We start from the raw sequence: 57,671 nt of genomic DNA, 5'->3' as shown, positions 1-57,671 counted from the left end.
TTTGGAAATACGGAATCTGGTGTATCACGGTCACCAAAATCATCAAATACATGGACGTTGATGCCGTTCTCGTTTAATCCTGCGACGACGATATCAAATTCGTTTTTAGCTTGTAGTGATATACCGGTGCGATCTAACTCAAGCGAGTCTTGTACATCGAGGCCGGTTTTTTGAAAAGCATTATCAACTGCAGTTTCTGGATTCGAGAAGAATTTCCATGGTCGAACCATTACAACTGAATTTGGCGCTTGGATTAAAGCCATTCTACTTCCTTTTTATAAAAACATGTTTTAAAAACATGTCATTAACAAACTTGTCATTAATAAAATAAGCGTTTTGCAAAACTATGCAACTGCATAAACAATATGCCAGACATTGATTAAAGTCAATTAACGGCCGGAACGAGGACTGACTGTCAGCGCTCTAAATAACGCCGTAATGGCTATTTAATCTATGTTAATGTGTTGTAAATAATGAACTTTATGGTTTGTTAATAAAATATAAAATTTGTTATGGAATGTGATGGGGTTATCGGTTTTTTATATTGCGTCGAGTTTAAATGGCGGTGGTAATGAGGGAGTTTAAGAGGTGGTTTGGGTTATTATGTCATGATAAAACCATATTGGCGGAACAAATGATGGCTTTCTTTCAGCATGAATGATGGTTTGTTAGAGCTATAACAAACCATCATTATCGGCACTGTTGTTAATGCTGAGTGGTTATTTCGCTACACTTTATTAAACATAAAGTGATTAAACATAAAGTTATTGCGCTAATAATTTAACCAGTGTTTGCTCGTATATTTCTGCTAATTGTTCAATATCAGCGATCTTCACACATTCATTTACTTTGTGGATCGTTGCATTTACAGGGCCTAATTCAACCACCTGTGCACCGGTTGGCGCGATGAAACGACCATCTGATGTGCCACCAGAGGTAGATAGTTCTGATGGGTAACCACACACACTTTCAATTGAATCGGTAATGGCGTTTAGCAAGTTACCCGGCTCAGTTAAGAAGGGTTGGCCGCTGTGGATCCAGCTAATGTCGTAGTTTAAACCGTGTTTTTCGAAGATGCCTTCAATACGGTATTTGATTAAGTCCGCTGTTAGCTCGGTAGAATAACGCAGGTTAAACTGACAAGTCGCTTCGCCCGGTACTATGTTACTTGCACCTGCGCCACTGCGGATATCAGTGATCTGTAGTGTTGTCGCAGGGAAGTACTCATTACCCTGATCCCATACCACTTGGCTTAGTTCAGTTAATGCTGGCGCGAGCTTGTGAATGGGGTTGTCGGCAAGGTGTGGGTAAGCCACGTGACCTTGAATCCCTTTCACTATGATGTCACCGGTTAATGAACCACGGCGACCGTTTTTAACAATGTCACCGACTTTGTTGGTGCTTGATGGTTCACCGACAATACACCAGTCGATTTTTTCGTTACGTGCTTCTAATGTATCAATCACCCGTGTTGTGCCATTGATAAACGGGCCTTCTTCATCGCTGGTGATCAGTAGGGCAATTGAACCTTGGTGATCGGGGTGTTCGTTCACGAAGTTTTCGACAGCGACTAAGAATGATGCGATAGAACCTTTCATGTCTGCTGCGCCACGACCGTGTAAATAACCATCGATAACGGTAGGGACGAACGGGTCAGTATCCCAATCTTCGATTTTTCCAACAGGTACTACATCGGTATGACCGGCGAAGCAAAATACTGGGGCAGTGGTACCGCGACGAGCCCAAAGATTAGTGGTGTCTTCAAATACCATGGTTTCGATAGTGAAACCTAGGCCTTCAAGACGTTCGATGATCATCTGCTGACAACCGGCATCTTCGGGTGTCACTGATTTACGACTAAGCAGATCTTTGGCAAGTTGTAATACTAAACTGTCTGACATGAGTAATTCCTTTTCACAGCACTTTTACAGGATATTGTTAGCACTGACTTACGCTTGAGGTCAGTGCTGTAAGTACTTTTGATTAATAGTGTTCTGGCTTATTTCGCACTTTATTTCGACTTTTTACTTCGACTTTTTATTTTGCAAAGAGCGCCGCATAAGTATCGGCTTTAAAGCCTAAGGTAAGTTGACCGTCTACCTCAAGAATTGGACGTTTGATCATCGCTGGCTGTTCAATTAACAATTCGATTGCAGTGGCTTCTGTTAGCCCTGCTTTTTGTTCATCGGTTAATTTGCGATAAGTGGTGCCACGTTTATTTAGCACTTGTTCCCAACCCAGTGTTTCGCACCAAGCGATCAGCTGTGCTTTATCTAAACCGTTAACGCGGTGATCGTGAAATGTGAATTCCAGTTCGTTTGCTTCTAACCATTTCTTGGCTTTTTTAATGGTGTCGCAGTTTTTAATTCCGTACATCACAGTCGTCATTTCAATTCCTATTTTCTTGGTTTTTTCTTTAAACGTTATATCGCCAGTATATACCTAAGTTACTTCAAGATGCTATATCAGAGACGAGCAGGAATATCAGAATAAGGCGCATATGTAGATAATGGTTATTCCATTTTCAAATATTGCAACGCTGTACTATTATTTCTGCTCGCCTCCCGTAGGGGAAATCGAATGAAAGTTGGTCCAAACGAAACCAAATGACAAAACAGGATTTGAATGAATGGCTGAATACAGATTAACTGACTGTTCTTGGGCCTGTGGGTCGTTTATGTCTGTAATTTGCGAGCTAGCTCCTTTGCAATAGACACTGTTTTTCTTACTCTGTCTGCATTGTTTATTTATACAAGGATGTAGATTAGTTATGTCACAACAGTCTGTTATTCAAGTCGCTTTAATTGAAGATGATGAGATTGTTCGTTTGGCGATTAGTCAACGACTCCAGCTAGCTGGCTATGATGTTATCGAATGTGCCGATGGCGAGTCGGCATTAATCCTCATACCAACAACCTTCCCAGGTATCGTGATTTCTGATGTGCGTTTACCTGATATTTCTGGCTTAGCGCTGACATGGCCTGATGTACCTTTAGTGGAGAGAGTTTTTGTGATGCTTAGTTTTGTGGGATTATTTATTTACAGTAACCGCCGTTATAAGTCAGTGGTGACGACACCTGCAGTAGCAGCTGCTTATTAAGGTAAGGATAATGAAAATGACTTTGACTACACAAGGTTTTAATAAAAGTAGATCGGAAACTAATAGCCCTGATAATAGTGTTTATGATTATATTATTATCGGTGGCGGTATTGTGGGTGTATCAACTGCGTGGCAATTACAGCAGCGAGAGCCTGACAAACGGATATTATTAATCGAAAAAGAAGGTGAACTATCACAACATCAAACCGGGCATAATAGTGGGGTGATCCATGCCGGGGTTTATTATGAACCGGGGAGTATGAAAGCCAATTTTTGTAAGGCGGGTGTTGCTGCGACCAAAGCGTTTTGTGAAAAACATGATATTCCGGTTGAAAACTGCGGCAAACTATTGGTTGCCACCAGTGTATTAGAGTTACAACGCATGGAAGCGCTGTATAAACGCTGCCTTGATAATGGTATCGACGTTGAATTATTAGATGCCGCTGGACTTGCTGAAAAAGAACCTAACATTACTGGGTTAGGGGCAATTCTGGTGCCTTCAACCAGTATTGTTAATTACCGCTTAATCACCGAGAAAATGGCAGTAGAGTTCGGTGTGCTCGGTGGTGATATGGCGATGGAGACGGAGGTGACGCACTTAATCGAAACCAGTGATCACATTCACGTTCAGTGTCAAAAAAAATCGGTATTGGGGCATTCATTCGAGAACCGTGAGTATGTCACCAAATTTTTAATTACCTGTTCAGGCCTAATGGCGGATAGGGTGACGAAGATGTTGAATATTGATACCGAATTTCAGATCATTCCTTACCGTGGTGAATACTACCGTTTGCAGTCTCAGCATAACAACATTGTGAATCATTTGATTTACCCCATTCCGGATCCGGAACTGCCATTTTTGGGGGTGCATTTAACCCGGATGATTGATGGGTCGGTGACGGTTGGGCCCAATGCGGTTCAAGGCTGGAAGCGAGAAGGCTACGGTAAGGTAAATATAGATTTGCGTGATATCTGTGACATGCTTAAGTTTCCTGGTTTTTGGCGGGTTAGTGCTAAAAATTTAAAAACGGGCTTAGTTGAAACCAAGAATTCGTGGTGGAAGCCGGGTTACTTAAAACTCGTCAATAAGTACTGTCCGATATTGAAGGTGACTGATCTAGAAGACTATCCTGCGGGTATTCGTGCACAAGCGGTATTGAAAGATGGCAGCCTAGTGCATGACTTCTTATTTGCAGAAAGTCCACGCAGTTTACACGTTTGTAATGCACCATCGCCTGCTGCAACCTCTGCGATCCCTATTGGTGATTACATTTGTAATAAGGTACGTGATAAGTACCTTACGCTGGTATCAGATGTAAACTAGACGGGGTAGATAAAATACTGTCACTGCTATACCGAGGTTTAATCGCTGCTGAGTGGTGCTAATCAGGGTGATATCTTATGCGTATTATTCAGTATATTATGTACGTTAACTGGATATTCGCGTTCATAAGGAATTGAATAAATTTTGCAACGATTAAACTATAAAAACCTCTGTTTAGTGTTTCTCATTTGTTCTATGAGTTATCAAGCACAAGCGACGACAGAAAGTGAGTGTATTGAAAAGCAAGTCGCCAGTAGTGCTGCAGAAGTAACATTAGGGGAAATAAGGGCGATATGCAAAGCGCAAAGTAGCCTTGAAGAAGACGGTTCAGTCATGATCCGCGGTAAAAAAGTGAAAGCAGGTCTACTGACAAAGCGAATTATTGAAGAGCGTCAAACTGACACATCTGAATTTGTACTTACGCCACACCTAATGAACTATATCTTACCTGTTTATAGTACCAATCAGGTTAACCCAGAAGCTTATCGCAATCTAAATGCCCGTGATGAAGGCTATAAAAAAGTCGAAGCTAAATTTCAATTAAGTCTGAAATTGCCGTTAAGCTACAATTCTTTATTCGTTGACGGTGATCGCATCTATGCTGCTTTTACCCTCGAAGCTTGGTGGCAAGTTTATGCCGATGACATTTCCAGTCCCTTCAGAGAAACGAATTATAGACCTGAAATATTTTATATTGCGCCATTAGATTGGCATCCTAATGATGCCAATACAGCTGTCATGTTCGGGTTTGAACATCAATCCAATGGCCGTGCTGGAATATCGTCTCGTTCATGGAATCGTGTTTATACTGAATTTATTTATGAGCAGGGTGATTTAGTGTGGAGTGTTAGGCCTTGGTATCGTATACCAGAAGATGCTAAAACGGATCCGGCTAGCCCTAATGGCGATGATAATCCGGATATTACTGACTATATGGGACATGTAGAGTACGGTATCGGTTATGCTTTTGACAAATATGAATTGAGTGCCGAAATACGTCAGAATTTTGCAACCAGTAAAGGCGCGGTGAAACTAAACTTAACCACACCTTTATATGGCAAACTGAAAGGATATTTCACTGTATTTAATGGCTATGGTGAAAGCTTGATTGATTATAATCACAGTCAGACTCGTTTCGGTATCGGGGTAGCGATTAATAATATGTTTTAAGGGGATCCCCCCATCTCGAAGTCTGCTACTTCTTATCTATTTATTATGACGACTGGCCTGAAGCGTAAGTGTAAAGGTCATTCCTGCTTGATGCGGGTTGTTATTCGCAGTTATTCCATATTAATACACAACTATCTGATATTAATATGCTGCAAGTTAGTAGGGATTCGTTGGTTTGAGTATATAGTGGGGTTATCTTGTCCAGGCTACTAGCGTTTTAGGTTAGTGGCAGATGCTGTTGGAGTAACGACGACGTGAAAATGATTTCCGGTCTTAAAGACATTATTAACGAGTTTGATACCTTTATTTTGGATCAATGGGGCGTATTACACAACGGTGGCGATGCGTTTCCAAATGCAATTGAGACATTACAATTTTTAAAACAGCATGACAAAAAAGTAGTGATCTTATCGAACAGTGGTAATACCCACAATTTCTCTTATCAGCGTTTAACCGATTCGGGTATCAGTCGCGATCTGTATATCGATGTACTGACATCTGGCGACCATATGCGCCATAATTTTAAGCAGGGTAAATTTGGTCACTTGGGGTCACACGCGTTGGTGTTTGGCTGGGGCGATGGCATTAACGGTACTGTGCTAGAAGACTGTGGTTTAACCAGTGTTGGTATCGAAGACGCATCCTTTATCATGTGTTACGGCGTTGAGCGTGGCACTGTGGCTGAATATCAAGCCGACCTGGATATTGCCTATGCACGTGGACTGGAAATGGTAGTAAGTAATCCCGATCTGGTGGCGATGAGTCCTGACGGCGGATTAAAACTTTGCCCCGGTTCTATCGCTAATGCGTATGCTGAAATGGGCGGCAAGGTGCATTGGCACGGTAAACCTCAAGCTGAAGTGTATGACATGTGTCGTACCTTGTTAGGCGGTTGGGATAACGCGATTGCAGTAGGCGATAGTTTAGAGCATGACATTCGCGGCGCGAATACAGCAGGTATATCTAGCTTGTTTTTAACCACGGGTATTCATGCTGATGATCTAACGCAGAAAATGGCAAATAAAGAAGACGTGATTGATGGATCTGCGATTGCTGATTTAAGTCGTGAATTTGATGTTATGCCAAGCCATTATATTGATTGGTTCCAAGTCAATTAATCGCTGTTTATAGTTTGTACATTCCCGTTGCTGGTGGCCGCTGTCTTTATTGATATGACTAATACGCTATCATTTAATTGTTATGGGATATCTTTACTTAGTAAACGCGTCGAATAATTAAAAAGGGCATATCATTACTGATATGCCCTGTTGCTTATGCTGTGCATATTAAATGTTGTTTAGTCTGATCTATTTTGGACTTCCCCAATAATTAACTGATTTATTTAAACCTGCGCCTGGTGTGCTATCTGCGGTGATGTAAACATATTTAGGTTTGCTCGCCGTAGTATCAGGATTTTTCGCTAATGGCATTAGAATATCTTTAATGAATGGGGTTAAAAAATGACTCTTAACTGGATTCATACCTGGTGCGCCCGGGAAGTAGATCATGCTTTCATTGTGACGACCTGATAATGTGGCAACCGGATCTTTTTCTCGGATCATGTTTATAACATTGTTATAACGCATCTTATTGGCAAATACGTGATGATAGTTTTCAATAATACGTGTGGCAGGTGACGAAAATACGCGTGTTAATATCCCCGTTCTTACTCCTGAATCAATAGCAGTATAAGCACCTAAAGAGTGTCCTGTTAGTACTACATTATAGGTTTTTTCTGCTGATGATGTTTGGTAACCACGCGTTAATGATTTTTCATTTGCAGGATATTGAGCTAAGATCTGTTGCGTAAAATTATAAGCCTCACTTTGCCAGTTTTCATCAGTCTCCAACAGGTTTGTATACGCTAATTCCATATCTTGCATCACATCATTACCATTACTGGTGCCTTTAAATGAAATAATGATTTCTTCTTCTAGGTTTTTACTTGCAATTGCGGGTACTTTTATCGCAACACCATGTACACCACTGTCACCAACATAACTTGCTATAACGTCTAGATTTTTGGTGTTTTGTGACAACATTAATGTCTCAAACATAGGATCGTTATTAAAGGCAAATGGCTTACCGTCTTGTTCTAGACTATAAACATAACTTGCTGCAAATGCATAACGCAGAATTTTATTATAGGCCAGTGACAATTCAGCGTTATCAACGGATAAAGCTTCTTCTTTGCTTAATACTGGATATTCGTGATCAAGCGCAGTGTTAGAAGCGAAGTAGGTAATGTTATTAATAAATTCATCTGAATATTTATTAACGAGTGTGTCACTGCACATCGTTTCTAAAATCTGATGCAGGTCCGAGGCGTTTACTGGCACCGAATCAATAGCTTCGACTACAAAGTAGTTTTCAGTATTCGCACGATAGGAATTGTCTCTCCAGTAGCCATCAAGTTTTAAATACTCATTATTTGCATTTACCGCCCAAGATTTTTTGATTAAATCAGATCGAGCCTCGAAGCTATCTTTCACCCCGTAGCACTGTAGATTAGTACTATCAACAGCAAGGCTGTTAAAACTAAAAGCTGATATTAATAAGGCAAGAATTGTTTTCATTTTAGTTCTCCAATTATGGTTACTCAAGAAATTATGTTAAGCCCATAAATTATGTTTTATTTTTGTTATGGACGCTCTAATCGTAATGATTATCATTTCCATTGGTGGGTGCGGAGAATATATTATGGTGTTACAGACTTTTGTGATTTATGTCACATAAATTGGTTTTATCACATTTTCATCTCTATTATTCTAGTATTTATGATTAATCGACTGGTTTGTTTTGTTTTTGTGGTTCTTTTGTTTTTTATTTGCGGCTGTTAATGTTGGTCAATTGTACGAGGTTGTTTTCGAATTGTTAAGCACGGCTGTAAACCAATGTTTTATATGATTGGGTAAGTTATGGATTGAAAATGTAAACAGAAGCAGAAGGGATTACCTTTGCTCCTGTTTGAGTTGTAATGATTTTATTTATGCAAATGAGAATTAGTTTGTATGACCCCAAAAATTAACTAATTCTGTTAATCCGGCACCAACTGTTGCGTCTGGGGTGATATAGACATGAGTTGCCTTACTGGTATCTGATGTTTGCTGGTTTGCAAGTGGGATCAAAATATCAGTAATGAACGGCGTCAAGAAATGACTGTTCGCTGGATTCACTCCTGGTGCTTTCGGGAAATAAATCATGTTTTCGTTATGACGGCCTGACATAGTCGCAACTGGATCTTTTTCTCTAACCATATTAATCACGTTGTTGTAACGCATTTTATTGGCAAACGCATGAATATACTTTTCAATAATACGCGTTGCTGGTGACGAGAATACCCGTGTTAATACGCCAGTTCTCACCCCTGCATCAATCGCAGTATAGGCACCAAGTGAATGTCCGGTTAATACCACATTATAAGTTTTAGCTGCATTTGAGGTTTTATAACCACGGGTTAATGAAGCCGTGTTAGCAGGATATTGAGCTAAGATTTGTTGGGTAAAGTTATAAGCCTCAACTTGCCAGTCTTCATCCGTTTCAGATAGGTTAGCGAGCATTAGTTCGATATCTTGCATCACATCACCGCCACTGCTAGTGCCTTTAAAAGAGATAATGATTTCTTCTTCTAGGTTTTTACTTGGAACGGCGGGTACTTTAATCGCCACACCGTGGACACCGCTATCACCCACATAAGTGGCTATAACATTAAGTTCGACACTGTTTGCATCGACCATCAACTGCTGGAAGGTTGCGTTGTCAGTAAATGAGAAAGGATCAGCGCCTTGCTCTGTGCTGTATACATAACTCGATGCAAACGCGTAACGCAGCATGTTGTTATACGCAACGGGCAATTCGGTATTATTGATAGATAGGGCATCAGCTTCCGTCATGACTGGGTATTCATAACCGTAAGAATGGCTTGAAGCAAAATAAGTGATATTGCTAATAAACTCGTCGGAATACTTATTGACTAGCGTATTGCTACACATGCTGGCTAATACACTGTGTACTTGCTCAGAAGTGACGGGCACTGAATCAATGGCTTTCACGATAAAGTAGTTTTCGGTATCGGCATTATAACTATTGTCTTTCCAATAACCGTCAAGTTTTAGGTATTGGTTGTTGGCATTGACCGCCCATGATTTTTTAATTAGGTCTGATCGTGATGCGAAGCTGTCTTTCACGCCATAGCATTGTAAATAAGTAGAATCGAGGGCAAAACTGTTAAAACTCAGTGCTGATATTAATAACGTGAAAATAGTGCGCATTTAAAACTCCAAGTAATCTTTATCAATACCTGTGATTGATAAAGATTACTGTTAATTAATGGTCATCTGGCTGGCAGGTTATCGCATTTATATCATGATTTTTTCAATCTGGATCTCAAATTTACTTAATACACTGGCATTTCGTGACATCTAGTTCTATTTGTAGCCATTTTGTGATCTATAAGAACAATTAAACTTACAGGTGTAAATAATAATATTATGTATGGTTTTGATTGGACTGTTTAGGTTTTATGTTGGTGAACTTGCTGTGCAGCACTCTGCTAACTGTTTCGGACGAGAATAATAAAAGCATTGAGCATAACGACAACCCAATTGTTACAATGGCAATATGTATGCCTAGATCACGCGTTGGACTGTGCCAGCGTACCAAGGCTTCAGCATCGCTGACGTGATCAGTTTGAAGGTCAATAGTCGGCTGATAATAGACTTGGAATTCATGCTCGGCTAATAACGATTTCTCAGTGTTGGTATATCGGTATTATATTGCACAAACTCAACTTCGTAGCCATTGGGGTCGAGGAAGTAAATATTTTGACGGTATTCATCGTCCATCCCGTCTTTGGCAATGCTAAAACCAGCTTCGGTTAAGCGCTGTATGATCCCGGCAATATCATCAGTGACATAGGCGAAATGAGCAAGCCCCACTTGGTGCCCAGCTAAGTCGCGGTTTTCACCAACCCCGTTATCGCCAAACGCGAGATATTGATAATCATCACCAAAATGGATCCAGTTTCTTGGTTTGCCTGACCATTCTCCTTTGTCACCACCTCGAATGGACCAATGCGGAAATACGGCGCGGTAAAACGTTAATGTTTCTTCGATGTCGCGTACGATTAAATTGACGTGCTCTAGGTGTATCATAATAATGTCCCTCTATAATATGTTTGCTTACATTGCGTAACTGTATTTTTCTTGTTGAGAATAAGGTTGTTGTTGCTGTCGTTGACGAACTTGCCCTAGTGCTTGGCTGTATTGATGTAAGGTATGCAAGCTGTAACCGATGCGATGTCGAATACTATGGTCGCGTTCGCTGAGTTGCGCATCATCCGTGCCTGCATTCAATACATCGCCGACGTTACGAATGATTAAGTGATCTGGTATCGCCACTAACTTATTATTTTTACAGCCATTCATTCTTAATTCTGCGATGGGGTATGCACCATTAATGCCACTGACAACAGAAACCAGTAGTGCTGGTTTATGTGCTGTATCGTCATGCGCACACATCATTAAAAAATTCTTCAAAATGGGTGTTGCCATCCCATCCCACTCAGGCGTGATAATAACGAATGCATCAGCTTTTATTAACGCTTCACTGATGAGTGGCCAATCGCAGCCCGGAGCAGATTTACTTTCGTCATCGCCATCCCAAAAGGGTAGTTGGTATTTACACAGTTCGATATGTTGAACGGTTTTAAATTGGTTTGCTGCGCTGGCGATGTAAGCCGCTACTTTTGCACTTTCTGAATTGTGCCTTTGACTGCCACTGACGATAACTAATTTCATATTAAGTAACCATTTTGTTTGTTAATTGTTAAGTAAAGTAAACGCTTTACTTAAGTTTGTAAAGGTTGAAATTTAAATTAAGTAAATAAAAAAGTTTACTTAATATTTATATCGGTAATAATACTAAGTATGAAAGCATCTGAAGGCACGCCGAATGTGCCTGTAGTCAGGTAAAGCGGAGTCAAAATGAAAGAAAAGACCAGTGAGAAAATTCTTAGCCTATTAAAATTTGAAGGAGCGTTAACCGCAAAAATATTGGCCAGTGAATTAGGGTTAACGACCATGGGCGTTCGCCAACATTTGCAGGCTTTAGAAGATGATGGTGATATTCGCTTTGAAGATAAAAAGGCTGTGCGAGGTCGCCCAACCCGCTATTGGTCACTGACAACGCAGAGTAATAGCCATTTCTCAGATCGCCATGAAGAATTGACCGTACAGCTTATCGATTCAGTTAAAGTAATTTTTGGTGATGAAGGGCTTGAGCAACTTATTGCGCATCGCGAACAAGCGTCATTTTTGCTCTATAGTGACAGACTGGCGAGTAAGCCAGATTTACTGGGTAAACTGGAAGCGTTAGCTGAGTTACGCAGTGAAGAAGGGTATATGGCGACCGTTGTTGTTGATGACAAGGCTGTTTATTGGTTGATGGAAAACCATTGTCCTATCTGCGCTGCAGCATCTAAATGTCTTAATTTTTGTCGTTCAGAATTGAATTTATTTCAAACATTATTAGCACCGTATGCAACGGTCGAGCGCGAAGAGCATATTGTCGAAGGGGCGAGGCGTTGTGCCTATAAGGTGACAGCGCTAGAGACAGAATAGATAAGTGATAGCATAAATGACCACAGCCCACATTAAGCGATTAACGTGGGTTGTGGTATTTATAGCTTTTGGACAGTTGGTATAACTATCTGTTCGGCTAACAGATTAGATGCTTGATGCTTCTTCGTCTGTTAAGTAACGCCATTCACCTAATTCTAGTGCTGGGTCTAATACGATGTCGCCGATCTGTTCGCGATGTAAACCAACCACGCTATTGCCTTGGCTAGCAAACATACGTTTAACTTGGTGATATTTACCTTCTTGGATGGTAAGCAATACTTCTTTTTCGCTTAAGATCTCTAATTTTGCAGGTAGGCAAGGTTTGTCTTCGCTACGCAGATGGATACCTGCTGCAAAATCTGCTACTGCTGTTGGTGCGATTGCTTCGGCAAGCTGTACACGGTAACGTTTGTTGCATGCACGCTTAGGTGATGTAACGCGGTGTGACCATTTACCGTCATCGGTGATCAATACTAAACCTGTAGTATCAACGTCAAGGCGACCAGCGATGTGTAATTCTTCACGCTTGTCTGCTTCGATTAGATTCATCACAGATGGGTGTTCTTCGTCTACTGTTGAGCAAATTACATCTAATGGTTTATGCATCATGATATAACGCGGTGGACGTTGGCTTAATGATCTACCACTAAACCAAACATCCATGTCTGCTGTTACTTTATGGTCTGCTTTACGTACAACTTCGCCATTAATTTTCACGTTGCTGCGTGCAATCTCACGCTTGGCAAGGGTACGGGTCAGGTTAGTACTTTGGCAAATAAACTTATCTAAACGCATTTATGTTCAACTTTTGTCTGGTGTTATAGGAATATATCCAAACTGAGCTCGTATTTAGTTCGGTTTGGATAGATGGGCTGATTATCGGCCTTTTTCTCTGTAAGCGCAAAGTATAGTGAACAAATATATTCCCGTCAGTGTGTTTAAATCGTTTTAAGCACTTAGTAATTCGTTAATACGTGCATCTGCGTTGCTTAATACATCATCTGCCGAGTTCATTGCTACGCCTTCTGCAAAGATAAATTCGACTTCAGGTATACCGACAAATTTAAGTACTTGTTCTAACCAAGGCGCTTGCGTATCTGAGGGTGTGTTGGCATACCGTCCACCACGGGTTGCGATCACATAAGTTTTTGGCATTTTTAGTAACGGTTTTGGGCCTTCTGCTGTGTAAGTAAATGTTTTACCTGCACGAGCGATGTGGTCAATCCAAGCTTTTAAGGTTGACGGTACGCCAAAGTTATACATAGGTACGGCGATAATTAAGATATCACTGTTACTTACTTCATCAATTAATTGGTCTGATACTGCCGCAGCCGCTTGTTGTTCTATTGTGCGTTCTGATTCCGGTGTGTGGAATGCACTAAAAATAGCCTCGGTTAAGTGCGGTACTTGCGATACATTAAGGTCACGATAGGTAATTTGTTGCTGTTGAGTATTATTTATATCTAATTTTTCGATTAGTTTTTTTGCAATCTTTGATGATGTTGAATTTTTGCCTTGTAGGCTGCTATCTATGTGTAAAACTTTCATTTTTGTTCCTCGCTTTATGTTGTAGAGTAAGCTTACGGTAATTAAAAAATAAATTAACCGGGTAAATCCAATCTATATCATCGATTTTTTAGATGAATTAAAACATGGACGTTAAGGATCATGATGAAAGAGCTAACGGTGAGTTTAGAGCAATGGTATATCTTTAAGGTTGTGGTCGAGCAAGGTAGTTTTCAGGGCGCAGCTGATTACTTAATTAAGAGCCAAAGTTCGATTAGTTATGCGATCCAGAAGCTGCAAGATAATCTGGGTGTGCGTTTGTTTGAACAACAAGGTCGTCGTGCAGTTGTCACTGATATGGGCAAGAAAATGCTGACGCAAGCGAATGAATTGTTAACGCAAGCGGCAAGTATTGAGCAACTGGCGGGGGAATACAGTGCAGGTTGGGAGCCGCTGTTAAAAGTCATGACGACACAACTATTTCCACAGCCGTTATTAACTGACGTTCTGGCCTTATTTGCTCAGCAGTGCACAGTGACCAGTATTGATTTTCAACAAGGTACATTATCAGGGGTGACGGACGCCGCGACGTACGGCACCGCAGACCTGATTATTAGCAGTCAAATTCCCACCGGATTTACGGGAGAAAAATTGTGTCATGGGCAGTTATCACGTTTTGTACATCACCAGCATCCGTTAGCTTTGCTAAATCGACCATTAACACTTGCAGAATTGAAATCCCATGCCCAAATTGTGATGAGTGATTCGAGTGCGCTTCGCAGTGTCGATGCTGGTTGGCTAGGCTCGCAGCAACGTTGGACGGTGAGCCATTTACATGAGTCGCTCAGTTTGGTTAAGCAGGGGTTAGGACATGCGACGTTACCCATTAGCCGCATTCAAGATGAACTAGCCAATGGTGACCTGGTGGAGCTAATCATCGAAGATCATGTGCGTCTTGATCTGTCGTTATATTTGATTTATGCCAACAAGAAAACATTAGGTCCTGCTGGTTTGCTGTTTGCAACACTATTAAAACAACAAGCCAAGCAATACGTCATCGATGGTTAGATCATGCTAGGTTGCGATACAGACTACTGGCGATCACCCACATAATACCACCGACGGTTATGTCGATAATACGTTGTACTTTGGGTCGGTTGAGCCAGTTCGAAAACTTAGCTGCGCTAAAGGCGATGCCATAAAACCATAAAATTGAAGCTAAAATCGTACCCGCCGCAAAAGCGATACGATTATCGCCACTAAATTGGTTACCGACACTGCCTAGTACAACGACAGTATCTAAATACACGTGTGGGTTAAGTAAGGTGACCGCTAGCGTTGCCATTATCACCATTTTACGGGATTTATGGGTACCATCTAACTCGGCTTTACCGTATTGATACTGCCATGCACTGCGAAACGACATTGCCCCATAAACCGATAAAAATACAATGCCCCCCCAAGTAATTACCTGTAATAAATTGGGGTTTAATGCCAACAAACTACCGGCGCCAAACACGCCTGCGCAGATAAGTAATGCATCACATAAAATGCAAATAGTGGCTGTTAACCAGTGATGATTACGTTTAATTCCCTGATTTAAAATATACGCATTTTGCGCGCCGATAGGGATGATCATACTACCGCCAAGCAGTAGTCCTTGAATTGTTGCTGTTAGCATAATGAACCTCTAAAAGATGAGCTTTGGAGATTACAAAAATTAATGAGATAAGTATAATGAATAATAATTATGATTGATAATTTAAGCTTATGTATCGTTGCAAGATGACAAGAAGGGGGATGAGATGGTGGATTACAAATTACTAAATGCGTTACAGGTGGTGATTGAACAGCAAAGCTTTGAACGAGCAGCGAATGTATTGTGTATTTCACAACCTGCAGTGTCTCAGCGTATTAAGTTATTGGAAGAGTATGTGGCGCAGCCTGTATTGATCCGTAGTCAACCGCTGGTGGCGACGGATATTGGTCAGCGTTTGTTAAAGCATTACAAACAAGTACAGCATTTAGAAGCAGAATTATTACCCAGCATCAGCGCAACCGCGACAGATAAATCCGTAGTGATGGCGATTGCCGTGAATGCAGACAGTTTAGCAACCTGGTTTATCCCCGCACTCGCGCCATTATTAAAACAATATCCTATAGAACTTAACTTACATATTATGGATGAAGCGAGAACACTGGAGAAGGTAAAAGCGGGTGAAGCATTTGGCGCGCTGAGTTTAAAAAGCAAGCCCTTGCCAGGTTGTGAAGCAACACTATTGGGTGAGCTTAATTATGCGCTGGTGGCAACGCCTGAGTTTGTGCAGCAGTATTTACCACAGGGGATCACGCAGCAAGCTTTGCGTAAAGCACCTGCGGTATCATTTGATCATAAAGACGATATGCACATTAAGTTTATCGAGCAGCATTTTAGTTTGGCTGGTGGCAGTTACCCTTGTCATATTGTGCGTTCATCTGAAGCGTTTGTCGCCATGGCAAATGCGGGGGTGGCTTACTGCTTGATCCCTGAATTACAAATTGCAGATGAATTGATTTCTGGAAAATTGGTAAAAATAACAGAGACTCATTTAACCATACCACTCTACTGGCATCGCTGGATCCTGTTAAAAGGATTATATAAACAAGTCTCAGAACAGATTATCGCGGCCGCTAAACACACCATGTAGTGATACGATGGGGTTGATTGGATAGCGTCAGTACAGGATATCAGGTGTTAGTTTAACCTGTTTATACGTCTTGTTATTTCAGCGGTGCCTTATAAAAATAAGGCGTAATAGTTATTATTTGCTATTACGCCTTGTTCTGATATCCCAGCCAGTCTTAATCGCCAAGCTTAGTGTTTAACGGAACCTGTCACTAGCAGCCTGGGCCACAATCCATACAATGTTTAATCATATCTGGACCTAGGTGTAATTTAGCATTGAGGTCACGTAATGCTGTTCTAACACCTTCTTCAATGACGGGGTGGTAGAATGGCATGTCTAACATTTCTGAAACAGTCATTTTTTGTTGATGTGCCCATGCTAATAAGTGCGCTAAATGCTCTGCATCTGGGCCTATCATTTCAGCGCCTAAGAACAGACCTGTACCGTGTTCAGCATAAACATGTAGTAACCCCTTGTTACGTAGCATTACACGTGATCGACCTTGGTTTTCGAACGACACACTACCGGTTTCAAAACAACCACAATTACCTAAGCGTGCAATGATCTGTTTATAAGTTTCACCGACCATGGCAATTTGCGGGTCGGTGAATACGGCTGAAATAACGCTGCGGCGCAGACCCGCTCTAATTTGTGGGAAACGACCTGCGTTATCACCGGCAATCCGTGCTTGGTCAGCCGCTTCGTGTAACAGCGGGATCTGGTTACTGGCATCACCAGAAATAAAGATATTTTCTACCGATGTTTGCATGGTGTAATAATCAGCTGTTGGTACACCACGTTCATCTAATTCCAGCGTGGTATTCTGCAGACCAATTTTATCTACATTTGGGCGGCGACCAGTCGCAGCAAGTACGTATTCAACATTAATGGTTTGCAGTGCTTGTTTATCATCTAGGTATTTAATTTCGACATGGTCACCCTGACGCTTCATGCTTTCTATTTTTACGTCGGCATCAAGGTAGAATTCTTCATTAAACGTTTTGTTCGCGTAGGCCATTACTGTAGGATCGGTTAATGGACCGACTTGGCCTCCTAAACCGAACATAATAACGTCTACACCTAAACGTTTCAGTGATTGACCGAGTTCTAAACCAATAACGCCAGGACCAAATACCGCGATTGATTTTGGTAAATCGTCCCAGTCAAAGACATCATCATTGATCACTAGGCGATCGCCTAATTCATTCCATACGGCAGGATAAGCAGGACGTGATCCTGTGGCTATCACAATACGTTTGGCGTTAATTTGGGTGTGGTCATCGACGAGTAACGTATTGTTGTTTAAAAATTTGGCGTAGCCAGACACTTTGTCGTGCTCTGGGATCTCGTCAACGCCTTCTAAAACAAAACCAACAAAACGGTCGCGTTCTCGCTTAATTCGCGCCATCACTTCGACACCGTTAATGATCGTTTCACCTTGTGGGTGGATACCAAAACCGGGCGCTTTTTTAATTTGGTGGACACTTTCTGCTGCGGCGATAAGCAGTTTTGATGGCATACAACCAACACGCGCACAGGTAGTGCCATACGGACCACCTTCGATGATTACGACACTTTCTGAATGTGCTTTTGCTGCACGGTATGCGCCAAGTCCAGCTGTACCACCACCAATAACTGCTACATCTACATTTATCATATTCATCATTTAGCCTTAGAAAGCGTATAGCGAAAACGTGTGTCGTTTGTCGCGCTTATTTTAGTGAAAATTTGGGCACGAAGTAGATACCTCGTGTTGATGCCGCTATTATGCACAATAGAGTTAAATAGGTATAATCGATTAAAGTTAATGGTTCGATAGCCTTTAGCTATGGCGAGTTGTATTGTATGAGTTTAGTCAATCCCATTTTCTCTTCCGTTATGCTGAATGTACCGTACACATTTAGCGATCTTTATATAGTGGTAATCAGTTTTATTGGAGAGAGTTTAATGAAAATCGCACTGATGATGGAAAATAGCCAAGCACCTAAAAATGCAACGGTACTCAATGAATTAACAGTGGTTGCTTCTGAAAAGAATTATTCTGTTTTTAACGTAGGTATGTCAGATGAAAATGATCATCACCTTACTTATGTTCACCTTGGTATCATGGCGAGTATTCTAATCAAGTCTAAAGCTGCTGTAACAAAAGAAAATTATCTCGATACATTGCGCGCTATTGACCCTGCATTGATTAAAACAGCTGTCACGGGTGAGCGTTTCCAACAATGTTTCTTTGATAACTGTCAAGATCAAGAAATTGAAGCCTTTGTACGCGAAATCCTAGCGTAGTCTTAACCACTTCTGATTACGATCTCGTCGCTTATTTTCTAAAATCTGCATTTTAATTGCTTGATATTTAATCGTTCGCAAAATTTCATTGAGCTAGAACAAAAAAATGTTATGTTAACAAGCATGTTACATAAACATTAATACAATGTGTTTTATATGTATGTATCATTTACGGGGATAATTGCCGTATTTAATCTATTTCGGCATATTTTGATACTTTATTTACGTGTTCAGGACGGTTATGAGATTTTCAGATGTTTCGTTTAAGCATAAAATTATTATGTTACTGGCTTTACCCATGTTGGGTTTTTTGTGGCTGAGCATTACTTCACTTTCGCAAAACATTGCCATCAGTAAAGAGATGTCGGTTTTAACGCAGTATACTGAACTTTCTGTTGAGTACAGTGAATTAGTCCATGAGATACAAAAAGAACGCGGCATGACAGCTGGCTTTATCGGCTCTGACGGCACCAAGTTTGCGAGTAAACTACGTAAGCAACGCGCCGATACCGATGTGAAACAGGCCGAAATGATGCGTTTCTTGCAAAAAAATGAAGTGACCGACAGTAACATTAAGCAATTACAAACGCGCATTCAGCAAGACCTTTCTATGCTTACGGGTATTCGTAATAAAGTGGATGCGAAAAATATCCAATTAGCATCGGCGTTACGTTATTACACCCAGTTAAATACTAAGTTATTGAGCGTGTCAGGCTTGATTGTCGATATCAGTATCGATGCAAGTATCACCGCGGAGACCGTTGCCTATTACAACTTTTTACAAGGGAAAGAGCGCGCCGGTATCGAACGTGCAGTATTAAGTAATGCCTTTTCTAAAGATCATTTCGGGACGGGTGATTTTGTTAAGTTCGTCTCGCTAGTTATTGAGCAAAACACGTATTTTGACAATTTTAAAATCTTTGCTACCAGTAGTAATAATCAGTTTTTTGAGCTGCAGCTAAATACTGCAGCGGTAAAAGAAGTGATGAAGTTAAGAAACATTGCTGAAACGAAATCAAGTGACTTTAATGTCGATGCTGAGTATTGGTTTGGTCAAGCAAGTGCGCGGATTGGTCAGTTAAAGAAAATCGAAGATGGGCTCGAATTATCATTATTGAATTTAGTTAATACCAATCGTAATAATGCGGTCACTGCATTGACGATGAACATCGTATTTAGTGTGTTGATTATTGTGATTTCAGCGGTGATTAGTTTTATCACTGTGCGCGATTTATTATCACGGGTAAAAGAGCTGATGGATGTGATGACCGAAGTACGTGACAATAATGATTTGACGGTACAGACACAACTTGCAGGCAAGAGCGAGTTAGGTCAAATTGCGACGGCTTTGAATTTGACATTATCGCAATTTGCTGGCGCGATGGATAACATTACGACATCAAGTATTACGCTGGCATCGGCAGCAGAAGAAACGGCACAAACCTGTGTGTATAGCTCGACATCATTAGCTGAGCAGCAAGATGGTATCAGCCTAATTGCTACCGCGATTGAAGAACTATCCGCCACAGTGAAAGAAGTGGCAAAAAACACCCAGTTGACCGCAGATTCGGCAAGAGAAGTGGATACACAAGCGAGTGATGGCTTTGAGATTGTACAGCAGTCATCAGAGTCAATTAAAACACTTGCCAGTGAAATTGATAGTTTAGCGCAACGCATTAATAGCTTACATGAAAGCAGTAATAATATTACTAATATGGTCGATGTGATTAAATCGGTTGCTGACCAAACTAACTTATTAGCGTTGAATGCGGCGATTGAAGCGGCACGAGCTGGTGAACAAGGGCGTGGTTTTGCTGTCGTTGCAGATGAAGTCCGTACGCTTGCGAAACGAACTCAAGATTCTACCGCTGAGATTGAAAGTTTTATTAGTGCATTGCAAAATGATGTGAATGCGGCCTTTAATGTGATTGAAGTGAGTCAGAGTAAAGCCGCTGATGCGGTGAGTAAATCCAACGATGTAGCGCAAACATTGCGAGATATTACGGCTGCAGTAAATCAAATTTTTGCCATGACAGAGCAAGTTGCGACTGCGATTGAAGAGCAGTCGATTGTCACCCAAGATGTTGCTGAAAACATTGTCGATGTGAAGCAAAAATCAATGGAGTCTGCAACTGGGGCTAACCAAATTGCGATAACAGCCAAAGAACAAGCGCAATTGGCTACGTCGTTACAAGATGTGGCTAGAGTCTTTAAGATTTAAAATCGAAAGGTCGTTAAATAATTACTCGTTTGCTGAGTCTAAAACGAAAAAAGGAAGCATTGTTGCTTCCTTTGTTATTTCTACGTATAACGGTATGTGAGACTCGCTATACGATATTGTAAGTGTAGTTGATATTAAGCGAAGTGTGCTTCTAGCGCTTCACTACCACCGATATGTTTACCACCAATAAAGATTTGTGGCACTGTGCTTTGACCCGTTACGGCACGTAGGCTAACCGTGGTTGCGTCTTTACCGAGTACCACTTCTTCGTAATTTAAACCCTGGTCGATTAAGGTTTGTTTTGCTTTGGCGCAGAACGGGCAACCCGGTTTAGTGAATACGGTGATTGACTCTTGCACTTTATATTCTGGTGCCACATAACCTAGCATAGTGTCAGCATCAGAAACCTTGAACGGGTCGCCTGGTTCGTCAGCTTCGATGAACATTTTTGCTACCACGCCGTTTTTAACCAGCATGCTGTAACGCCATGAACGCTTACCAAAACCGATATCTGACTTGTCTACTAACATGCCCATGCCTGCAGAAAACGCACCGTTACCGTCTGGGATGAAGGTAATGTTTTCTGCTTCTTGGTTATCTTTCCATGCGTTCATCACGAATGTATCGTTGACTGATACACATAGAATGTCATCAACGCCGTGTGCAGCGAATACGCTAGCGAGTTCGTTGTAACGGGGTAAATGGCTTGAAGAACAAGTCGGTGTGAATGCGCCTGGCAGGCTGAATACAATCACTGTTTTGTTAGCAAATAACTCTTCAGTAGTACGGTTAACCCATGCATCACCTTGGCGAATTGGGAATATAACTTGTGGAACGGCTTGGCCTTCTTTCGATACTAATGTCGTCATCATATATTCCTTAACGTCGTTGTGTCTGTTTCGTCTTGATGTGGCTATTATGCAAAAAACATAGGGATAGGTAAAATCGATTAAACTTAACTCTTTGATAGGTTTTGTGTATGGTTAAATGTGTGGTGTGGCGGCATAATGAATAAAACGCAGGCGAAAAAAAAGAGCTATATATAGCTCTTTTTTTGCATACTTAAAATAATTAAGAACTAGTCTTTAATAACTTTAAGAACAATAGTTTCACCTAGTTTAACTGAACCAGAGAATTTCTCCATGCTCTTAATTTCATCCATGTTTGAGATGATGCAAGGCGTGATTACTGATTTAGCTTTTGCCTTCAATAATTCAAGATCGAATTCAATGATAGTTTCACCAGCTTTGATATGTTGACCTTCTTCAGCGATACGGGTGAAGCCTTCACCGCGTAATTCAACTGTATCTAAACCGAAATGCACTAGTACTTCTAGGCCTTCATCAGAGCGAATTGCGAATGCGTGGTTAGTTTCGTAAATTTTTACGATCTCACCTGTTACTGGCGCAACTAGTTTGTTACCTGTTGGGTTGATAGCGATACCATCACCAACAATTTTTTCAGCAAAGATAACATCTGGCACATCTTCGATAGCAACGATTTCACCGGCAAGTGGAGAAACAATGTGTAACATATTGCTGTCTTTACTGTCGTCTGAAACCAGTTTTTTTAATTTATCGAATAATCCCATTTTTAACTCCTAGAATTTGGTAGACATAGTCATTGGTCATGAACGAGTGCATAACCAATGACTTTACGTTGTCATCATAACATTATCTTTCGAGATTTGATGCTATGACAACTGAATTAATTAGCAAGCCGCGCGCTGTTTAGTGAACTGAGCCACTAACTCAGCTATTTCGCCTGCTGTTGCACAGCTTAATGCTTGGTCTGCTAACTGTTTAACGTCAGCGAAATTAGCATTACGAATCGTTTTCTTCACTTTAGGAATGGAGATACCGCTCATCGAGAACTCATCTAAGCCCATACCGAGTAATAGCAGTGTTGCTGTTTCGTCACCCGCAAGTTCACCACACATACCAGTCCACTTGCCTGCCGCATGTGAAGCATCGATAACCTGTTTAATCAGCGTTAGTACCGCTGGCGTCATTGGGTTATACAGGTCTGAGATCATCTCGTTACCACGGTCTACCGCGAGCGTGTATTGCGTCAAATCGTTAGTACCAATACTGAAGAAGTCGACTTCTTTAATAAGGTGATGAGCAATGGCTGCCGCTGCTGGCGTTTCTACCATTACACCTGTTTCGATTGCGTTATCAAAAGCGAGACCTTCAGCGGTTAGTTCAGCTTTCAGTGTCGTCATAATGTCCTTAAGTTGACGTACTTCTTCTACAGAAATAATCATCGGGAACATAATACGGACTTTACCAAATGCAGAGGCACGTAAGATAGCGCGTAGTTGTGCGTTCATGATTTCTGGACGGTCGAAACAGATTCGGATTGCGCGCCAACCCAAGAATGGGTTCATTTCTTTTGGTAAGTTTAGATATGGTAGGTCTTTATCGCCACCAATATCCATCGTACGAATGATCACGCCTTGGCCATTCATGCTTTCTGCAACCGCTTTGTATGCTTCGAACTGTTCATCTTCAGTTGGTAAGCTATCGCGATCCATAAATAGGAATTCGGTACGGTAAAGACCAACGCCTTCGCCGCCGTTACGAATTACACCAGCACAGTCTTTTACTGTACCAACATTGCCACACACTTCTACGTGGTGACCATCTAGCGTAATTGCAGGTAAGTCTTTCATTTTAAGCAGCTCAGCTTTGTCAGCAAGGTACTGTGCTTGAGTTGCTTTGTATTCTTTGATGACGTCTTCTGATGGATTAACAATAAGGTTATTGTTAATGGCATCAAGAATAACGAAGTCACCTGATTTGACGATTTGAGTTACGTTGCCTGTACCAACAATCGCAGGAAGTTCTAATGAACGCGCCATGATTGATGTATGTGCAGTACGGCCACCTAAGTCAGTCACAAAACCTAAGATCTTATCTAGGTTAATCTGTGCTGTTTCTGACGGTGTTAAATCGCTGGCGATTAGAATCACTTGTTCTTTGATTGCGCTTAGTGAAACCATTTCCATGCCGAGGGCATTTTTTACGATACGATTACCGATATCACGGAAATCCGCAGCGCGTTCTCTTAAATACGGGTCGTCTAATGCAGCCATCATTTCAGCATTTTCTTCAATGATGCTGTGAATTGCAAAATCTGCCGATGCTTTATTTTTTTTAATAAAGGTTACGATATCTTCTTCGAGCTCTTCGTCTTCGAGTAACATCATGTGTCCTTCGAAGATTTCAGCTTTCTCGTCGCCAAATGTTTGGCGTGCCATTTCCGTGATAGCTTCAAGCTGTATAGCAGACTTATCCCTAGCAGCTAAAAAGATAGCTATTTGTTCATCGATCTGTGCAGTTTCAATAGTTTTTTTATTAAGTACAATTTCTTCATTAATGAATAATTGTGCTTTACCAAAAGCAATACCTGGTGAGGCGAGAATGCCTGATATCATAACCTTTCCTTACTTCAATACAAAAAATACGTTAATAACGGATGGGGTTTATTCTAAAACATCCATCAGAGCAGCTAGCGCTTCAACAGCCGCTTGCTCGTCAGTACCTTCAGCAGAAATAGTCATCGTTACACCTTTAGAAAGGCCTAACGTTTGTAGCTTAAATAAGCTTGTAGCACTTGCAGATTTACCGTTAGTTTCAACTGATATTTTTGACTCGAATTCTTTTGCTTTTTTTACGAAAAGAGCAGCTGGGCGAGTGTGAAGACCGTTTGGTGCGATAATTATAACTGATTTTTGGTACATGACTTTTCCTTAAAATAACGATTCTAAAAATAGTATTTAACTATAACCATAAGTGTAATCTAATTTTACAGAGTAAAATAACTTTTTTAAATTAAATCTATGGCTACAGATCATGTTTTCGTAAGTTTTACGACAAAACAATGCGATGTAAGTATATTAACCCTAATGGAGGCCTCTGTTGTAGTTTAATTACAACAAAAAGAGGAAAGTGTGACGGCTATCAACCCATGGAAATAAAGTGACTTGTACAAAAAAAAGCCGCTAGTGCGGCTTTTGTTAATCTTGTTGATTTATTGTAAATCTAAGACTGCGGTTGTAACTATTAACAATACGGTTGAGACTATTGTTGGAGCTCTTGCTCAGTAAATACGTCTTCAAATAGCGCTGTACTTAAATAACGTTCACCTGACGATGGTAAGATTACAACGATGTTTTTATCTGCAAACTCTGGTAATGCGGCTAAACGTGCTGCGGCAACCACGGCTGCACCAGAAGAAATACCTGCTAAGATACCTTCTTCTTTCATTAGACGTTGTGCCATTTCGATAGAGTCTTCGTTTGATACTAGCTCTACACGGTCAACCATTTCTAAATCTAGGTTACCAGGAATGAAGCCCGCACCAATACCTTGGATCTTATGTGGACCAGGCGTTAATGCTTCACCGGCTTTCGCTTGGGTAATAACGGGTGAGTTCGTTGGCTCAACGGCAACAGATACTAAGTCTTTGCCTTTATTTAGTTTAATGTAACGGCTTACACCGGTAATCGTGCCACCCGTACCGACACCAGACACTAGTACGTCAATTTGACCGTCAGTTGCTTCCCAGATTTCTGGGCCTGTTGTTTGTTCATGGATTGCTGGGTTAGCCGGGTTTTCAAACTGTTGTAATAAAATCGTTGTGTCAGGGTTTGCGTCACGGATTTCAGTGGCTTTATCAATCGCGCCTTTCATGCCTTTAGCGCCATCTGTCAATACGAGGTTCGCACCTAATGCTTTAAGTAGCTTACGACGCTCAAGGCTCATCGTGTTTGGCATTGTTAATGTGAGTTTATAACCACGAGCAGCGGCAACAAATGCTAACGCAATACCGGTATTACCACTGGTTGCTTCAACGATATCAATGCCTTCTTTTAAGAGACCGTCTTTCTCTGCTTGCCAGATCATGTTGGCACCGATACGGCATTTAACACTTGCACTTGGATTACGGCTTTCTACTTTTGCAAATACGTTGCCTGTCGTCACACGGTTTAAACGCACTAGCGGTGTATTACCAATTGAAAGGCTATTGTCTTGTAAAATTTGGCTCATGGGATTTCCCTATATGAATGATTACTTATAATTTATTTACTTACTTATAGCTTAAGCATACTGATTAGTTTGAAAATTGAAAATGCTGTTTTGTTATATCGTTAGGTTCTAAAATGATAAGAGTCTATAACGATTAGTTATGCATAGTGTTTAACTTCTCTTTCTGCCACAAATTCATTAAGCCTGTATAAATCATTAATTTGTGAGCCTATGGAATTAAGTCCACTCTATATATAGACCAAATTAGCGAGATTAGTTCCCCCTTGATATGGTAATTTAGCGTTTGCTCCGTTTTTATAACGCACGAATTTAGTTACAAGGTGTAATTTTTTTCATTTTTGTCGGACGCGCAGCTAGATCTAGTTAACAGTTTGCTTTAGTTTAGTGCTCTCTGTATCCCAATTTAGCTGATAGTGACTATGCATATAAGTGATGAAAGGACTGTGTGCAACGAGTCGCTAAAGGACAATGTAATGAGTAATGTAGTAATTAGTGGTAGCGGTTTATTTACCCCTCCTGATGCAATCAGCAATGATGAACTAGTAACAAGCTTTAATTGTTACGTGGATAATTTTAATGCTGACAATGCAGCGGCAATTGAAGCGGGTGAAGTAACGGCGAAAGCACACTCAAGCAGTGAGTTTATTGAAAAAGCTTCGGGCATTAAAAGTCGTTTTGTGATGAGCAAAGCGGGTATTTTAGATCCTGCGATCATGCGCCCGGTATTTCAACCTATTCGCGATGATGAACCGAGTATTACGGTACAAATGGCACTGATTGCCGCAAAGCAAGCATTAGCCGCTGCGAATAAAGAAGCACAAGACATCGATTTAATTATTTTTGCTGCGTCAGGTTTCCAACGCGCGTACCCGGCAATGGCGGTTGAACTGCAACATTATTTGGGTGCTAACGGTTTTGCTTATGATATGAGTGTGGCGTGTTCGTCAGCAACCTTTGCCATTGCTAATGCCATGGACGCGGTTAAATCAGGGCGTAGTAAAGCGGCGTTAGTGGTTAACCCTGAGATTTGTTCTGCACACTTAAACTTTAAAGATCGCGACAGTCACTTCATTTTCGGTGATGTTTGTACTGCGGTAGTGATTGAAGATAAAGCCACAGCAACAAGCGATAATTGTTATGAAATCATTGATAGCAAATTGTTTACCCAGTATTCAAATAATATCCGCAATAACTTAGGCTATTTAAGTCGCAGTGAAGGCGCTGATATTAACGCTGATTCAAGCTTTTTTATGCAAAATGGTCGTAAGGTATTTAAAGAAGTACTACCGACGGTTTATAATTTGATCACAGAACAGTTAAGTGGTTTAGATTTACAAGCAAGTGACTTTAAACGTTTGTGGTTACATCAAGCCAATATCAACATGAATAACTATTTAGCGAAAAAGCTATTGGGTCGTGATCCATCAGCAACAGAAGCGCCTATTATTCTAGATACATACGCAAATACAGCGTCAGCTGGTTCTATTATTGCTTTCCATTTACACCAAGACGGTGTGGAAAGTGGCGACCTAGGATTAATTTGTTCGTTTGGTGCGGGTTATTCAGTAGGCTCACTGGTACTAAAACGCTGTTAATCGTCAAATGTGACGAGTTATGTCGTCACTGATTACCCTATTGTGAAATGAAGCCCCCGTTAATCACTGTAAATAAAGTGCATTAACGGGGGCTTTAACAAAAAGGGAGTGGCTTGACTATGTAACATGATAACCGAAACATTAAGCTATAGCAGGAACCTAAGTTGGATCAGGCTTTGCGTAATGGTTGAGCAATAGCTGGTAATGCTGCTCTAAACAGGTAAACATCGCGCAATATTCCGGGGTTGAGTGGGCTCTAAATAACATGAGCACGCGTAGTAAACCTTCGTAAAGAAATGCTTTCGTTACGCTCTCATTGCGCGAATGTGTTTGTTTATAATCAATCCAAAAACCAGCAATCATTCGCATCGTGTCGGCTAAAGGCGTAACTCGGTCGGCGTCAATCGCCAGCACACCATCTGCTTTCAGCTGGTGCAAAATTTTACTTGAACGATCTAATGCTTCCCGTTGAGTGTGCCGATACCGTGTTGATAGTTCCGGATCGCGATTAAGAATAGCGGTCAGATTGCTATACATAAAACGGAATTTCCACACCGTTTCAAACATCGTATCAAAGTAACCAATAAACATATCGACGTTTAGCCTACCCGTTTGATAGGGGTGGAAACCGGCATTCAAATGTTCTTCATACAAAACAAAAATAGAACGGATAATGTCTTCTTTATTGCGAAAATGATAATAAAGATTACCCGGACTAATACCTAAATTGGCGGCTAGATGATTGGTAGTCATATTGTTTACACCGTGCTGATTAAAAAGCTCGAGGCTGCCGTAAACTATTCTGTCAAAGGTTTTCATTTAATACCTAAAATGTAATACATTATTCAAATTGTGATAATAGTCGCTATTTATAACCTTGACTGTAATCTAGTTAACGTTTTAGAAAAAAATCATTGCATTGTATATATATAACAAAAAACCTACTTGCCGTTATTATCAACCCACATTGCCGTCGCGCCACATACTGCAACAGGCATGATCATAAAGTTAACCACCGGAATTGATTGGCATAAAGCTACCATAGAGCCAAAACTTAATGATTGCATGCGGTTTGAAGACAATTCACTGCGCATTTCGTCAAAGCCAACTTTATTATTATCAAAGGTATAATCGGCATATTGAATAGCCAGCATCCACGCCGTAAAGATGAACCACAGCACGGGAGCAACTGTTTGTCCGACCACCGGAATGAAAAATAACAGCAGTAACCCTATCGCACGCGGGATGTAGTATTTGATTTTTTTCAGTTCTCGCGTCAGTACACGCGGAATATCTAACAAGATATCTTTGATGCTGCTTTCCGGTAACGGTTTATTGCTTAACAGTAATTCGGTTTGTTCTGCTAATAAGCCATTAAACGGGGCTGCGATAATATTGGCAATGGCACCAAAAAAGAATCCAAACACCAGTAAGATGAGAATAAAGGCAAGGGGTTTTATGATATAAACTAACCAACTCAACCAGTCTAAGCTTGCTTCTAATTGTACTAGCCACACGTCGATTTGTTGAAACAAGAAGTAAAAACTAACCGAAAACAACATGAGATTCACTAATAATGGGATTAATACAAAAGGTCTTAACTTAGGCTGACGGATCAAGTCGAAACCTTGTAAGAAATAATGAACCCCCGATAACGATGGTTTTACTGAAAGCATATTCTATGGCGCCTTGTGAGTGGTTTATGTGGAACATCTTATCATGCGGTTGTTATGGGTCGAGTATCATTGCATTAAAAGAACATTAAAAGTGCAGTAAAAAGCAGCAGCTTTTATATTCTACCCCGACGAATCTTTAATATTGCAGACACATCTGCTAAAGTTTTCTGGTTATTCTATATGCGTTGTTTGCTATGTACCTTAAAAAGATAAAAATATCAGGCTTTAAGTCGTTTGTTGATACGACAGAACTGCATTTCCCCCATGATATGACTGCGGTTGTTGGCCCTAATGGCTGTGGTAAATCGAATATTATTGATGCAGTGCGTTGGGTGCTGGGCGAAAGCTCGGCTAAGCACTTGCGTGGTGATTCGATGTCTGACGTTATTTTTAACGGTTCAGTGGGGCGTTCGCCTGTCTCAAGAGCCAGTGTTGAGTTGTTATTTGATAATGCCCAACAACGTATTGACCATGCTTTATTGCAATATAATGAAGTGTCTATTCGTCGCGAGTTATACCGTGATGGTACTAATCAATATTATCTCAATGGCAAAAAATGTCGCCGTAAAGATGTCACGGAACTGTTTTTAGGTACAGGTTTAGGACCGCGTAGTTATGCGATCATCGAACAGGGCATGATCTCACGCTTAATCGAATCTAAACCGCATGAATTACGTCATTTTATCGAAGAAGCGGCCGGTATTTCTAAATATAAAGAAAAACGTCGCGAAACAGAACAGCGCATCAATCAAACCAAAGATAACTTAAACCGTCTTGCTGATATTCGCATTGAGTTAGGCGTGCAGATTGATAAGTTAAAAGTGCAATCTGCGGTCGCGCAACAATTTCGAGGGTTAAAGCAACAGCAACGCGAAGCCAAAAGTCGGCTTGGTTTAGTGCAGATATACGATGTAGAACGTTCGATTAATCAGCTTGCCCAGCAAAAGTTAGTGCTGATGAATGAACAAGAGAAGTTAGCTGCTACGGCCACTAAACTGCAAACACAGATCACCGACTTTGACGTACAGTTAAATGAACTAACGGTATTGATCGAAAATCAGCAACAGGCGTTTTATTTACAAGGTACAGAGCTGACTAAGATCGAGCAACAGATACTGCATCATCAAGCGCGTAAGCAAGAATCGGCAGGTAAACTGCAAGAATATCAACAGCAAAGTGAAAAGTTACAGCTCTTACTGCAAGAAGAACAAGCCCAGTTACACACACATCAGCAGCAAGCGCAAGCGGCGGAGTCGGATCATAACCGACTGTCTGCAGCGTTATTAGTGATTGAACAATCATTAGCATCGGCAACAGTGAACAGTGACCAAGCCATTGCACAACATGCGGTATACCTTGAAAAAGTACAGCGTTTTAGCAGTAAACTCGATGTACTAAGTAATGCCGTAAAAAGCGCAGAATCAGTACTGAATAAAAGTAAGCAGCAACGTAGTGAGTTAGTAGAAGAGCAGCTGCAACTTACTCAGCACAGCAAACAAGCAGTCATTATTGATAAAACAGCGTTGCAGCAACAGTTACAGTCTCAAAACACGCAGCTTGCCCATGAATTAGCCGGACTAAATAATGGCTATCAAGGTATCAATAAGCAGGTATCCGAACTCGAAGCAAACATCAGTAGCGGCGTCGCAGAACAAACTGAAATAAAAGCCTCGCTGAGTGTGATCACCGAGTTATTACACAAAGCAGAGCATGCTGATCACGCCCATGTGTGGTTAGAATGCAATTTCGAGTCGATTCCGTTAAAGTTATTACAGCAATTAGATGTAGAACCCGGTTGGGAAGCCGCCGTAGAGAAGGTGCTTGCCAACTGGCTGGATGCTTATTGTATTAGTGACGAACAACTTGCCCAGTTTGACTTAAATGAACTGCCGGCATTGCAGTGGTTCAAACCCAGTCAATGTGTGGCACGTGCAGGTTCGTTAGCCGATAAGGTAAAAAATAATTTATTTAACCGTCAGCTCAATCAAGTGACTTGTGTCGCCAGCACCAATGACGCCAAAGCGGGCGTCGAAAGCGACAGTGAATACAGTTATATCACTGCGCATGGCGATTGGTTTACCGATGAAGGTGGCTGGTTATCACAACACGGCAAAGCTAACGTGTCATTACCGCAGGGGCGAATTGAAATGCAACTACAAGCGTCACAGCTGCAGGGGCGTTTATTAGCAATTGAAACTTTGCTGGACAAACAGCACAATCAATTGACTGCGCTTAGGGTGACTCAGGGTGAATACCAGTATCAAATTGAACTGATGCAAAACAACTTGGATGACAAGCAAAGCGAAGTGCAGCAAATAACGGTTGAACTGGGGTTATTGCAGCAACAGCAAGCCCAATGGCAACTTACGCATGATCAGTTAAACACGCGTTTATTAACACTGAATAACTTATTAGCGCTTGAAGCAGAAGAGGTTCAGCGCTTTAATGAACAAATAGTGTCGACACAGGCTGCGATTGCACAGCTAGCCAATGATGATAGCTTGATTCAAAAATCGGAAGCTGCCAAAGCCGATAAAGCGAAGTTTTTACAAGAACAGCAAGTGCTCGAGAAACAAGTTCAACAATTACTTTTGGTTAAAACCAAGTTCACGGTTGAAATAGAGAAGCAGCAGCAACTCATCGCCAAAACAGACGCTCAATATCAAACTATTTTGCAAGATATTGCTGCATTAGGTAACAGCTCGTTATATGCTGAAAACTTGCAGCAGTTAGAAATGGCGTGTGCGATTGCCGCTGAGAAACAAATTGCTATCGAAAATGACAATAATGTGAAGAAAGCAATACGTGTGAAACTGGTTAATGGTAAGCGTAATTGTGAAGAAAAACGTGCTAGGATAATGATAAGTAACTTAAAAGTGAAAGACAAAGTCCAACAGTTAGATTTAAAACAGGCTAACAACAAAGCGAAAGAACAGCTACTATATCAACAAATTGCGGATGACCATGTTGATGTAGACACATTAAAACGTGAGTGTGTTAACATATTAACGCTAAAAGAATACCAGCAACAGCTTAAACAGTTTGAAACGCAATTACAGAAGATAGGCGCAGTGAACCTTGCTGCTGTCGAAGAATTTGAACAACAATCGCAGCGTAAGCAATATTTAGACGAACAAACCGATGACTTAGAAAAAGCCATTGAGACGTTAGAAGCCGCGATTGTTAAAATAGATAAACAAACTAGGGCACGTTTTGCGACCACGTTTGAAAAAATTAACAGTGATTTTAAAACGTTATTCCCTAAAGTGTTTGGTGGTGGTGCGGCTTGGTTAGAGCTGACATCGAGCAATTTATTAGACACGGGTGTAACGATTATGGCGCGACCGCCCGGCAAGAAAAATGCGCGTATTTCGTTACTTTCAGGTGGTGAAAAAGCACTGACGGCCTTGTCGTTAGTATTTGCGATCTTTAGGTTAAATCCTGCGCCATTTTGTATGTTAGATGAAGTTGATGCGCCACTCGATGAATTAAATGTGGGGCGTTTTTGTAAACTGGTTCAGGAGATGTCAGAAACAGTACAATTTATTTATATCAGTCATAATAAGTTAGCCATGGAAATGGCTCAGCAATTAATAGGAGTGACCATGCATGAACCAGGGGTCTCTCGAATCGTCGCGGTCGATATTTCGGCTGCGGTAGAACTTACAGACAATTAACATTAAGAGATAGGCTGTTATGCAAGATTTGCGACTTGTTCTCATCATTCTAGGGTTTATTGCAATTGCTGCTTTAATTGCCCATGGACTTTGGTCAAATAAAAAGAATCAAATAAAACCATTAAAAGATAAACCCTTGGGTAGAGTTGATCTCCAAGTTAAAGACAAGCAGGGCTTTGACCTTGATGGCATAGGTGAAAGACGCGTTGTGACTAAGTCAGTAGAACCGACCATGAACGTTAAAACCACTGAACCAGCACCAGTCACGGTTGAAAAAATTGAGCCGCAGTTTTCTGTTATAAACAGTGGAGCTATAAAAAGCTCTGCTATAAACAGTACTGATATGCAAGCCGAACCAGTTGCAGCACAAAGCGTGACAGTAGTAACGGACTCTTTTTCTGCCACCGATATCGAGCCTCCAGTTATAGCAGCTGATGATGCTGTTCAAGACGATTTAAGCTATGATGTCGTTAGTGCTCAAGCGGCCACTGCGGTGGACATTGAACTCGAGTCTATACCACATAGCGAGACGGTTGTTGAATGTGACGATGAAGTCGCTGATGAAGCTGTATTTGTGATCAATATTATGGCGCGTGAAGGCTGCAATATTGCGGGAGCTGAATTGTTACAAGAATTGTCTGCATTTGGTTTCAAATATGGGGCCATGGATATTTTTCACCGCCATGTTGATGCCGCGGGTAAAGGCGCCGTTATCTTTAGTCTTGCGAATATGGTTAAACCCGGCGTATTTGATCTTGATACTATGGAGCAGTTTGAATCTCCAGGTGTCTCATTATTCATGATGTTCCCATGCGCAGGTCAAGCATCACACAATTATAGCCTGATGTTAAGCGCGGCAGAGCGCATTGCAGAAGGTGTTGATGGTTTATTAATGGATGCATCACGCAACCCATTAACAGAAAATGCTATCAAGCAAGAAAAGGCGTTCATTCGCCAATTAGAAAGTAAAGCATTAGCCAAAAAATCTTACTAGGTTATTACTGTAACGGGTACTCGGTAAATAAAAAGTACTGGGTAAATACAGTCTCCATAAAACACAGTATCCAGATAAATGCCTCACTTCGGTGGGGCTTTTTTTGATCTTCGGAATTTTTATCTTTGGAAGTAAAGATGACAGAACAAGTAAAACAGATTCAAACCTTAACACTGCAACTTGAAGAGTATAATCACCAATATTACGTGTTAGATAACCCGACCGTACCGGATGCGGAATATGACCGTTTGTTACGTGAACTGAAACAGCTCGAAACCGAATTTCCTGAACTTGCATTAGCCACATCACCAACCCAAAAAGTGGGTGGTGAAGCTTTAACTGGATTTAGCCAGATTAAGCACGAAATGCCGATGTTATCATTGGATAATGTGTTCTCTGCAGAAGAGCTATTGGCATTTGAAAAGCGTCTACAAGATCGCTTATTGACTAAAGCTGAGATCAAGTTTAGCTGTGAGCCAAAGCTAGATGGTCTTGCCGTGAGCATTCTGTATGAAAATGGCGTTTTTGTGCGCGCTGCAACCCGTGGCGATGGTCAGATAGGCGAAGATATTTCTGAAAATGTAAAAACCATTAAATCAATTCCACTACGTTTACGTGGCGATGACTTCCCTGAGCGCTTAGAAGTACGTGGTGAAGTGTTCATGCCGAAAGCGGGCTTTGAGCGGTTAAATGTGAATGCTAAAAAGAAAGGTGAGAAGACCTTTGTTAACCCGCGTAATGCCGCTGCAGGTAGTTTACGTCAGCTTGACCCTAAGATTGCTGCAAGCCGCCCGTTAGCATTTAATGCCTATTCATTAGGTGTCGTAGAAGGTGGGGCTTTATCAAATTCCCATGCTGAAAACTTGCAGAAACTCAAACAATGGGGTTTACCTGTTTGCGCGGATGTTACGGTTGCTATGGGTTACCAAGGTTGCTTAGACTTCTATGAGCAGATTGGTGAACGTCGTGATTCATTGTCGTATGACATTGATGGTGTGGTGTATAAAGTCGATGATTTAGCCCTACAGAAAACCTTGGGTTTTGTGGCGCGAGCACCACGCTGGGCCACGTCACATAAGTTTCCTGCCCAAGAAGAGATCACCACATTACTCGATGTTGAATTCCAAGTCGGTCGTACTGGCGCAATTACGCCCGTCGCCCGTCTAGAACCGGTGTTTGTTGGTGGTGTGACAGTAAGTAATGCCACATTGCATAATTCCGATGAAATTGCCCGTTTAGGCATTAAAATTAAAGATCAGGTGATCATTCGCCGTGCAGGTGACGTGATCCCGCAAGTCGCTCGCGTTATGTTAGAGCGCCGCCCGGATGATGCCCAAGATATCGTATTCCCGACAACGTGCCCGGTGTGTGATTCAGAAGTAGAGCGTATCGAAGGTGAAGCAACAGTGCGTTGTACCGCCGGTCTGTATTGTGGTGCACAGCGTAAAGAAGCGATTAAACACTTTGCATCTCGTAAAGCACTCAATGTTGATGGTTTGGGTGACAAGCTTGTTGAGCAATTGGTTGATGCGGATTTAATTAAAACGCCTGCCGACCTATTTAGCGTAACGTTTGGTAAGTTAACTCTGCTAGACCGTATGGGGCCAAAGAAGGCCACCAACTTACTCGAAGCGTTAAAAGCAGCGAAACATACCACGCTAGCCAAATTCTTATATTCACTGGGTATTCGTGAAGTAGGCGAGGCGACAGCGGCTAACTTAGCCAATGACTTGTTAACCTTAGATGCAATTAAACAAGCCTCTGTAGAGCGTTTAATTCTAATCTCAGATGTCGGTGATATTGTTGCTAAGCACATTTACTACTTTTTCCGTGAAGCGCATAACCTTGACGTGATTGACCAGCTAATTGAAGCGGGCATGAGCTGGGACGATGTTGCCGTTAAAGAAGCAAGCCAACAGCCGTTGTTAGGCACTATTTATGTTATCACCGGCACGTTAGTGAATATCTCTCGTGCGGATGCGAAAACACGGTTACAAGACTTAGGCGCAAAAGTGGCGGGCAGTGTGTCGAAGAATACCACGGCGTTAGTGGCAGGTCCTGCTGCAGGCTCTAAGCTCACTAAAGCGCAAGAGTTAGGTATCGATATTCTGACTGAAGATGATTTACTGGCGCTCTTGATTGCACATAGTTAGTTAATAGCATCGCATCGTGAGTTAATTTTAGTTCGCGTATTGTTAGTTTTATCTTTAGTGGTAAAATGCGCAGCATCATGTGCTTAACCTGTAGTGGTTAAGCGAATCAAATAAAATGTAAAAGGTATTGTGAGACTTATGACTGTTAAGACTCGTTTTGCACCTAGCCCAACTGGCTACTTGCACGTAGGCGGCGCACGTACAGCGCTTTATTCTTGGTTACATGCAAAAAGCCAAGGTGGTAAATTTGTATTACGTATCGAAGATACTGATGTAGAACGCTCTACTCAAGAAGCGGTTGACGCGATCTTAGAAGGCATGAAATGGGCAGGTCTGGATTGGGATGAAGGTCCTTACTTCCAAACGCAACGTTTCGATCGTTACAACGAATTAGTTGATCAACTACTTTCTGAAGACAAAGCATACAAATGTTACTGTTCACGTGCGCGTCTTGACGAATTACGTGAAAAGCAAATGGCTGCTAAAGAAAACCCGCGTTACGATGGTAAATGTAGCCATGGTGACATTGAAGATACAGGTGCTGATTACGTTGTACGTTTCCGTAATCCGAAAGAAGGTACTGTTATCGTTGATGACAAGATCCGCGGTAAAGTTGAATTTGCTAACAAAGAACTTGATGACCTGATCATCCGTCGTACTGACGGTTCACCAACATACAACTTCTGTGTTGTGGTTGATGACTGGGATATGGGCATTACTAATGTTGTTCGTGGCGAAGATCACCTAAACAATACGCCTCGTCAAATTAACATCTTAAAAGCACTTGGCGCACCAATCCCTGAGTATGCACACGTTGCAATGATTTTAGGTGATGATGGCGCTAAACTGTCTAAGCGTCATGGCGCTGTTGGCGTTATGCAATACCGTGATGACGGTTACTTACCTGAAGCTCTACTAAACTACCTAGTGCGTCTAGGTTGGTCACATGGTGATCAAGAGATCTTCAGCGTAGACGAGATGATCAAACTATTTAGCTTAGATGATGTTAACAAAGCGGCGTCAGCGTTTAATACTGAAAAGCTACAATGGGTAAACCAACATTACATTAAAACGTTAGCACCTGAATATGTTGCAACTCACCTTGAGTGGCACATGAAGGAGCAAGGCATTGATACAACTAATGGACCAGCGCTAGCTGAGATCGTTAAAGTACTTGCTGAACGTGCTAAGACACTGAAAGATCTTGCTGCTGCTAGCCGTTATTTCTTTGAAGATTATGCTGAATTTGATGCAACTGCGGCGAAGAAACACCTACGTCCAGTAGCAAAAGAAGCTCTACTGAAAGTGCAAGAAAAACTGGCTGCGATTGCAGATTGGAGCGATGCTGAAGTATTACACGCTGCAATTAACGAGACTGCTGCTGAACTTGAAGTTGGTATGGGTAAAGTCGGTATGCCATTACGTGTTGCTATCACTGGTGCCGGTCAATCACCGTCATTAGATGTAACGTTAAAGCTTATCGGCAAAGAACGTAGCCTTGCTGGTATCGATAAAGCGTTAGCATTCATTACTGCACGTGAAAACGCCTAAGGGTGTGTGAATAATATACTTCCTGTCGTTTAATGTTGATTTTTAGGTTCTAGATATTGACAGTTAACCGACAGATGCATATTATCCACCGCAGTAGCAAGAAACGCTACTGCGGAAATGGGGCCATAGCTCAGTTGGGAGAGCGCGACACTGGCAGTGTCGAGGTCATCGGTTCGATCCCGTTTGGCTCCACCATTTCTACTAACTTATTGATACTAATGTATTAATTAAGTTTTGTTAAGTTTGTGATTATCTTTTGCACTCATTTTGCACGCAAATAATCATAAGTTGAATATGAACATTACCTTATCAAATATTACTCAACGTAATCACACCTATTACTTCAGACAGCGTATCCCCTCAGATTTAATTCAATACTTTGACCAAAAAGAACTATATTTCTCTCTGAAAACTAAAAAGCTAAACAATGCTATTTCAATTGTGAGTGCTTTACAGTATGTAATATGTGACCTGCATAAAAAGCTTAGAAGTAACTCTATAGTTGAGCGCTCTGCAAATTTAATTAACCTGATTAAAAAGAGTATTCATTCTACCAGCGTAGAAACTAAACTTAAGCATTCAAACAAGTCAGATGATCCTTGCAAAGCCATAATAGAATCGCAGTTATTACCGCCTTTACGCGAAGTAGCAATAGAAGGTATTAGTTTAGGTAAAGCAGTGGATCAGTTTCTCAACTCAAAGCTGAATGGTCCTAAAATAGAAAGTAAAACATATTCTGCTTTAAAGTCTTCACTATCATTGTTGAATCAAATGTTTGGTGATAAGAAAGATATTCAGTCTATTAACTTACATGATGCTGAAAATTTCAGAAACTTACTCTTGAAGCTTCCTGCTAATCGTTCAAAGTTAAGTAAATATCATGGACTAACACTTCATCAAATAGCCTCTTTTGGTGACACCCCCCAAAGTCTAACAACAGTAAAAACCACATTGAATAAATGTTCAGCATTTTTTTCATGGTGTATTAAAGCTGATTTGATTAATAAAAATTATTTCCATCAATTACCTTTACCTAAAAAGACAGGCAAGGACTCGGATGAAAGAGCTATTTGGAGTAAAGGTGATTTGGTTCGCTTATTTAGTTCTAATGTTTGGAAGTACCAAGATTACAAACATAGTTACCAATACTGGTTACCGTTGATAGGATTATATACAGGAGCAAGACTAACTGAGATTGCACAGTTAAGAGTAGAGGACATTAAAACAATAGATTCTATTAAGTGTTTCCATATAACTGATGCAGCTCAGGATCAAAAATTAAAGAATCCAAATTCAATGCGCTATATACCTGTTCATTCTCATCTTATTAAATTGGGATTGCTTGATTTTGTTAATAATCAAAAAGAAGGGTGGCTTTTTGACGGTTTGTTGAATAAAAAAGGTGAAGTACCAAGGGATGGTTTGGGCACTAATGCATCGAAGTGGTTTTTGTACTACAAGAATGCTTTAGGTATCAAAAAACCAGTGTTCCATTCTTTTAGGCATACAGTCGCGAATACCTTTAAACAAAACTCAGTATTGGAAAGTAATGCGATGGGTATTTTAGGACATAAGAATCAATCAATTACTTATGCAAGGTATGGTAAAGATATAAATGTTACTTTACTGAAAGAAATCATCGAGGTTTTAAACTTTGATTATATAAGCGATTTCAATTTGAAATAGGTAGTGAGTATGAACCATTCACTAGAGCTATTCTATGTATAGGGGGCGAATTCTAGAAGGTTCCCCTTTACATGCATACTCCTTCAGCCACTCTATTTACCTTCTTACCTTCTTACCTTCTTACTTTGTACGATCAAAACCGATTCATTCTTATAAACAAAATTATTGATATTGCCGGATGTGGCTAGCGAAGTATATTAATCAAATCATAGCGTTGACATATACTCAATTTGGATTAGGGTTGTCGTATTTAATGAACTAATTTGAATTAGGTATATATTATGGCTGATGTGAAATGGGAAGCTGCACCTTCGGGTCTTAAAAGTGGTGATTTGAACGGTTGGAAACGACGAATGGCGCTAGCTTGTCCTAACCCTAAGTTGGATCAAATGGTTGTTGTCGAGACGGATGATAACCATGGGGAAGTGATTCATATTGGTTACAAGTGCATACGTGCTGATGGTGAGAATAGTTCTTGGCGTCGTATGAAAGGCACTGAAATTGTTATTACACCTGAAACTATCATCATTAAAGGAGCTGTTACTGAAAGCGGACTACAAGCAACGTTAAGTGATGTATTTTTAGGTAATGCGAGTACAAACTCAGGTATACCGGTAACTATGTCAGATGACGGACCTGGGGTTTATCTAGGTGACGGAGTTTATGTATCTGCCGAAGATTGCTGGTTTTAAGTATTTTTATAGCTTAAATTGTTTAAGTAAGGTTGTAGTTTTTCCAAAGTATTTTTTGTTTAATACTACAACCAATAATGCGGATGCTTATTCTACGTTATCTAAAAGCCCATCTATAATCTGATAATCAATTTCCTTGATTATGTATTGCACTAGCTCTATGAGGTTGACCACATCTTGCTGAGATACCATTATCAAAGAGCCATCAGTCTTCTTACCGTTACGGTGAACAATGTCATGACGTATATTGATGGCAGTATCTAATTTCGAGATTTTATCTTTGGGAAATTCACATAGAAGTACGTTCTTGTAAAGTCCTGTTACCGTGTCTAAGTTGTGAAATGATATCTTATCAATTTCTTCATTCAGCCTTTCATCTAGTGTGTCGAGAAATTCAAATACACCCGACTCTTTTACGTTTTTATTGAATGATTTAAAATGTTTAACAAATCGTCGTTTGATTGCATGACGGTTCAGCACTTGTTTTTTCATAGTATCGGATAAATATGCTTCAACTGTGCTTATTGCTGTTGCGAAAATCATCCTCTGAAGAGTTTTATTTTCACTTGAATTGTTCAGTGTTGACAATTCGTCTAGAGACTGTTTGAAGTGCTCATGAAAGACAGTTATACCAGCTTGAGTCTGAGCTATATCTTCAAAATCATCTACCCATCCGCCATGCACGAGGTCAGAAATATTTAATTCGCAAAGGTCGTCATCATTACACATATCAAACAATATAATGGCATACGACTCAACATAGGTGCATGGGAACGTAGAACCCATGAAACCTAAGCTGTGATCGTATACACCTGCAAGTGGAGATAGCATCAACGAAAGCAAAGGTTCATCTGGAATATAGACATCTCGATTCATTATTGCTTGTTCAGTGTAGTTATCACTCATTTTTAGTGCTATAGGTACAGCCTTTTTCCAGTCATGAAAACTTGTGTTTTTAACTATTTCTAATTGAGAGGTTATTCTATCAACCATCTCAGAACGAAATTGATCGTATTTACTCTCCTTGTCCTCTTGATATAAGAGAAGCATGTCTTTCATGTTCTGAATCCAAATTGATCTAGTATCGTTGAAGTCACACTCGACTGACTTGAGATCATTGCCAGTTAGTTGTAATCTTCGACGAAGAGTCGCTACATTAGTGCGATAACCAATGATGTTTTCTGGGTCGTACTTATCTTCTTTGTTGGCTATATGACGCACTCTATCTGCTTTAGTAAAATACCATTCATCATAAGTATTCTTCCAATCAATTAGTTCATTGCCATTGATCTTTATCTCTGCATAGCTACCCAAAATGAAACCTCTGCCTGATTAGTTAAATTTACTACTCATAACCAGCGATATGTTACAAGCCAGTTTTATTGATTTGATATATTCTAAAGTGAACAAAAATAAGTACTTCTATTAAGGTGATAATCTATAGCTATATGAAATATATAGATAAATCAGTATAAGTTAATGATATCACTGAGCAGCCCTTGTTTAAAGTGTCAGCTACACAGCCTTGATTAGATGCTCGATTGATAAGACAAGTTGATAATATAGAGTCTTTTAAATTTAATAAGATCATTTATAACAAGGGTTTAGACTGTTATAGTGGCGATGTCTTAAATTGAAGAGTACCTCCAATGTTACGAATATTAGTTTTATTTCTTGTGTCATTTAATTTATTGGCATCAACGATAGAGCAAGAATACCCACAAGAAATCAAACAACTAAAAATAGAAATAAGTGAAACAAACAATACTCTTAAAATATTAAACAATCGGATTACAAGCTCGCTCGACAGCAATAAAGAAGTGGTGAATCAAAGTAGAGACCTAATCAAAGCTGTGAATGAATCTTTAAGAGTAAAGACGGTGCAGAATAAGCAAATTTTAAATGCTTTTGAAAAAGCTAAAGATATGACAGCACAAGAAGTTGATTTGTCATTAAGTCTTGAACCTGATGAGTATGGTATTTGGATGAACTTTGCATCAGCGCTGTTGATCGCAATAGGTTCTATAACTGTTACATTCCTTATATTGAAAAGAACTCTAGCTAAAGAAACTGAGGTGCAACTAAAGGGGCTTGAACTCAATTTACAAGAAGAAACAAAACTCAGTAATTCTCAGATGTTAACTCAATTGGAAGTGGCTACAGAACAGAATAAAGCAAATCACTTACTCAAAATGGCAGAGTTTAGACAAGCATGGATTAATACTTTTAGGGATTATATAAGCGTTTATATAAAGACTGTGATTACATTAATCGATTTTCATACTGTTGAATCTAGCTTGTTTTCTAGTTGGGACATTTTGAAGAGGGCTGAAAGAGCTAGAGATAGATTCCTTTTAGAGAAAAACGCAGAAGTAAAGCAAATCCGTAAAGAAGAATATAAAACGGAACCTGTCACAAATAGACAAAAGCTTACCAATTCTGTACGTGATAAGTTACTGATACAAGCATCATCAGAATATCAATATTTTGTTGAAAATGTGGCGAATGCAAAAAATGGGTTTAGAAAATATAAGACTGAGTTTAGAGATTTAAAAGATTTACGATCATCTATTATCCAACAGAAAACAAGAATAATATTGATGCATGGGCCTGACAGAACCAAAATTGAAAGTTTAATTATTGAAAGGTTAAATAATATTGAAGAATATCTAATGTTTAATAGTGAGAGAACTTTCCTTCTACAAGGAAATGTAACGATGGTTCATGAATTCATAGACGATCTCCAACATTCAGTACAAGATATGCTGAAAATTGAATGGAATAAAATTAAATAGGAGGTCGTTAAGCCCATCAAAATACTCAATGGTGGGCTTTAAACTCAGCGACTAATAAGTTTAAATTGCGTTACTTTGTTATCTTTACGGCCTCTAAGATTTGTTTTAAAACATCTTGCTGCTTACTTTCACTGATTTTTTCTGGTTTGGTTGTAAATACGTTCATTACTAGCTCAATTTTAGTATTTCGCTTGCAGTCTCGAATTTCTTCATCGCTCATACCTTTTGAAGATAATGTTCCTGTAATCTGCTCGGCTAAAATTGATGCTTTAAGCATGTTCATTTTATCTGCGTTTACTAAAATTATGTGATTCACTAGATAAAATAATAATGCGGATAATGTACCTATAATCAATGTTGTTGCCGTGATTAATGGTAATCGACTAAGTAATATGTTCCACGGTGAAACTTTTGAGTTTGCATCAATAAGAACTTTAAAAGTTTCGGCATTACTATATATGAAAAAGAATACGGCAGCTAAGAAGACTATAACAGCTAGGGATAAACGGTAGTAATAGGTTAATTGTTTTTGGCTTTCTGCTGAATGGCCTTTCATATCTAAACTTGTTAAATTGATGTCTTTTTTTGCAGTTCTTATCTCATCGTTCAAACCTAAAAGCTCTATCTTTTTATCTGCTACGTCTTTGAATAATACATCAAACTCTGCTTTTTCAGATTTAACTATACCTTTATGTTTATTAATTGAAATTTTAAGCTCATCTATGTCAATAGATAACTTTACTTTAAGTGATTGAATTTTAGATATTTCTTCACTTGTATTTACTATGTCTTGTTGAATTTGACTAAGTATTAGACTATTTTGAGCGTTACTTTTTTCTAATCGTTCTTTTTCTTTTATTGTTGTATTCATGTCTTTTACAAGAGCTTTGTAATCACTAGTTTTTGTATTCAAATAACTAGTCATGTCGTCAACTTGATTCGATATCGTTTGTCTTAATGTTTCAGCTTCTAGCGACAACCCTTTGTGTGCATCACTAATAGAGTTCATTTTTATGTCATTTGAGAAAAACAATGGAAAATCAATAACACTTGCGTGACTAAATTCTGTCGTCGGTGATAAAATAACACCCCTGATGATATCATTTATCTTATAATCAGCCTGAGTACCATGAGATGCTACACTATGTCGACTGATAAATTTCTTTTCAGTTACCTTTCCTGAAATCAGTCTAACCATGCAGCTCTTAGAATCTCTAAATGATTGACCTCGGCATGTTAACATTGATACATATAAAGGATTGGTAAACAAAATTACGCGTTCACCGTCAAGTGCGTTCATTTCATAATTACTATCAGATATGATTTTTTTAGCTTTAGTGTCGATTCCTTCAACAGAAAGAACACTATTAAAATAAATCATCGGTGATTTATTGTTTATGTTCATAAACGGGGAAATAATAGAAGTATTGAATTTGGCTATTGCATGTTCAAAGTCAGCCATACTTGGATTTTCGAATGACGGTGTTTCAATTTTTTCAGTACCCTCAATGTCAATAGCTTCAATACTCATTGCTTCATCCTAATCTATTAAGTTAATTATTATAAATAATACCATTAAGTAGGCAAAACAAAAAGTTAGGACATCAAACTCTCTAATTTATAATAAAGAAAATAAACTTACCTATAGTGATTAACTCGTTTACTTTTTCGTATTCCTCAGATGATAGTTATTCTATTAATGGAAGTTCTTATAAAGCTTACCAAGTTAAAAATAAGTTAGGGATTACTTGATAAAGTAAATGCTCAAAATGATATTGAGATAATTATCTTGTATGTTCAATAAGCTGTATACTACCTAATTCTGAATATTATTCAGTAGATTACTGAAATGGCTTTAATTGATATCTGGTATCAATGGCAGACATAATGGACGTTTAAATGAAATTAGATCTTATTATCGATACAGTTGAACATGCTGTTGATATGAAAACAGGATTGGAGACTTTAGCTGGAGTATCTGAGACAGTTAGAAGTATTGTTGAAGCCGCACTTACTGACTCTGTTAGCCAAAGAACGCTTAGCACGAATAAAGTTAGAAATAAGATGATGGAAAGCTTTGAAGGTTCTTATGGAATAGTCTTCGAGATACAGATCGAAGATCAAGACTTGAAGTTGAAAATGGATCAGATCGGAAATCAAGCTATGGGTGAAGTGATTAATTACTTTATTTCAGAAGGATTATACAGAGAACTCCCTGAATTAACCCCTAAAGCGAAGATCGCGTTAAATAATATGAGCGAGGAAACACAAGAAAAGCTATTGACTAGACTTAGACGTAGCCCTCTTGAAAAAGCACATTCTGTATCAAGCACATTTGGGTACGATGTTAAATTAAGAAGGCATGTTAACGAATTTAAAAGACGTGAAATAGTAAAGCTTGATAGACAAGGTAAGACTAATCTAACGCCCACAATGAATTCAAACTCATTATTTATTAGGGCTTGTATTACAAGATTAAACATTAACACGGGTAATGGTAGATTATTATTAGATGGTGAGACTGATACCGTGGCATTTGGCTTTATTGCGCGTTATAAAGAAGTAAAGTTTGCATCTAAAACGGTATTCTCTGAAAACCTAAATCATAATAACGGTACAACTTCGGATAAGTGGGAGTACATTGATATCAAAGCTACGACTTTAAGGCTTAAGAGTGGTCATATAATTAAATATTTAATTACTGGTTTCGAGTAGCAATGAATAAACACATTATTGCTGCAATCTTATGCATGGGCATTGCGCTAGGTATGTATGGATTAAACTTTCATACTTATCAGATTTCTGACGATGTTAATGATTGGGGGCAATTCGGTGGTTATGTAGGTGGTATCTTAACACCTATATTGACTTTTTTATCTTATATTATGCTAGTTAAGTCTCTGTCTCTTCAGAATGAGACTAATGCTGCTTTGCGAGAAGAATCAAACCTTAATGTTAAAAACGAAAAAATTCGTTCGTTTGAAGTTCATTTTTTTAATCTTATAGATGCACAAAGAGATACATTTGAACATTTTAAGTTAGAATTTGATAAAGATAAGTTTGTCTCAAGTGTTTCAGCAGTACGAGAACTGGAAGATAGAATCGAATATATGAGAGACAATAACTCTAATGATATAGCTCTTACTGAGTTCATCAAGCAAGTCGATTCACATGAAAAAATATACAACACTCAAAGAGTATTTTACGTAATCACAAGAATGATTTCATTGAAGTTATCTGATGAAAATGGATTTACTCGTGAAGATAGAATGGTTCAGTTAACGACCCTCGTTAACTTTACTGAGTTATCTATATTACGAATAGTCTTAATCAGTATGCAGTTTTTAAGTTATAAGTCATCAAAATTATTACGTGACAATGATGAAATGTTAGATGTACTTAAAGATCTTAAATTACCTTTAGATCAATACTAACTGCATTCTCTAAATACTCTGGTGGAAAATGTGAATATTTCATTGTATCAATAATTGATGGGTGATCTTGGTATCACGAAGTGTGTTTCTAAATTCTCTTTAGTTCAACACATAGTGCAATGCTCGTATGTTATTGTGATTCTTCTTTTAGCTTCTTCAGCCTATAGAATTTAGAGCGGTTCATACCAACCAAACCAAGTGCTTTATTGGCACTCATACCCATTGTGATTAACTCATTTACTTTGTCGTATTCTTCAAATGATTCCTTACTTACTTGCTTACCTTTAAACTTACCTTCTTTCTGTGCTCGGTCTATACCGATGCGTTGTTTTTCTAACATCTCGGTACGTTGCATTTCAGCAATACCCGCCATCATAGTTAACACCATATTTCCGGCACTTGATGTAATGTCCATACCACCCAATGTGTGAATAATTATCTTGATACCTCGATCCGTCATCTCCTTACAAAAAGTCAGCACATCGACAGTATTACGACCAAGACGAGAAACGTCATAACAAATGACCGTATCGGAAGATCTTAACTTGGTAAGCATCTTTTGGAATTGCTCACGCTCCATTGTCTTACCGCTAAATTTATCCTCGAATACTTCATCATGTGGATAATGCTTAATTAGATAATCCGTTTGCTGGATCGCGTTTTGTTCTACGGTACTTACGCGGCTGTAAATAAATCGCATGTTATCTCACTAAATGAAGTTGTATTGTTTATGTTTGAAGTAAAATAATACTATCTTGTATAGGTGGTGTAAAGTGACAAACGATACAGGTTTTGTATTGGTTGTATTATGTGTCGTTGTAGGGTGGTCTTATAATATAGCTTAAGATCCCTTATACCGTGTTTTGTATTCATCCCACGTGGTTAACGGATGACACTCTGTATCAGTCAACCTCAAATACTGCGTATACCTTGTAAGCACACTGCATTTAAGCCCACGGTCTAACATGTACGTTCGTAGATGGTTTACATTTCTGATCTCGATTAACAGGGGTAATGGTCTGGATAGTCGCTTACTGAGCTTCGGTGAAACAGCTTTTTTGAACATTCTGCGGATCTTCTTTCTTGGTTTGGCTAGCATAATAATTTCCTCTACTGGGTTGTTCGTGGATTCCTTATAGTATCTATGCGGAGAAAATACGAGACGGTTGGTGTTGGCTGTGGTGGTGGGTAAATACTACTGAATAAACAAACTTACTTACATTAACCCATTACAGGTAAACAACATGAAACATGACAATGAAATCAAAGAAACGAAATTTAAAAAGTATCTGGATGATGCTACAAAAAAAGCGGCTGTTCCGTATGAAGTTAAACAAAAAGACGGTGTGAGTGATAAACCTTGCAGTGAGATTGGGTTTAATGAGTTTGCAGAGATACACAACAACCGATACAGCGACTTAATCACACACCAAGCAAACAAAGAAGCTAACCAGATCATTATAGAATCCGTGGGCGGTTTAGATGATGCGATTGATGCATCCATTGATTTCGAAGTATCTAAAATGCGCGAAAGAAGCAGTACCATGCATAAGCATTTAGGTTTTGATGATGCACGTGCTATTGCAATAAAGTATTACGGGTTGCATGAAAAAGCATTACAAGTGCTGTTATTCAATGTGGTTAACGAATGCAACTAAATCCAAAAATATAGTAATGATGCAGGTACTAAGCTACTGGTTAATAATACCGTAAAAGTGGTTAATGCATCATTAAGTACGATCACTGAGAAAAGCAAAGAATTAGATCAAATGCAGGTACGTCGAGTTCTCACCCAGTTACGAAAGGCAAAAAGCTCCGGCTCATTGAATGCCGTTATCAGTGCGATTTCTGGGTGCATGGCCGTGCTATTGAATACACCAACACCCGGTGATCTTAACATTGCCAAACAGACATTAGATGGTGCTGACAATGAGTAATAAAATCGAAACACTAGACCAGTATTTTAAGAATTTACTTAAACTTGGTTTGCAAGCCGATGACATGGAAAAAGCAAATGATATCGCGGCCAACCTTAATGTATCAACATTGTCGAAACTGGCATCAAAAGAAAAGACGTTCAGTAAGTCCCTGTTTACCGATATGGACGTGCAGTCATACAGTGAGTTTATGACTGCACGTCAGGTGATAATTGATAAGTTGGGCGACAACCCGACCGCTGCGCAATTGGCTGACCTGATAAGTAAAAACAAAAATAAAATAGCGGCAGATAGCGGGGTTAACAATGAAAAATAGCACTTCATTTAATAGCGCAACGGCTTCGTCTGCTGCATCAAAACAAAAACGCGGAATCAGTATGGCTAATAAGTTTAACACTATCCTAAAAGCGGTTGGTACTGACTCGGTGGATCTTGATAAATTTTTTGAGGAAGTGGTGGCACTAAAATATGGTGTTGACTGTAAGACGAATTTATTAAGTAACATGATAATGTCTCGCGAGAATGCCAGAATTAAGATGGCAGTATTTGAAGAAACCGAAAGACTAAAACAATCAACGGCTGAAATGAAGCTGATAAGATCAACATTTATTAAAACGCTCAATGCTTCTGAGTGTAACCAGCTAATTAGAAGATATGAAGAAGGACAAACAGAGTGATAAACATCGGCATTAAGCAAACTCAAGAAAAGGTAAGCGATCTGGATTATGTGGTTATTGGTTCCGGTAGTGATAAAACAAGCATTAATATGAATCATGCGGTCGGTACTTCCACATGGAAAAAAGACATGATGGAGCGTTGTGAGCGGGTACTTTTTGATGAAGAAGAAGCTCGTCAGGCTATGGAACTGATACAGGCAAAACGACAATCACTATACTTTGATGGTGTGCATCCAAACGCTTTGGACTTCCACGAATCATACCAAGCGATCTTGTATCCAGATATGCCACAATAACCACGGTTGACCATGTAATAAATAAAGGCAGTGGTAACAAAGATACTTCAATTATATTAATAGTTGCTGCTCTTTAATAAATTTTTACCTGTTGGTTGGGATAAGACGTTGTAAACCTTGTTCCGATGTAAGACATTATGATTAAAACGAAAAAGCACTGATAACAATTAAGTTATCAGTGCTTTTTTTTGTCTGGAATTCCATGCCACCAACACCCTCGATATCATAATAAAAAAACAGTATTTTCATTATTGTAAAGTTCCGGCATTAGGTTCGAGTTGGGTGCTGGTGGTTTGCTTGGCTTTTTAATAAAAATCTGTCTTTTGGTTCAGTAAGTAATTGTTGAGTTTCAAAAAAGACACAAGTGTCCTGATTTTGTGTTATTAGGTATTCAAAACGGTAAATCAGGACACTTGTGTCTTTTTTGGTATTGCTTGGTATCAACTTACAAGAAGTAGTTTTACTTGTTTCATCTTCATATTGACTACATCCAGTTGTGATACTTGATGCTTATTGCAAAAGTCCATTAATGTTATGTGACTGGATTCTATTACTTTTTTTCGCTTACCTAATGCACCGCGTTGACAGGCTGTAAGTCCTTTTGATTTCCACCAATGCAGATCCGCAAGTGCTTTACGTGCTGGTAGGCGGTAAACGATGCTTACTATTTTATCATTTCTACGCTTGTATTTTAGCAACCCCATTAACCAGATGAATACTCTCACACGTTGGCCGTCATACTCTGGGTACAACCAAAGATGATGCTCACTAACAACCATACGCCAAAAGTTATCCGCTGTTTCCTGCATGGATTCCGCTGGTATTTCTCCAAACGTTTCAAGGTTATTATTAATGATTTTCTTGATAAAAGTTAGCTGTCTTTTGCACATACTAGCAACGAATAACAGTGATCCGGCAGCAAATGCGCTATAAGCTTTCTCCCACGTGCTAACACCGTCAATTGATACCGCGCACGACTCGTAAACGTCCTTGAAAGATTCCAACTTATCATAGACATTCTGGCAATCTTCGATGTTATAACCAAAGTGATCCGCCATTTGGTATTCGGCAAAGTTGTTATCCAATGCATAACGAATATCCTTTTTAGGAATGGCTTTCAAATAGTCGGGTAATACAAATGTTTCCGATCCTATGTCATCACCAATAACGATGAATTCAGGATTGAAACCGTATAAGCCGCAAAACTTGTTGACCGTATCAAATGCATACCGCGACTGTTTTGATTCATAGTTGTAGATTGCGTGAGTAATCACACTACGTTTCAAGGTGTCGCTTGTGATGTGGTCGATGGTGTGTTTACCAGTAATACTGATTCCGACATTCTCGCGATAAGTGTCCAAAGTAAACTTGCACCGTGGGTCAGTCCCTTGTGGTGTCATTGATTCAATGTCCATCAAACCATCAGAGCGGTAAAGCTTAATTGCATCCAGATCCATACATTGTTTGCCATTGCCCATAATTATCAAATAGCTGGCATTTGCGGTATCCCTAGCACGGGCTATTGACTGCTGCATAAACTCGGAAGCGGCTTGCATCACAATTACATGCATTGGATCAAGGATATTGATACCCTCTCGTAAGCAACATGTGGTCAATACTACATCGACACCCATACTACCGATCATTGATGTATCCATTAGTTTCTTGTATTTCTCATTGTGCTTATTATTCTTATTCAACTGAGAATTACAAACCGTGGAAGTGACCCCGTATTCCAACAACTTAGCCTGTATTACTAGCAAGTCCTTTGTGCTGTCATGTAATAACAGTATTGGCTTATGCTTCATCCGTCCATCTTCGTCCAATACACTATTATCGAATAGCTTAAACGGTGCATGTGGCTTATACCCTTTGGACAACTCACGCTCTTTCAATACAACATCGACCATCATATCAGTAGTCACTGGGCGCATTTTCTCTTGTTTGACTGTCTCGGTCGGGTCGTCTGGGTGCTGCTTCGGCAATGCAACATTTACATATTCACCAACGGCATGATAAACCTTGATGTTGCTTATTGGCTTAACACGGTGAACGTTGATAATTACATCAAACCTAAACGGGTTAAACTCTGGACGGAATGTGCCCGACCATAAAGCAACGGTGGTATGTTTCCGCAACTGTTGAATCTTGTCATAGACTTTGGAAATGGTCTCAATACGATACGTCCCTGCATCTGTGATAGTGGTTGCTTCGTCGAAGTTAACCAAACGATACTTGGATAACTCTGGAATATTGGCACTTGCTGAATGCTCCAACTGCATTACATCCGCTCGATTTTCGTGGTGGCCGTAATCTGACAATGTTTGATCTTTGATGCTGATTTGGTGCGTAATCATTACGTCATTTTCAGCCCCTTTACCTTTGACCATACAAGTCGTTTTACCAGTAGATACACCAGCATTTACCTGCACCAACTTTGGTTTGCCATCGGTTAATTGTGGGATGTCTAGATCCGAAAGGTACTGACCATCTAACAAATGGATGTTGATTATCTCAGTTTCTTTCAACTTCGGCTTAATCTGTGCGGCATTAGATGCATTAGTCAATTGGGTAACTAAGTCAAGGAAGTCAACATCGTTTAACCTTGCTGTTGGTGGCGCTGCGTGAAGCCATGCGTCCAATGCTGGTTCTGCGTATTGGTAATGTATTGACTTACTTTGTGTTTGACTCAACATGGGCAACATCCTGTGCAATATGGTTAATGATTAGCTCGTTAATCTGAGCCGTAATTGATTTACCATTGTTACATGCTGCAAGTTGGTTGATTAGGTTCTTAGGTATCATAATCCTTTGTTTGACTTGATCCTGTGGTTGGTGGTGTATCATAAATTCTACCTGTAATATTTGGTTTATGGCGCTGTTGCACCTTCGGGTTATTTTTCATAATAGCTTCTCTCATAATGTATTTGATACGTGTTATACCTCACGACCACGGTTAGTAAGAAGGTGCTGACAGGGCTTACGGTTAGGGTGCTGTGCGCTGTAAAATACTATTCAATGTTACGCGAGTCATACCACACGTTTGCGATATAAGCTTCAAGCTGTAATCTTGCTCTATACATTTACGGATGAATGGCGACAGGCTATTAAGCGTGGGTGATTCGTCAATTAATGCACGTTGGATACTGAGATCGATTAATGTTTGTGGGTCTTGCGCTAATGGTTGATGTTTCATAATTGTATTACCTTTTGGTTGTTGTCTTTATTGACCCACTTATATTTAGAAGTGGTCAAATGATTTAATGTATAGACATTATAATCCTTGATTTCAGGGTTCTAAACAAAATTCAATATATCGGTGTTTTTTGAATTTCATCGGTTGGGATTTTGCTGGTGCGGTTGACAACCTTAAAGCTACAGGGCAATTATGCATGAAGTTATTAACGGTATCGTGTCGATGACATGGACTGGCTATTAGCGAAATTATTTTGCACTCATTTTACACTCATCTTTATTCCTATTGTGCTATAATCTCCGTAACGCATTGATATCACGCGCGACACTGGCAGTGTCGAGGTCATCGGTTCGATCCCGTTTGGCTCCACCATTTCTGCTTCAAATATATTCAATTCTAAATTCCTGTTATTCCTGTTATTCCTGTTTTACTCCTACAACTTATTAATTATCTATTCTTTATTTTAAAGTGTTATTCGTTTTTGTGATTCTATCGCAATAATTATTCGTGTTATTGAAGATCACTCTCCGATCTCTTACCCAATTTCGTTACTCGCATCAATGTAATATCATTAGTGTTTTCACCTTGTTAAGGTTATATTCATCAGTCACGTCGTAGAATACTGGCGACTATTAGCACCCAGTAGTACCCTAATGAGTAACTATGAAACTAATTTTAAACGAAAATAGCCAGATGCGTAATTTGGTGATGGTAGCCGCGGTGATCATTATTCTCGGTGGTATCAAAATAGCCACGCCGATTATCATTCCATTCTTGCTCGCTGTGTTTATTGCTATTATTTGCAACCCATTGGTCAATGTGATCACACGTTTCCGTATCCCACGCGCAATCGCGATTTTTGTTGTGCTGATTCTCGCTATCACGATTGGCTTGTCGATCACCAGTGTGATTGGCTCGAGTGTGCAGCAGCTCACCAGTAATATTGGTGATTATCAAAGTCAAATTAGAGGACATTACGGTGAGTTAGTGATGTTCTTAAATAAATATAACATCAAAATATCATCAGACACCTTACTGGAATACTTCAATCCTGGCACCGCTGTTACGATGGTTTCTAGCATGGTGAGTAGTTTGTCTGGGGTGATGGCCAACATTTTCCTGATCTTAATAACTGTGGTCTTTATGCTGTTTGAAGGTGATGTTTTACCGAAGAAACTGCATTTAATGTTTAAAGACCCAGATTTCAAATTAGCACAGTTAGACAAGTTCTTAGATTCGGTGAACAAATACGTGGCGATCAAAACCTTAGTCAGTATCGCGACGGGTATCTCGGTTGGTTTAATGCTGTTTATAATGGATGTGGATTTCTATCTGCTGTGGGGCTTAATCGCATTCCTACTCAACTACGTACCTAATATCGGGTCTTTAATTGCCGCGGTACCAGCGGTGATCTTAACGACGTTACAACTCGGTTTACCAGAAGCTGGTGCCGTAGCAGCAGGTTATGTGACGATTAACTTGGTGATGGGTAATGTGATAGAGCCACGTTTCATGGGCAAAGGGCTGGGTTTATCAACTTTGATTGTGTTCTTATCATTAATCTTCTGGGGCTGGTTGCTTGGTCTTGTCGGTATGTTACTCGCGGTACCGCTAACCATGATTGTTAAAATTGGCTTAGAAACTATTAATGATCAGAACTGGATGTCGATACTGATCAGTAGTGATCTCGACGTGAAGAAGAGTCGTGATGTTGATGTGAAAAAGAGCAGTGATGTTGACGTAAAAAATAACCAAGAGGCTTGATCGCAATTTAGTGCTAATCGAGTATAATGCGGTGAATTGAATAAAGGGATGTACAGTGTGCATCCCTTTTTGTTTTGTAAGATTAATTAAGGTGAAATAAGATTGTGACTGTTCCTATGTCCGAGGCTGATGTGAAATTGCCGCTTGAATTTATTGATTTTTCTGCTGTTGCAGAAGATGCTTGTCGCTTGTTCCATGGTCGTGGCCATACGTATGCTGGTTTCGAGCACATTAACATTGATTGGTTGTCACCAGTTGCACTTATTACGCTATACAAAGAAGAAGAAAACGCTTACTTATTATTGTTAGCTGAAGCACTTCAAGAGCAGCTTGGTGAGCAATGTAAAACCGTACTGGTGCAATTCCGTTGTCGTGAACGAGCGCCAACAGCATTGTTCCTTGGCGAAGAATGTCACCGCACCGAGATCACTGAAAATGGCATGATCTTTAATCTTGAATTTGGTCGTGCGCAAAACACGGGTCTGTTCCTGGATATGGCCAATGGCCGTCAGTGGGTAAAAGACCACGCAGAGAATGCCAATGTATTAAACCTATTCTCTTACACTTGTGCCTTTTCTGTTGCTGCTTTAGCGGGTGGCGCAGACAAAGTATTGAATGTTGATCTTAGCCGCTCATCATTAACCGTAGGCCGTGATAATCACCACAGTAATAGCCAGGATCTTAAGCGGGTTAAATTTGAAAGTATTGATATCTTTAAATCATATGGCCGTTTACGTAAGCACGGCCCTTATGATCTGTTGATCTCGGATCCACCGTCGTTCCAAAAGGGCAGTGTTGATATTAAACGCGACTACAGCAAGATCATTAAACGGATCCCACAGCTAGTGAAGCCGGGCGGTAAAGTGATGTTATGCTTGAATGCTCCAGAGCTAGGTGAACAGTTCTTATTTGATAATGTCGCCGAACATTGCCCAGACTGTGTGTTCCAAGAACAACTCGCACCGCCAGCCGTATTCAAAGAAGCAGAAGCGGGCAAAGGTCTTAAGGTATTAATCTTTACTTACTTGCCTAACGCGGGTTAATCGCTGTTATTCGAATGTTTCGCTGATTACAGCGTCAAAAAAGAGGTATATTACTTTTTAATATACCTTATATTAAGTTGTTCTATTTTGTTTATTATTGTTCAGTTTTAGTTACCTTGTTGTATGTTGAGGTCGTCGTCCCTTTGTTATTTCGTTAGTTTGCTTTCATATGAAGAGCTGATAGTCAAAATGTTGATAAATAATTACAAAATGGATTTATTGACCGTGATCAAACTTTTCACTCAGTTCAACAAATATTGCGGACTGAAAATGCTGTGTTAGGATTAATACATGAGCTGAGCAAAAGGTTGTTCGGAGAAGTGTGATAAACGGGTTATCGATTATCGACATATTTTAACGATGTACTGTTAAGTACGATTAAGGTGGTTATGATGGACTATAATGAAAATGATTTATCGTATTATCAACTTCAAGACGAATTACAACAAGAATTGGAAGCGGAATTACGCAAACAACTTGAAGATGAGTCAGGCGTAAATTAATCAACTTAGACTGAATAGTTGACGATATATTACTGATGATAGAAGAAGCCTCGTTTGAGGCTTTTTTTATGCCTGTTTTATACATAAACAGTGTTATTTATATGACTTTCACGACCTGACTATTAACTTATTTTTGAGTTTATTATTTTATACACAAAAATGTCCGTATTGTGTATACATCTCCTTAGTATTACTTCACCTGTGTATAACTTTAACTGTAAAAATGGTGTTGTGGACAAATAAGTCATATAATTGGATTGTTTTCCCCATAACATGTGTTTTTTTTAGGTTATCCACAATTTCTGTGGATAACCTTGTGTGTTAACTGGGGCTATTTGTTTAAGTGTATGTATTAAAAGGGTTTTATGTTTAAATTTTAATATTTATTGAAAAATCAAGGAAAAATTAGAAATTAAATACAACTAAAGACTGGCTGTTTTAGCCGTTTTTGTTATATCTAAAAGGCTCCTAAATGAGCCTTACACATGTTTTTTTTTATCTGAGGCTAAGGCGTTAATTACTTAGCTTGAATCGCTGTAAGCGCCATTGTGTAAACGATATCGTTAAACAAGCGTAAGACGCTAAACGTCGATGGTATAGACACTGGCAAGTAAGCTTAGCCGACTTAAATTATTGAGTATTTAAACAAGTTTATTGTTTAGGTAGTGAATAGTTTAGGTGGTGAATAGTTTACGGTATTAATTCCTGATGTGAGATCAATCTGTCAGCTAAGAAATTAGGCTGTGTTCTTAGCTGATATTTATGAGTTTAGGTCTTAGCTAGCTTTAAGTTTAAACACCTTGCCACAGCGATTACATTTATAGATACCGCTATACAATAATTTCTCAAACCATTTTCTATTGACTCTCTGTAGCCTTGAGTCGTTACAACATTTCATTTTATTATTCCTGGCAATGTACTGATATTAGATATTTTTAAACTGTAGATGAATACTAAGATATTCATTATCAAAAAAATATTACAGGTTATTACAGGTTATTACATGTTGTTATGGGTTATTACATGCTGTTATGGATTTATATTCAAGGAAAATTGTTGGATGGAGTATTGCCGACAAAAAACCAATGCTGGCGTGATGCATCATTCAGATAGAGGCAGCCAATACGCAAGCGGTAAGTACCAAGAAATGCTATCGACAATGGAGATGATAGCCAGCATGAGCGGCAAAGGTGAGTGTTGGGATAATGCACCAACAGAGCTATTTTTTAGAAGCTTAAAACACGAGCATATGCATTACTATCGCTTGAAAACAAAGAAAGATGCTGAACTCTGTATTTTGGATTACCTTGCTTATTATAACAGCAAGCTGTCACATACGACATTGGGGTATTTATCACCGATGGAATTTGAGCAACAGATATTAAGAAAAGTAGCTTAAGCAAGTGTCCGATTTGAGTTGACCATTACAAGAAGACCTGATTTACCGCATCAATACAGAATTTTTCTTGTTATAAGGAAGTCACACTCGCGATATATTTAGTTTAACTGGTAAGCTTTTATTTATATAATAGATGGTGTATACATCTAATTTTAAATTGGGTGTTTTAAAATTAGATGAATAAAAACGTTATTACAGGTCAAGCTGTTTATTCAAAAAAGGTACTTTCAATCTATGACATATGGGTTTTAGGTTTTTCAAATAATTATTTATGGAAATGTCCAACTAACATTATCGGCAAAAAATTTGCGACGTTAGTATCTAACAACCATTTAGATGTGGGAGTCGGAACAGGTTATTATTTAAAAAAATACCTTCCTAGCACTGTTAGAAGAGTTGCCTTAGTGGATCTAAATAACAACAGTTTAGAGTCAACATCTAAAGCTATTAAACACTTAAACCCCGAGGTCTACTGCCGTAACATCTTAGAGCCATTAGCATTAAACTGTGAGAAATTTGATTCTGTCAGCATTAATTATCTATTACATTGTTTACCAGGTAATCTATCCGAAAAGAGCATCGCTTTTTCACACCTTAGAGAAGTAATTAATGAAGGAGGGGTGTTATTTGGTAGCACCATTTTAGGTAAAAAT

Annotated in this window: 52 protein-coding genes and 1 tRNA gene (1 of these 53 running past the window's edge); 29 read left to right on the top strand and 24 right to left on the bottom strand. The window is 39.6% G+C overall.

Going from position 1 to position 57,671, the window contains the following annotated elements; translation table 11 throughout:
* The 3 genes from ctlX to HRT96_RS15375 form a co-directional block, all read right to left on the bottom strand.
* On the bottom strand, window positions 1-263 hold the beginning of the coding sequence (gene ctlX / locus HRT96_RS15385; protein WP_293158525.1) for a citrulline utilization hydrolase CtlX. 682 nt of this gene lie to the left of the window's left edge; 263 of the gene's 945 nt are visible here — the first part of the coding sequence; it begins with the start codon at window positions 261-263; its stop codon lies off the left edge, out of view.
* Window positions 264-764: 501 nt separating this feature from the next.
* Window positions 765-1,901, bottom strand: coding sequence for a succinyl-diaminopimelate desuccinylase (gene dapE / locus HRT96_RS15380; RefSeq protein ID WP_293158523.1), 1,137 nt, complete (start codon window positions 1,899-1,901; stop codon window positions 765-767).
* Between the two features lie 136 nt (window positions 1,902-2,037).
* On the bottom strand, window positions 2,038-2,388 hold the full coding sequence (locus HRT96_RS15375; RefSeq protein WP_293158521.1) for an ArsC family reductase: 351 nt from the start codon (window positions 2,386-2,388) through the stop codon (window positions 2,038-2,040).
* 382 nt (window positions 2,389-2,770) lie between these two features.
* Here HRT96_RS15375 and HRT96_RS15370 point away from each other — a divergent pair, with 382 nt between their 5' ends.
* The 4 genes from HRT96_RS15370 to HRT96_RS15355 all read left to right on the top strand — a co-directional run bounded on the left by HRT96_RS15370 (window position 2,771) and on the right by HRT96_RS15355 (window position 6,712).
* Window positions 2,771-3,100, top strand: coding sequence for a response regulator (locus HRT96_RS15370; RefSeq protein ID WP_293158519.1), 330 nt, complete (start codon window positions 2,771-2,773; stop codon window positions 3,098-3,100).
* Window positions 3,101-3,110: 10 nt separating this feature from the next.
* Window positions 3,111-4,424 carry an L-2-hydroxyglutarate oxidase gene (lhgO, locus tag HRT96_RS15365; RefSeq protein WP_293158517.1) on the top strand — a complete coding sequence of 438 codons (1,314 nt, stop codon included), beginning with the start codon at window positions 3,111-3,113 and terminating at the stop codon, window positions 4,422-4,424.
* 144 nt (window positions 4,425-4,568) lie between these two features.
* Complete coding sequence (locus tag HRT96_RS15360) at window positions 4,569-5,594, top strand: phospholipase A (protein ID WP_293158515.1); 1,026 nt, start codon at window positions 4,569-4,571, stop codon at window positions 5,592-5,594.
* 260 nt (window positions 5,595-5,854) lie between these two features.
* Window positions 5,855-6,712, top strand: coding sequence for a TIGR01459 family HAD-type hydrolase (locus HRT96_RS15355; protein WP_293158572.1), 858 nt, complete (start codon window positions 5,855-5,857; stop codon window positions 6,710-6,712).
* A gap of 189 nt (window positions 6,713-6,901) precedes the next feature.
* Here the strand turns inward: HRT96_RS15355 and HRT96_RS15350 are convergent, their stop codons facing one another.
* The 5 genes from HRT96_RS15350 to HRT96_RS15335 all read right to left on the bottom strand — a co-directional run bounded on the left by HRT96_RS15350 (window position 6,902) and on the right by HRT96_RS15335 (window position 11,392).
* Window positions 6,902-8,170: a hypothetical protein gene (locus HRT96_RS15350; RefSeq protein ID WP_293158513.1), complete on the bottom strand. Its 1,269-nt coding sequence runs from the start codon at window positions 8,168-8,170 to the stop codon at window positions 6,902-6,904.
* A 426-nt stretch (window positions 8,171-8,596) separates the two neighbouring features.
* Complete coding sequence (locus HRT96_RS15345) at window positions 8,597-9,865, bottom strand: hypothetical protein (RefSeq protein WP_293158511.1); 1,269 nt, start codon at window positions 9,863-9,865, stop codon at window positions 8,597-8,599.
* 217 nt (window positions 9,866-10,082) lie between these two features.
* Complete coding sequence (locus HRT96_RS21965) at window positions 10,083-10,295, bottom strand: hypothetical protein (protein WP_366051261.1); 213 nt, start codon at window positions 10,293-10,295, stop codon at window positions 10,083-10,085.
* A gap of 35 nt (window positions 10,296-10,330) precedes the next feature.
* On the bottom strand, window positions 10,331-10,747 hold the full coding sequence (locus HRT96_RS15340; protein WP_293158509.1) for a VOC family protein: 417 nt from the start codon (window positions 10,745-10,747) through the stop codon (window positions 10,331-10,333).
* 27 nt (window positions 10,748-10,774) lie between these two features.
* Window positions 10,775-11,392, bottom strand: a complete 618-nt coding sequence (locus tag HRT96_RS15335) for an NAD(P)H-dependent oxidoreductase (RefSeq protein ID WP_293158507.1) — start codon at window positions 11,390-11,392, stop codon at window positions 10,775-10,777.
* A gap of 186 nt (window positions 11,393-11,578) precedes the next feature.
* Between HRT96_RS15335 and HRT96_RS15330 the strand changes: the two genes are divergently transcribed.
* On the top strand, window positions 11,579-12,214 hold the full coding sequence (locus HRT96_RS15330; protein ID WP_293158505.1) for a metalloregulator ArsR/SmtB family transcription factor: 636 nt from the start codon (window positions 11,579-11,581) through the stop codon (window positions 12,212-12,214).
* A 105-nt stretch (window positions 12,215-12,319) separates the two neighbouring features.
* On the opposite strand, the gene rsuA is transcribed toward HRT96_RS15330, so the two are convergent.
* Together rsuA and HRT96_RS15320 are read right to left on the bottom strand one after the other, a co-directional pair.
* Window positions 12,320-13,009, bottom strand: a complete 690-nt coding sequence (rsuA, locus tag HRT96_RS15325) for a 16S rRNA pseudouridine(516) synthase RsuA (RefSeq protein ID WP_293158503.1) — start codon at window positions 13,007-13,009, stop codon at window positions 12,320-12,322.
* A 153-nt stretch (window positions 13,010-13,162) separates the two neighbouring features.
* Window positions 13,163-13,762 (bottom strand): NAD(P)H-dependent oxidoreductase, encoded by a 600-nt coding sequence (locus tag HRT96_RS15320; protein ID WP_293158501.1) that lies wholly within the window; start codon window positions 13,760-13,762, stop codon window positions 13,163-13,165.
* A 120-nt stretch (window positions 13,763-13,882) separates the two neighbouring features.
* On the opposite strand from HRT96_RS15320, the gene HRT96_RS15315 reads away from it, so the two are divergent.
* Window positions 13,883-14,788 (top strand): LysR family transcriptional regulator, encoded by a 906-nt coding sequence (locus HRT96_RS15315; protein WP_293158499.1) that lies wholly within the window; start codon window positions 13,883-13,885, stop codon window positions 14,786-14,788.
* A 1-nt stretch (window position 14,789) separates the two neighbouring features.
* Here HRT96_RS15315 and lysE read toward each other — a convergent pair whose 3' ends face one another.
* Complete coding sequence (lysE, locus tag HRT96_RS15310) at window positions 14,790-15,401, bottom strand: L-lysine exporter (protein WP_293158497.1); 612 nt, start codon at window positions 15,399-15,401, stop codon at window positions 14,790-14,792.
* Window positions 15,402-15,528: 127 nt separating this feature from the next.
* Between lysE and HRT96_RS15305 the strand changes: the two genes are divergently transcribed.
* On the top strand, window positions 15,529-16,407 hold the full coding sequence (locus HRT96_RS15305) for a LysR family transcriptional regulator ArgP (RefSeq protein WP_293158570.1): 879 nt from the start codon (window positions 15,529-15,531) through the stop codon (window positions 16,405-16,407).
* Window positions 16,408-16,597: 190 nt separating this feature from the next.
* Here the strand turns inward: HRT96_RS15305 and HRT96_RS15300 are convergent, their stop codons facing one another.
* Entirely contained in the window at window positions 16,598-18,049 is a 1,452-nt protein-coding gene (locus HRT96_RS15300) for a dihydrolipoyl dehydrogenase (RefSeq protein WP_293158495.1), read from the bottom strand.
* A gap of 284 nt (window positions 18,050-18,333) precedes the next feature.
* Between HRT96_RS15300 and HRT96_RS15295 the strand changes: the two genes are divergently transcribed.
* Window positions 18,334-18,675, top strand: coding sequence for a hypothetical protein (locus HRT96_RS15295; RefSeq protein ID WP_293158493.1), 342 nt, complete (start codon window positions 18,334-18,336; stop codon window positions 18,673-18,675).
* Window positions 18,676-18,916: 241 nt separating this feature from the next.
* Complete coding sequence (locus tag HRT96_RS15290) at window positions 18,917-20,896, top strand: methyl-accepting chemotaxis protein (protein WP_293158491.1); 1,980 nt, start codon at window positions 18,917-18,919, stop codon at window positions 20,894-20,896.
* Window positions 20,897-21,030: 134 nt separating this feature from the next.
* Here HRT96_RS15290 and HRT96_RS15285 read toward each other — a convergent pair whose 3' ends face one another.
* From HRT96_RS15285 to cysK, 5 genes are all read right to left on the bottom strand, one after another.
* Entirely contained in the window at window positions 21,031-21,765 is a 735-nt protein-coding gene (locus tag HRT96_RS15285) for a glutathione peroxidase (RefSeq protein WP_293158568.1), read from the bottom strand.
* Window positions 21,766-21,974: 209 nt separating this feature from the next.
* Complete coding sequence (crr, locus tag HRT96_RS15280) at window positions 21,975-22,487, bottom strand: PTS glucose transporter subunit IIA (RefSeq protein WP_293130168.1); 513 nt, start codon at window positions 22,485-22,487, stop codon at window positions 21,975-21,977.
* A 120-nt stretch (window positions 22,488-22,607) separates the two neighbouring features.
* Entirely contained in the window at window positions 22,608-24,335 is a 1,728-nt protein-coding gene (gene ptsI, locus HRT96_RS15275; protein WP_293158489.1) for a phosphoenolpyruvate-protein phosphotransferase PtsI, read from the bottom strand.
* 48 nt (window positions 24,336-24,383) lie between these two features.
* Window positions 24,384-24,641: an HPr family phosphocarrier protein gene (locus HRT96_RS15270; RefSeq protein WP_293158487.1), complete on the bottom strand. Its 258-nt coding sequence runs from the start codon at window positions 24,639-24,641 to the stop codon at window positions 24,384-24,386.
* A 340-nt stretch (window positions 24,642-24,981) separates the two neighbouring features.
* Entirely contained in the window at window positions 24,982-25,950 is a 969-nt protein-coding gene (cysK, locus tag HRT96_RS15265; protein ID WP_293130158.1) for a cysteine synthase A, read from the bottom strand.
* Window positions 25,951-26,423: 473 nt separating this feature from the next.
* On the opposite strand from cysK, the gene HRT96_RS15260 reads away from it, so the two are divergent.
* A complete protein-coding gene (locus HRT96_RS15260) occupies window positions 26,424-27,545 on the top strand; it encodes a beta-ketoacyl-ACP synthase III (protein WP_293158485.1) in 1,122 nt (373 codons plus the stop codon).
* Window positions 27,546-27,704: 159 nt separating this feature from the next.
* Here HRT96_RS15260 and HRT96_RS15255 read toward each other — a convergent pair whose 3' ends face one another.
* On the bottom strand, window positions 27,705-28,364 hold the full coding sequence (locus tag HRT96_RS15255; RefSeq protein ID WP_293158483.1) for a TetR/AcrR family transcriptional regulator: 660 nt from the start codon (window positions 28,362-28,364) through the stop codon (window positions 27,705-27,707).
* A gap of 122 nt (window positions 28,365-28,486) precedes the next feature.
* On the bottom strand, window positions 28,487-29,221 hold the full coding sequence (cysZ, locus tag HRT96_RS15250) for a sulfate transporter CysZ (RefSeq protein WP_293158481.1): 735 nt from the start codon (window positions 29,219-29,221) through the stop codon (window positions 28,487-28,489).
* Between the two features lie 194 nt (window positions 29,222-29,415).
* Here cysZ and smc point away from each other — a divergent pair, with 194 nt between their 5' ends.
* From smc to HRT96_RS15215, 7 genes are all read left to right on the top strand, one after another.
* A complete protein-coding gene (gene smc, locus HRT96_RS15245; protein ID WP_293158479.1) occupies window positions 29,416-32,898 on the top strand; it encodes a chromosome segregation protein SMC in 3,483 nt (1,160 codons plus the stop codon).
* 19 nt (window positions 32,899-32,917) lie between these two features.
* A complete protein-coding gene (zipA, locus tag HRT96_RS15240) occupies window positions 32,918-33,892 on the top strand; it encodes a cell division protein ZipA (protein ID WP_293158477.1) in 975 nt (324 codons plus the stop codon).
* Between the two features lie 137 nt (window positions 33,893-34,029).
* Window positions 34,030-36,045, top strand: a complete 2,016-nt coding sequence (ligA, locus tag HRT96_RS15235) for an NAD-dependent DNA ligase LigA (RefSeq protein ID WP_293158475.1) — start codon at window positions 34,030-34,032, stop codon at window positions 36,043-36,045.
* A 138-nt stretch (window positions 36,046-36,183) separates the two neighbouring features.
* Window positions 36,184-37,596 carry a glutamate--tRNA ligase gene (gene gltX / locus HRT96_RS15230; protein WP_293158473.1) on the top strand — a complete coding sequence of 471 codons (1,413 nt, stop codon included), beginning with the start codon at window positions 36,184-36,186 and terminating at the stop codon, window positions 37,594-37,596.
* Window positions 37,597-37,715: 119 nt separating this feature from the next.
* Window positions 37,716-37,791, top strand: a tRNA-Ala gene (locus tag HRT96_RS15225).
* 99 nt (window positions 37,792-37,890) lie between these two features.
* Window positions 37,891-39,282, top strand: coding sequence for a site-specific integrase (locus HRT96_RS15220; RefSeq protein WP_293158471.1), 1,392 nt, complete (start codon window positions 37,891-37,893; stop codon window positions 39,280-39,282).
* 281 nt (window positions 39,283-39,563) lie between these two features.
* Window positions 39,564-39,974 (top strand): hypothetical protein, encoded by a 411-nt coding sequence (locus tag HRT96_RS15215; protein WP_293158469.1) that lies wholly within the window; start codon window positions 39,564-39,566, stop codon window positions 39,972-39,974.
* An 87-nt stretch (window positions 39,975-40,061) separates the two neighbouring features.
* Here HRT96_RS15215 and HRT96_RS15210 read toward each other — a convergent pair whose 3' ends face one another.
* On the bottom strand, window positions 40,062-41,288 hold the full coding sequence (locus HRT96_RS15210) for a HEPN/Toprim-associated domain-containing protein (protein ID WP_293158467.1): 1,227 nt from the start codon (window positions 41,286-41,288) through the stop codon (window positions 40,062-40,064).
* 335 nt (window positions 41,289-41,623) lie between these two features.
* On the opposite strand from HRT96_RS15210, the gene HRT96_RS15205 reads away from it, so the two are divergent.
* Window positions 41,624-42,769, top strand: coding sequence for a hypothetical protein (locus HRT96_RS15205; protein ID WP_293158466.1), 1,146 nt, complete (start codon window positions 41,624-41,626; stop codon window positions 42,767-42,769).
* 70 nt (window positions 42,770-42,839) lie between these two features.
* Here HRT96_RS15205 and HRT96_RS15200 read toward each other — a convergent pair whose 3' ends face one another.
* Complete coding sequence (locus HRT96_RS15200) at window positions 42,840-44,300, bottom strand: hypothetical protein (protein ID WP_293158464.1); 1,461 nt, start codon at window positions 44,298-44,300, stop codon at window positions 42,840-42,842.
* Between the two features lie 368 nt (window positions 44,301-44,668).
* Here HRT96_RS15200 and HRT96_RS15195 point away from each other — a divergent pair, with 368 nt between their 5' ends.
* Both HRT96_RS15195 and HRT96_RS15190 read left to right on the top strand, forming a co-directional pair.
* Window positions 44,669-45,484, top strand: a complete 816-nt coding sequence (locus tag HRT96_RS15195) for a hypothetical protein (RefSeq protein WP_293158462.1) — start codon at window positions 44,669-44,671, stop codon at window positions 45,482-45,484.
* Window positions 45,485-45,486: 2 nt separating this feature from the next.
* Window positions 45,487-46,203, top strand: a complete 717-nt coding sequence (locus HRT96_RS15190) for a hypothetical protein (RefSeq protein ID WP_293158460.1) — start codon at window positions 45,487-45,489, stop codon at window positions 46,201-46,203.
* Between the two features lie 130 nt (window positions 46,204-46,333).
* Here the strand turns inward: HRT96_RS15190 and HRT96_RS15185 are convergent, their stop codons facing one another.
* Window positions 46,334-46,903: a recombinase family protein gene (locus HRT96_RS15185; protein WP_293158458.1), complete on the bottom strand. Its 570-nt coding sequence runs from the start codon at window positions 46,901-46,903 to the stop codon at window positions 46,334-46,336.
* Between the two features lie 544 nt (window positions 46,904-47,447).
* On the opposite strand from HRT96_RS15185, the gene HRT96_RS15180 reads away from it, so the two are divergent.
* The 5 genes from HRT96_RS15180 to HRT96_RS15160 all read left to right on the top strand — a co-directional run bounded on the left by HRT96_RS15180 (window position 47,448) and on the right by HRT96_RS15160 (window position 49,113).
* The gene (locus HRT96_RS15180; RefSeq protein ID WP_293158456.1) at window positions 47,448-47,861 is read left to right on the top strand and encodes a hypothetical protein; all 414 of its coding nucleotides are present in this window, start codon (window positions 47,448-47,450) and stop codon (window positions 47,859-47,861) included.
* A gap of 111 nt (window positions 47,862-47,972) precedes the next feature.
* Window positions 47,973-48,140: a hypothetical protein gene (locus tag HRT96_RS15175; protein ID WP_293158454.1), complete on the top strand. Its 168-nt coding sequence runs from the start codon at window positions 47,973-47,975 to the stop codon at window positions 48,138-48,140.
* The gene (locus tag HRT96_RS15170) at window positions 48,133-48,456 is read left to right on the top strand and encodes a hypothetical protein (RefSeq protein ID WP_293158451.1); all 324 of its coding nucleotides are present in this window, start codon (window positions 48,133-48,135) and stop codon (window positions 48,454-48,456) included. The genes HRT96_RS15175 and HRT96_RS15170 overlap by 8 nt, the downstream gene beginning before the upstream one ends.
* Entirely contained in the window at window positions 48,446-48,817 is a 372-nt protein-coding gene (locus HRT96_RS15165; protein ID WP_293158448.1) for a hypothetical protein, read from the top strand. The genes HRT96_RS15170 and HRT96_RS15165 overlap by 11 nt, the downstream gene beginning before the upstream one ends.
* Complete coding sequence (locus HRT96_RS15160; protein WP_293158445.1) at window positions 48,814-49,113, top strand: hypothetical protein; 300 nt, start codon at window positions 48,814-48,816, stop codon at window positions 49,111-49,113. The genes HRT96_RS15165 and HRT96_RS15160 overlap by 4 nt, the downstream gene beginning before the upstream one ends.
* A 440-nt stretch (window positions 49,114-49,553) precedes the next feature.
* On the opposite strand, the gene HRT96_RS15155 is transcribed toward HRT96_RS15160, so the two are convergent.
* Both HRT96_RS15155 and HRT96_RS15150 read right to left on the bottom strand, forming a co-directional pair.
* A complete protein-coding gene (locus HRT96_RS15155; protein ID WP_293158442.1) occupies window positions 49,554-51,809 on the bottom strand; it encodes a hypothetical protein in 2,256 nt (751 codons plus the stop codon).
* A gap of 290 nt (window positions 51,810-52,099) precedes the next feature.
* Window positions 52,100-52,309, bottom strand: coding sequence for a hypothetical protein (locus HRT96_RS15150; RefSeq protein ID WP_293158439.1), 210 nt, complete (start codon window positions 52,307-52,309; stop codon window positions 52,100-52,102).
* A gap of 663 nt (window positions 52,310-52,972) precedes the next feature.
* Here HRT96_RS15150 and HRT96_RS15145 point away from each other — a divergent pair.
* From HRT96_RS15145 to HRT96_RS15130, 4 genes are all read left to right on the top strand, one after another.
* Window positions 52,973-54,073: an AI-2E family transporter gene (locus tag HRT96_RS15145; protein ID WP_293158436.1), complete on the top strand. Its 1,101-nt coding sequence runs from the start codon at window positions 52,973-52,975 to the stop codon at window positions 54,071-54,073.
* A gap of 104 nt (window positions 54,074-54,177) precedes the next feature.
* A complete protein-coding gene (locus HRT96_RS15140; protein ID WP_293158433.1) occupies window positions 54,178-55,116 on the top strand; it encodes a class I SAM-dependent methyltransferase in 939 nt (312 codons plus the stop codon).
* Between the two features lie 1,563 nt (window positions 55,117-56,679).
* Window positions 56,680-57,018 carry an IS3 family transposase gene (locus HRT96_RS15135; protein ID WP_293158430.1) on the top strand — a complete coding sequence of 113 codons (339 nt, stop codon included), beginning with the start codon at window positions 56,680-56,682 and terminating at the stop codon, window positions 57,016-57,018.
* A gap of 176 nt (window positions 57,019-57,194) precedes the next feature.
* A partial coding sequence (locus tag HRT96_RS15130; RefSeq protein WP_293158427.1) for a class I SAM-dependent methyltransferase occupies window positions 57,195-57,671 on the top strand: 477 nt, incomplete at its 3' end.

The sequence above is a fragment of the Moritella sp. genome (assembly GCF_013215705.1).
Classification (GTDB): Bacteria; Pseudomonadota; Gammaproteobacteria; order Enterobacterales; family Moritellaceae; genus Moritella.
The sequence above is the reverse complement of the archived record's forward strand: the minus strand, read 5'-3'. Positions and strand labels throughout refer to the sequence as shown.

Bases quoted from the DNA above. Each gene is read 5' to 3' on its own strand.
- HRT96_RS15255 (WP_293158483.1), bottom strand. From the start codon at position 28,364: ATGAAAACCTTTGACAGAATAGTTTACGGCAGCCTCGAGCTTTTTAAT.
- HRT96_RS15145 (WP_293158436.1), top strand. From the start codon at position 52,973: ATGAAACTAATTTTAAACGAAAATAGCCAGATGCGTAATTTGGTGATG.
- lysE (WP_293158497.1), bottom strand. From the start codon at position 15,401: ATGCTAACAGCAACAATTCAAGGACTACTGCTTGGCGGTAGTATGATC.
- HRT96_RS15340 (WP_293158509.1), bottom strand. From the start codon at position 10,747: ATGATACACCTAGAGCACGTCAATTTAATCGTACGCGACATCGAAGAA.
- HRT96_RS15370 (WP_293158519.1), top strand. From the start codon at position 2,771: ATGTCACAACAGTCTGTTATTCAAGTCGCTTTAATTGAAGATGATGAG.
- HRT96_RS15315 (WP_293158499.1), top strand. From the start codon at position 13,883: ATGATGAAAGAGCTAACGGTGAGTTTAGAGCAATGGTATATCTTTAAG.
- HRT96_RS15135 (WP_293158430.1), top strand. From the start codon at position 56,680: ATGGAGTATTGCCGACAAAAAACCAATGCTGGCGTGATGCATCATTCA.
- rsuA (WP_293158503.1), bottom strand. From the start codon at position 13,009: ATGCGTTTAGATAAGTTTATTTGCCAAAGTACTAACCTGACCCGTACC.
- HRT96_RS15350 (WP_293158513.1), bottom strand. From the start codon at position 8,170: ATGAAAACAATTCTTGCCTTATTAATATCAGCTTTTAGTTTTAACAGC.
- HRT96_RS15320 (WP_293158501.1), bottom strand. From the start codon at position 13,762: ATGAAAGTTTTACACATAGATAGCAGCCTACAAGGCAAAAATTCAACA.
- gltX (WP_293158473.1), top strand. From the start codon at position 36,184: ATGACTGTTAAGACTCGTTTTGCACCTAGCCCAACTGGCTACTTGCAC.
- HRT96_RS15165 (WP_293158448.1), top strand. From the start codon at position 48,446: ATGAAAAATAGCACTTCATTTAATAGCGCAACGGCTTCGTCTGCTGCA.
- cysZ (WP_293158481.1), bottom strand. From the start codon at position 29,221: ATGCTTTCAGTAAAACCATCGTTATCGGGGGTTCATTATTTCTTACAA.
- HRT96_RS15170 (WP_293158451.1), top strand. From the start codon at position 48,133: ATGAGTAATAAAATCGAAACACTAGACCAGTATTTTAAGAATTTACTT.
- HRT96_RS15195 (WP_293158462.1), top strand. From the start codon at position 44,669: ATGAAATTAGATCTTATTATCGATACAGTTGAACATGCTGTTGATATG.
- HRT96_RS15375 (WP_293158521.1), bottom strand. From the start codon at position 2,388: ATGACGACTGTGATGTACGGAATTAAAAACTGCGACACCATTAAAAAA.
- ptsI (WP_293158489.1), bottom strand. From the start codon at position 24,335: ATGATATCAGGCATTCTCGCCTCACCAGGTATTGCTTTTGGTAAAGCA.
- HRT96_RS15190 (WP_293158460.1), top strand. From the start codon at position 45,487: ATGAATAAACACATTATTGCTGCAATCTTATGCATGGGCATTGCGCTA.
- HRT96_RS15335 (WP_293158507.1), bottom strand. From the start codon at position 11,392: ATGAAATTAGTTATCGTCAGTGGCAGTCAAAGGCACAATTCAGAAAGT.
- HRT96_RS15175 (WP_293158454.1), top strand. From the start codon at position 47,973: ATGCAGGTACGTCGAGTTCTCACCCAGTTACGAAAGGCAAAAAGCTCC.
- HRT96_RS15205 (WP_293158466.1), top strand. From the start codon at position 41,624: ATGTTACGAATATTAGTTTTATTTCTTGTGTCATTTAATTTATTGGCA.
- HRT96_RS15290 (WP_293158491.1), top strand. From the start codon at position 18,917: ATGAGATTTTCAGATGTTTCGTTTAAGCATAAAATTATTATGTTACTG.
- smc (WP_293158479.1), top strand. From the start codon at position 29,416: ATGTACCTTAAAAAGATAAAAATATCAGGCTTTAAGTCGTTTGTTGAT.
- HRT96_RS15355 (WP_293158572.1), top strand. From the start codon at position 5,855: ATGATTTCCGGTCTTAAAGACATTATTAACGAGTTTGATACCTTTATT.
- cysK (WP_293130158.1), bottom strand. From the start codon at position 25,950: ATGAGCCAAATTTTACAAGACAATAGCCTTTCAATTGGTAATACACCG.
- HRT96_RS15180 (WP_293158456.1), top strand. From the start codon at position 47,448: ATGAAACATGACAATGAAATCAAAGAAACGAAATTTAAAAAGTATCTG.
- HRT96_RS15270 (WP_293158487.1), bottom strand. From the start codon at position 24,641: ATGTACCAAAAATCAGTTATAATTATCGCACCAAACGGTCTTCACACT.
- HRT96_RS15220 (WP_293158471.1), top strand. From the start codon at position 37,891: ATGAACATTACCTTATCAAATATTACTCAACGTAATCACACCTATTAC.
- HRT96_RS15155 (WP_293158442.1), bottom strand. From the start codon at position 51,809: ATGTTGAGTCAAACACAAAGTAAGTCAATACATTACCAATACGCAGAA.
- dapE (WP_293158523.1), bottom strand. From the start codon at position 1,901: ATGTCAGACAGTTTAGTATTACAACTTGCCAAAGATCTGCTTAGTCGT.
- HRT96_RS15295 (WP_293158493.1), top strand. From the start codon at position 18,334: ATGAAAATCGCACTGATGATGGAAAATAGCCAAGCACCTAAAAATGCA.
- HRT96_RS15185 (WP_293158458.1), bottom strand. From the start codon at position 46,903: ATGCGATTTATTTACAGCCGCGTAAGTACCGTAGAACAAAACGCGATC.
- HRT96_RS15300 (WP_293158495.1), bottom strand. From the start codon at position 18,049: ATGAATATGATAAATGTAGATGTAGCAGTTATTGGTGGTGGTACAGCT.
- lhgO (WP_293158517.1), top strand. From the start codon at position 3,111: ATGAAAATGACTTTGACTACACAAGGTTTTAATAAAAGTAGATCGGAA.
- ligA (WP_293158475.1), top strand. From the start codon at position 34,030: ATGACAGAACAAGTAAAACAGATTCAAACCTTAACACTGCAACTTGAA.
- zipA (WP_293158477.1), top strand. From the start codon at position 32,918: ATGCAAGATTTGCGACTTGTTCTCATCATTCTAGGGTTTATTGCAATT.
- HRT96_RS15345 (WP_293158511.1), bottom strand. From the start codon at position 9,865: ATGCGCACTATTTTCACGTTATTAATATCAGCACTGAGTTTTAACAGT.
- HRT96_RS15260 (WP_293158485.1), top strand. From the start codon at position 26,424: ATGAGTAATGTAGTAATTAGTGGTAGCGGTTTATTTACCCCTCCTGAT.
- HRT96_RS15200 (WP_293158464.1), bottom strand. From the start codon at position 44,300: ATGAGTATTGAAGCTATTGACATTGAGGGTACTGAAAAAATTGAAACA.
- crr (WP_293130168.1), bottom strand. From the start codon at position 22,487: ATGGGATTATTCGATAAATTAAAAAAACTGGTTTCAGACGACAGTAAA.
- HRT96_RS15150 (WP_293158439.1), bottom strand. From the start codon at position 52,309: ATGAAACATCAACCATTAGCGCAAGACCCACAAACATTAATCGATCTC.
- HRT96_RS15285 (WP_293158568.1), bottom strand. From the start codon at position 21,765: ATGACGACATTAGTATCGAAAGAAGGCCAAGCCGTTCCACAAGTTATA.
- HRT96_RS15330 (WP_293158505.1), top strand. From the start codon at position 11,579: ATGAAAGAAAAGACCAGTGAGAAAATTCTTAGCCTATTAAAATTTGAA.
- HRT96_RS15215 (WP_293158469.1), top strand. From the start codon at position 39,564: ATGGCTGATGTGAAATGGGAAGCTGCACCTTCGGGTCTTAAAAGTGGT.